This window comes from Sphingomonas endophytica (assembly GCF_001476895.1).
GTDB lineage: Bacteria > Pseudomonadota > Alphaproteobacteria > Sphingomonadales > Sphingomonadaceae > Sphingomonas > Sphingomonas endophytica_A.
On record NZ_LDTB01000058.1, the window covers coordinates 1 to 44,589 of the forward strand.

Here is a 44,589-nt window from a genome sequence, read left to right on the forward strand (position 1 = left end):
TTGCGAGCGTAGCGAAGCAATCACGCGCGTCCTAGTCCGGCTCTGGATTGCTTCGCTACGCTCGCAATGACGATGTTGCCTCCTTGATGGGGGTGAGCGTTACCGTTTTGGCTTCGCGGGGGCGGCGCGACCGCGACCACGACGTTCGCCGCTGGCCCCGCCGCCGCCTTCGCCGCGTCCGCGCCGCTCGCCGCGACGTTCCTTGCGGACCGACTTGGCGTGGGCGCGCGCGTGGGCCTTCTTCTCCTCGCGGGTCGGGAGCAGCTTCTCGTCGAGCGGCATCATGTCGCCGGCCATCGGCTCGAACCCCAAGAGCGACAGGCTTTCGGCGAAGTGCGTCGGCAACTCGGCGGTCACATCGATCTCGCCGCCATCGGGATGGTCGACGCGGATGCGGCGGGCGTGGAGGTGCATCTTGCGGCTGATCCCGCCGGTCAGGAACGCCGCCGGGCCGCCGTATTTGCCGTCGCCGACGATCGGGTGGCCGATCGCCGCCATATGGACGCGCAGCTGGTGCGTGCGCCCGGTGAAGGGTTGCAGCTCGACCCAGGCGGCGCGGTTGCCGGCGCGCTCGATCACGCGATAGCGGGTGCGTGCGGGCTGACCGTTCTCCTCGTCGACGTGCATCTTCTCGCCGCCGGTGCCGGGTTGCTTGGCGATCGGCAGCTCGATCATGCCGTCGTCGATCGAGGGAACGTCGACGATCAGCGCCCAGTAGATCTTGCGCGCGGTCCGGCTGGAGAAGCTCTTGGCGAAGGACGCCGCCGCCCGCGCGTTGCGCGCGACCAGCAAGGCGCCCGACGTGTCCTTGTCGAGGCGGTGGACCAGCTTCGGCCGCCCCTCCGCCTCATATTGGAGCGCGTCGAGCAGGCCGTCGACATGCTGCGTCGTCTTGGTGCCGCCCTGCGTCGCCAGACCGGGCGGCTTGTTGAGGACGAGCGCGGACTTGTCCTTGTGGATCACCATCTCGCGCGCGAAGGCGGCTTCGTCGTCGCTGAGCGGCGGGCGTTCATATTTCGGGCGACCCTCCGCGCGCTCCGGCTCGGCAGGCGGAACGCGGAGCACCTGTCCGGCCTGGATGCGGTCACCGGGGCCGACGCGCGCGCCATCGACGCGCAACTGCCCGGTGCGCGCCCATTTGGCGACGAGCGTGAAGCTGGTGTCGGGCAGATGCCGCTTGAACCAGCGGTCGACGCGAATGCCGTCGTCGTCGTAACCGACCGTGAACTGGCGGACGTTGTCGCTCATGCCGGCACCCGTGCGATCGAAAGGCCGAGGAACAGCGCCAGCACCGAGCCGGTCACCGACAGCAGGGCGTAGGACAGCGCCGCGCCGAACGCGCCGCGCTCGATCATGCCGACCACGTCGAGCGAGAAGGACGAGAAGGTCGTGAAACCGCCGAGCACGCCGATGCCGAGCAGCAGCCGCCACGGCTCCCCGCCGTTGGACAGCCGCGTCAGCGCGCCGACGAGCAGGCCCATCAGCAGCCCGCCGAGCAGGTTGACGGTCAGCGTGCCCCACGGCCACGCGGGGCCGAGCGCGTGCGTCATCGCGCGCCCGGTGAGGTAACGGGCCGCGGAGCCGATCGCGCCGCCCGCCGAAACGAGAAACAGGGAGTTCATGACGCCGCCCTAATCGCTTTCGCGCATGAAGGGAAATCAGCCGTGCGTGCTGGCCGAGAACAGGTTCATGACCAGTACGCCGGCGATAATGAGCGTCATCCCGATCAGCGCGGGCGCATCGAGCCGCTGACCGTTCCGGATCCAGGCGACCGCGGCGACCAGCACGATCCCTACCCCGGACCAGATCGCATAGGCGATGCCGGTCGGCAGCGCGCGCAGGGTGAGCGACAGCATATAGAAGGCGATGGCGTAGCAGACGATCGCGACCAGCGCCGGCGCCGGACGCGAGAAGCCGTCGGATTGCTTGAGCGCGGACGTGCCGACGACTTCGGCGACGATCGCGATCATCAGAAGAATATAGGGCATCGCGGCGGTGTCGCCGATCGGCGCCTCAGGTGCCAGCGCGAATGTGTCTTGCTCTTGTAAGGCACCACGGGATGCCCCATGTAGCGGAGCATGTTCAATCTGCTCTCGATCATGATCGGCCTCGTCGCCCTCCTGCTGGGGATCGTGCCGTTCCTGCCCTTCCTGGCCTGGGGTTACTGGTTCGTCATCCCGATCGCGGTGGTCGGCGCCGCGATCGGCGCGCTGTCGTCCAGCAACAGCGGGCGCAACCTGAACCTGGTGCTGATCCTGATCTTCGGTTTACGGCTGATGCTGGGCGGTGGCCTGATCTGAGGCCGGGGGCGCATCCGGTGCGAGCCGGACGCTAACCCTGCGACCTAGGGAGCGGATTTTAGCGGCAGACGACGTTGCCGCGGTCGACCTGCTGGCCCAGCAAGGCGCCGCCGCCAGCGCCGATCAGCGTTCCGAGCAGTTTCGACCCACCGCCCGCGATGATGTTGCCGAGCGCGCCGCCTGCCAGTCCGCCGACGATCAGCCCAGTGGTCCCGTCGTTGCGACGGCAGTAGTAGCGGCCGTCGTTGCCGCGATAGATGCGGTCGTTGCGGGTCAGCGCGCGCTGCTGATAATAACGCCCGTCGCGATAATAGCGGTCGGCGTAGTAACGACGCTGACCGGGTTCGAGGCGGTTGTAGTCGTAGCGCCGCGCGCCGCGCCAGTCGCGGATGCGGTCGTTGCGTTCGCGCCGCGCGTCCCGCACCTCGTCGCGATATTCGCGGCGGGCGTTGCGCACGTCGCGGCGTGAGTCGGCGTCGCGCAGATCCTCACGATATTCGCGCCGCGCATCGCGCAGGTCGTCGCGATACTCGCGGTTGGCGTCGCGCGGGTTCTGGGCCATCGCCGGAGCCGAAGTGAGGGCGGTCGCACCAAGCACCGCCGCCAGCAGGATACGCATCACAATTCTCCTTATCGGAAAGAGGATGCGGGTCCAACGACGGCGGCGGTGCGGGGTTGCGTGAACGGGAAACTACTTTCCGTTCACTCTGGGGACATCAATTGCTCAACTGGTGCGTCAGGCTGATTTCTGCCTTCAGCAGCTTCGATACGGGGCAGTTCGCCTTCGCTCCCTCCGCGATCTTGGCGAACTCTTCCTCGCCGATGCCGGGCACTTTCGCCTTCAGTTCGAGTTTCGAGGAGGTGATGGTGAAGCCGTCGCCGTCTTTGTCGACCGTGACGCGCGCGTCGGTTTCCAGCGTGCCGTCGTGATAGCCGGCCCCGGCGAGCGCGAAGCTGAGCGCCATCGTGAAGCAGCTCGCATGGGCGGCCGCGATCAGCTCCTCGGGATTGGTGCCCGGGCCATCCTCGAAGCGCGAGCCGAAGCCGTAGCGTTGATCCTTCAGAACCCCGGACTGGGTGGAGGTCCAGCCATTGCCGTCCTTCCCGAAACCTTCGTAGCGCGCCGATCCGCTGCGGGTGGGCATGTCCTGCACTCCTTGTGGTCACACGAAAAAGCGCGGGCCGTGTCGCCACGGCCCGCGCCTTCTGTAACGTCGATCAAGCCAAAAGGCTCAATGCCGGCCCGTCATCAACGTCAGCGGCAGTTACGCTTGCCGCTGCGCTCAATCTCGCGACCCGCCAGCGCGCCGCCGACGCCGCCCAGCACGGTGCCGAGCGTCCGGTCGCCGCGCGTGTCGATCGTGCGGCCCAGCAGGCCGCCGGCGACCGCGCCGACGACGAGGCCGGTCGTGCCGTCCGGCTTGCGGCAGCGCAGGCGGCCGTCATTGCCGCGCCATTCGCGATATTTGTAGCGGCGTTGCGCGTCGGCGCTGACGGTGGTGGCGACCAGCGACGGGGCGACCATGGCCATGGCCCCGAAGGCGAGCATGAATTTACGCATCAGAACTGTCTCCCGTTCGTTCAAAATCGTGATGATGGCGAAACGTGTTCATCCTAACGCAGTTGCATGAACCTGTAACAACGTAGTGTTCATCGCGGGACAGGGCAGGTCACCGTCAGCGATCAGGCGATAGCCCCGCCCGCGATCGGTGAGCAGCATCGGGCGCGCCTGGCCGTGGTCCAGCGCCCGCCGTACCCGTGACACATGGACTGCCAGCAGGTTGGTGCCGGGATCGAACGGCAGCCCGAACACCTCCCGGCGTAGCGCGGCGTGGCTGACGGTGGTGCCGGCATGGCGCGCCAGCATCTCCAGCAGCGCATATTCGCGCGGCAACAGACGCAGCGCGCGGCCGGCACGCGCGGCGGTGCGAGACAAACGGTCGAGGCGCAGCGTGCCGACCGCGAGCGTGGTCGGCGGCACCATCAGGCGCGCGGCGCGGAGCGAGACGAGCGCATCGGACCCGCGCGCGGCATCGTCGGCCCCGGCGGCGAGCGCCGCCAGCTCCTCCGCCTCGTCCCGCGCGACCGCGAGAACGCGCGCAGCGGGGCAGCAATGCGCGTCCGCCAGCGCGTCGGCGCGCACGATCGCCACGACCGCGCACGGATCGTCGGTCAGCGGCAGGCCGAGCGCGTGAAGCGCGGCCGGCAGCGCCGGGCGATCGATCAGCACGCGGACCCTCATTCCGGTACGTTCTATCCGATGCGGGTGCTCATCGTCGGACGTCCCCGTCCGAAATGGAGACGATCCGCGCGAGCAGCGTGCGCGCGGCATGGGCAACCAGCGGGCTGGCATCGTCCATCGCCCGCTCCGCCGCCTCGTGCAGCGAGGTCGGGGCGAGCGCGCCGGCCAGCGCGGTCAGCGCGGTGGCGCGCATCCGGGGATGCGGGTGGCGGCGCGCCAGTTCCGCCGCCAGCCCGACGCCCGCGTCGCCGCCGAGCCGGGTGGCGAGCGTCACCAGCGCTTCGGAGGCGGTGGTGGTCATCGCCTGCGTCACCGTATCGGTCGCAACGTCGAACCGATATTGTGTCCGCCACGCCTGCGCCGGGGTCGCGCCCAAGATGTTGAGCGAGACCGAAAATTGGTCGGGCGGCAATTGCACATGAACGTCGCGGTGCGCGCGGTACAGCATCAGCTTGCCCGGATCGAGTCGCGCGCGCTGGTCGAAGATCAGATGCGCGGGCTCGCCGGGCACGCCGACGACCGCGTCGTCGAACAGATAATAGTCGCTCCAATAGCCCGGGCCGAGATAGCCGACGGTCAGGAACGAGAAATTGTGGTCGTGCGGCAGGTCGTAGAAGAATGGCGCGGTGCCGCCCGCCTTCACTACCGCATCCTCGCGCGCCGGCCAGAAATTGGCGCGGAGCGCGTAGCGGGTGCCGGGCGGGCGCAGCATCAGCACCTGCGCACCATAGGCGCTGTCCTGCTGCCCGGCGAAGCGCCGCTCCAGCTCGACGATGGCGAGGTCGGACAGGAAGCGGCGGTTGCGGCCCAGTCGCGCGAGCCACGGGCCCATTGCCGCGAACGAATCCTCGTCGCGCGGATCCCAGTGTTCCTGCTCCAGCGTCTCAACCAGCGCGTCGAGGGTGATCGCGGGATCGGTGCCCGGATCGATCAGGCGTGGCACAGCCGCGCCTCCACCATCGGCAACACCGATCGCGCGGTGGCGCGCACCTCCCCATGCGGGTCGGAGAGCGCGAGTTCGCGCAGGCGCGGCAGCGCGGCGGCAGGATCAAGCGCCAGCAATTCACGCATCGCGCTCCAGCGAAGGTGGAAGGCGGGGGCGTGCGTCGCGGCGGCGAAGCACGGGGCCGCATCGCGCCGCCCGTCGATGCGCAGCAGCGTCAACAGCAGCCGCGTGCGCGATTCATCCTCGTCGGTGGTGGCGGCACGGCGCAGGCGACCGGTCGCCCGGTCATATTCGCGCATCAATCCGGCGGCGCGCGTCGCGAAGGTGACGGCGACCACCTCACCCCCGCCGCCCTCGATCCAGTGCGCGTCGGTGCGACCGTCGATCGCCACGACATCGCCATCGGCAAGCGGCAGCGGGGGGAGGGGAACGAGCGGCGGCGCGGCGGCGGCGCTGAACGTGTCGTCGGCGCGACCGGCGGACCAGCGCAGCAGGCGCGCGCCGCCCGCGCGGTGGTAGCGCGCGACGACCAACCGCCCGCTGGCGGCCAGTGTCGCGGTGCCGGCGGGCCGGGCCAGCGCCGTGCCGTCGAACACGGTCGCGCTCAGCGTGCCCGCCGGCAGGTCGAGCAGCTGGACGGTGGTGCGCAGCGGATCGCGCGTGACGCGCCACGGCGGCTCGAACCACGGATCCTCGGCCAGTGCGGCGACCAGCGGCGCGAACAGCGGCGCGATCCAGGACGGATCGGACAGCAGCGCCACCGCGGCCGCGCCGACCGCCGCGATATCGTCGGCGCGCATGCCCGCGAACGCCGCCTCGACATGCCGCAACGGCGCGTCGGCCCGCCATGCGCGCGCGACGGCCCGCGCCCGGGCATTGGCGGCGTCCAGCTGCGCCGGCGATGGCAGCATCAGGGCTGGTTCTTCTTGTCGGTCATGATGACGATCGCGATGATATATTCGCAGGTATGGTCGGCGACCTGCTCCAGCGCGCGGATCGCGCCGCTGTTGGCGACCGGCGTGGGCAGGTCGGCGATCTCTTCGATATCGATGGGCATGGTCGTCCTCCGTTCGCGGGCGATCTTCGACGCGGCGGCGGGGTCGGCGTTAGTTAAAACGATGCAACATTGCGCGGACGCGACGGGCGTGTAGAGGGCGGGGAATGACCTGGGACACCTCCACTATCGCGCGCTTCCTGCTCGAAAACCGCGGCGTGGCCGGGCACAGCGGGCGGCTGGGCGTGAAGTATCACGCGCATGGCGACGATTGGATCGAGGTCGCGCAGCCCTATTCCGACGATCTGGTCGGCGACGAGCGGACGGGGGTGATCGCCTCCGGCCCGATCATCGCGCTGATGGATATCGCGACCAGCCTGGCGGTGTGGAGCCGGGTGCGCGAATTCGTCCCGCATGCGACGATGGACCTGCGGATCGACTATCTGCGCCCCGCACGACCGCACCACATGGTGATCGGGCGCGCCGAATGCCTCCGCGTCGCGCGGTCGATCGCGTTCACGCGCGGCATCGCGCACGACGGCGACATCGACGATCCGGTGGCGCATGTCGCCGCGACGTTCATGGTGACCTCGGGCAGCTATCCGAAGGTGACGGCATGATGCTGCCGCCTTATGCGAAACTGCTGGGTGTAACCTTGGAGCAGGGCGACGACGGCACCCCGGTCATCGTGATGCCGTTCGGCCAGCATGTGGTGGGACGCCCCGGCTATCTGCAGGGCGGCGCGATCTCCGGATTGCTGGAGGTGGCGGCGATCGCGACGCTGCGCCACGCGCTGGCGGGAGAGGCGGGGGCGCGGATCAAGCCGATCAACGCCACGGTCGATTTCCTGCGCGGCGGCCGCGACCATGTGACACGCGCGACCGGCACGATCACCCGGCTGGGCAGCCGCGTCGCTACCGTCGAGGCGGTGGCCTGGCAGGACGATCGCGCGCGGCCGATCGCGGGCGCGCGGATGAACTATCTGATCGAGCGCGAGGGCGGGTGAGCGTGCCGATGGGTTCCGGGCCGCTCGACGCCGGCGTCCTGTTGCCGGCGTTCGCGCCATGGCTGGACGTCGCGGGGCTGGCGGTGTTCGCCGCCTCGGGCGCATTGGCCGCCGCACGCCGCGCGCAGACGCCGGTGACACTGGCCTTTTTCGCGCTCGTGACCGGCGTGGGGGGCGGGACGGTGCGCGACCTGTTGATCGGAGCGCCGGTGTTCTGGGTGCACGACACGCGCGTCGCGGCGGTGTGCCTGTTGATGGCGGCGGTGATCTGGGTCACGCCGGAACGCTGGTGGCGCGGCGCGGCGCTCGACTGGTTCGATGCAGTCGGGCTGGCGGCCTATGCCGTCTATGGCGCCGCCAAGGCGCTGGGGTACGGCGTGCCGCCACTGCCCGCCGCGCTGATGGGGGTCGTGACGGGATGCGTGGGCGGGATCATCCGCGACGTGCTGGCGGGCGAGCCGTCGATCCTGATGCGGCCGGAACTGTACGTGACCGCCGCGGCGCTGGCGGCCGGATGCTATGTGGGGCTTCGCGAACTGGGGATGGTGCCGTGGCATGCGGCGCTGATCGCCGCGCTGGCGGGGTTCACGCTGCGCGCGGCGGCGATCCGTTTCAAGCTGGCGTTGCCGGCCTATGGGGAGGGGGGAGGGCGGACATAAACGGGTCGTCGCCCCTGCGGAGGCAGGGGCCTATGGCTGTTTCGTCTTGAGTGTCGGTCGACACATCAGCGTCGTGAGTGGGTCAGCCTTGGCCACACACTCGACAGACATGGGCCCCTGCCTGCGCAGGGGCGACGGCATCGTCAGAACGCCGGTTCTTCCCCCGGCTTTTCCGCGACGTGGATGCCGCACTCCACCTTGTCCCAGCCGCGCCAGCGGCCGGCGCGCGGGTCTTCGCCGGGGCGGACCTTCGAGGTGCAGGGTGCGCAGCCGATCGACAGATAGCCCTGCGCCTCCAGCGGATGGCGCGGCAAATCGTGGTCGGCGAAATAGCCGTCCAGCTTCTCCTTGGACCAGTCGGCGAGCGGGTTGATCTTCAGCCGACCCTCGTCCTCCTCGAAGCGCGGGAGCGCCTTGCGCGTGCTGGCCTGGAAACCCTTGCGGCCCGAGATCCACGACTGGAACGGCAACAGCGCGCGGCGCAGCGGCTCGACCTTGCGCAGGTCGCAGCAGCCGTCGGGATCGTAGGACCAGCGCAGCCCCTTCTCGTCCTTCAGCCGCAGCAGGCGCGGATCGGGACGGAGTACGCGCAGGTCGGTCATCCCCAGCCGCTCCGACAGTTCGTCGCGATAGGCCAGGGTCTCGCCGAACATCTTCTGCGTATTGGTGAAGATCACCGGCACGTCGCGGTCGACCTGCGCGATCATGTGCAGCAGCACCGCCGATTCCGCGCCGAACGAGGACACGGCGGCGATCCGGCCGTGGAGTTCGCCGGTCAGCAGCTCGCGCAGCATGTCGGGTGCCGACACGCCCTCGAAACGCTCCTGCATCGCGGCGGCATCGGCGGCGGTGAAGGCGGGTCGGACGTCGATGATGTCGAGGTCGTGGGCAGGCTCACCCATGGCGCAATTTCCAGACCGGGGCCGCCCCATCGGCAGCCTTTTGATAGACGTGATCGTAGCGCTCCAGCGAGCGTTTCAGCACGACCGGATCGACCGCGGCGCGCGGCGCGAAGGCGTCGAAGCCGCAACGGCGCATCAGCGGGATCTGGTCGACCAGCACGTCGCCCTCGGCGCGCAACTCGCCCGTGTACCCCGCCTCGCGCAGGATGCGTGCGACCGAATAGCCGCGACCGTCGCGGAACGTCGGGAACGACACCTCGACCAGCGCAATGCGATCGAGCAGCGGGATCAGTGCGCGCGCATCGTCGCCGGGTTCGACGCGGACGGCGGTGGCGTTCGACTGATCGGCCAGGAACGCGTCGAGCGTCACTGCCGGTTCCTCATGCGCGGCCTCGTCGCGGAAGCGCAGGTGCGCGCGGTCGTCGATCACGTCGACTTCGAATGCGTCAGCCATAGATCGCCTCCTTGAACGGCTGCATGCCCACGCGGCGATAGGTGTCGACGAAGCGCTCGCCGGTTTCGCGGATGCGGACATAGGTGTCGGTCACGCGCTCGATCGCATCGACCACGCCGTCCTCGTCGAAGCCGGGGCCGGTGATCTTGCCCAGCGACACGTCCTCCGCGCCCGAACCACCCAGCAGCAGCTGGTAGTTCTCGGTGCCCTTCCGATCGACGCCCAGAATGCCGATGTGCCCGGCGTGATGGTGACCGCAGGCGTTGATGCAGCCGCTGATCTTCAGCTTCAGCTCGCCCAGGTCGCGCTGCCGCCCGAGGTCGGCGAAGCGCTGCCCGATCTTCTGCGCCAGCGGGATCGAGCGGGCGTTGGCGAGCGCGCAATAATCCAAGCCCGGGCAGGCGATGATGTCGCTGATGAGGTCGAGGTTCGCCTCGGCCAGCTGCGCCTCGACCAGCGCCTCCCAGACTGCCTTCAGATCGGCGATGCGGACGTGCGGCAGGACGATGTTCTGCGCATGTGTCACGCGCAGTTCGTCGAAGCTGTAGCGCTCGGCGAGATCAGCCATCACGTCGATCTGCTCCGCCGACGCATCGCCGGGGATGCCGCCGATCGGCTTGAGCGAGATCGTCACGATCGCATGCCCCGGCTGCTTGTGTGCGCGCACGTTCTGGTCGAGCCACACCGCGAAATCCGGGTCGCTGCGATCCGCCACCGCGCCATCGTCGGCGGCGAACGCGGGGGCTGCGAACATCGCGCTGATCCGCGCCAGTTCGGCGGCGGGCGGGTCGATGCCGAGTTGCCGGACCTGCGCGAACTCCTCCTCCACCTCGGCCCGGTACTTGTCCGCGCCCAGTTCGTGGATCAGGATCTTGATGCGCGCCTTGTAGATATTGTCGCGCCGGCCGTAGCGGTTATAGACGCGCAGGCACGCCTCCAGATAGCTCATCAGCTGATCGGCGGGGACGAAGTCCTTGATCTCCGGCGCGATCATCGGGGTGCGGCCCATGCCGCCGCCGACGAACACCTTCGCGCCCAATACGCCGTCGCGTTCCAGCAGTTGCAGCCCGATGTCGTGGAGGCGCATCGCGGCGCGATCCTCGTCGGCCGCGATCACCGCGATCTTGAACTTGCGGGGCAGATAGCTGAACTCGGGGTGGAAGGTGCTCCATTGGCGCAGCAATTCCGCAAACGGGCGCGGATCGGTCACTTCGTCGGCGGCGGCGCCGGCGAACTGGTCCGAACTGATGTTGCGGATGCAGTTGCCGCTGGTCTGGATCGCGTGCATCTCGACCGTGGCCAGCTCGGCAAGGATGTCGGCGGCGTCCTCCAGCTTGATCCAATTGTACTGGATGTTCTGCCGCGTAGTGAAATGCCCGTAGCCGCGGTCATACTTGCGCGCGACATGCGCCAGCATGCGCATCTGCCGGCTGTCGAGCGTGCCATAGGGCACCGCGACGCGCAGCATGTAGGCGTGCAGTTGCAGGTACAGCCCGTTCATCAGCCGCAGCGGCTTGAACTGGTCCTCGCTCAACTCGCCCGACAGGCGGCGGCGGCACTGGTCGCGGAACTCGTCGACGCGGGCGTCGACGATCGACTGGTCGTATTCGTCGTACTTGTACATCGTCTTGCTTTCATGACCCTCCCGATGACGGGAGGATGGTCAGATCACCCAGCTACCGGCATTCGGATCGGCGGGCTTCAGCGTCAGGTCGGGGCGCACCGTCGGGCCGAGCGCGCGGATGCGATCCTTGATATGCGCGGGGCGGGGACCGTCGGGGGTCTCGCTCGCCTCGATCACATAGGGGCCGTTGACGCGGCGCGCCGCTTCTTCCTGCCGCGCGATCGCCTCGCCCTGATCGCCCGCGTCGCCCGCCTCGGCGATGTGGCGGGTCCAGCCGCTGCCGGTCCACCAGATCACGTCGCCGGTCGCCAGATCGTTGCCGGTCACCAGCTTCATGCCATCGTCTCCGCCACCTTCGCATAGCCCGCCAGCCGGTTTTCGGCGTCGGACAGTTCCACCACTTCACCGACGACGATGATCGCCGGGCTCGCCACCTTCTCGCGCGCGACCATCGCGCCGAGATCGGCGAGCAGGGTGCGCAGCGCGCGGTGGCCCGGCAGCGTGCCCTTCTCCAGCACCGCAACCGGCATGTCGGGCGCGACGCCATCCGCGATCAGCTTGTCGGCGATCGCCTCCGCCGTGGCGACGCCCATGTAGATCACGAGCGTGCGACCCTGACCGGCGAGGCCGGACCAGTCCTGATCGGTCAGCCCCTTGCACTGTCCGGCGACGAACGTCACCGCCGAGCTGTGGTCGCGGTGCGTCAGCGGCAGCATCGCCTCCGCCGCGCAGCCGAGCGCCGCCGACACGCCGGGGATCACCTCGACGGTCAGTCCGGCGGCGCGGACCGCCTCGACCTCCTCGCCGCCGCGTCCGAAGATGAACGGATCGCCGCCCTTCAGCCGGACGACGACGCTGCCCGCCATGACATGCGCGACGATCAGCGCGTTGATCGCCTCCTGCGGCAGGGTGTGGCGCGCACGACGCTTGGCGACGGAGATGCGGTGCGCGCCGGGCGGCGCGATGTCGAGCACGCGCGGGTCGATCAACCCGTCGTGTACCACCACGTCGGCGCTGCGCAGCGCCTCCACCGCACGAACGGTCAGCAGACCGGGATCGCCCGGGCCGGCACCGACGAGGATGACGCGGCCCTGCGCGTCGGGATCGAGAAGCGTCGCCATGATGACGTCGCAGATGGGCGAAGCGGCGGGGGCGCGCAATCGAGCGATGCTTGGCGGGGGCGTAGGATTGGTTTGCGGGTGCGGTCAGTGCCGCGCGGCGTGGACCTTGTGCATGACCAGCGCGATCACGCCGCCGACGATCAGCCCCAGCACGCCCGACAGCGCGGCGGTGACGACCCAGCCGATCGCGCCGCCGCCGGCACCCTCCGCCAGATCGTGGACGAGATGCGCGGGCGCGGTCAGCCCGATCTCCTCCCCGCTGTGCAGCAGCAGCCCGCCGCCGACCCAGATCATCGCCGCCGTGCCGATAATCGCCAGCGCGCTCATCAGCACCGGCACGCCCTTCACCAGTCCGCGTCCGATCGCCTGCGCCACCGCTGACGAACGCCGCGCGAGATAGAGGCCGACGTCATCCGCCTTCACGATCAGCGCGACCACGCCGTACACGCCCGCGGTGATCGCCAGCGCGACGAGCGCCAGCGTCACCGCCTGCGTCAGCAGGGGCTGGTCAGCAACCTCGCGCAGCGCGATCACCATGATCTCCGCCGACAGGATGAAGTCGGTGCGGATGGCGCCGGCGACCTTCTGCTTCTCCAGCGCGACCGGATCGGTGACGATTTCGTCCACGTCTTCGCCATGCCCGCCGGACAGCGCCTCAATCACCTTCTCCGCGCCCTCGAAGCAGAGGAAAGCGCCGCCGAGCATCAGCAGCGGCGGCAGCGCCCAGGGCGCGACCGCGCTGAGGATCAGCGCGGCGGGAAGCAGGAACAGCAGCTTGTTGCGGATCGAGCCGAGCGCGATCTTGCCGATGATCGGCAGTTCGCGCTTGGGCGACAGGCCGACGACGTAGCGCGGGGTGACGGCGGTGTCGTCGATGACCACGCCCGCCGCCTTCGTGCCCGCCTTGGTCGCGGCGGCGCCCACGTCGTCGAGCGACGCCGCCGCCAGCCGGGTCAGGCCGGCGATATCGTCGAGCAGTGCGACCAGTCCGGTGGCCATCGTAACGTCCTTGTGAACAGGGGTCAGGCGTCGGCCAGGCCGATGCCGATCGTGGCGCGTGCCGCGTCCGCCTCGTTGGAGACGACCGGATAGGCGCAGTAATCGGCGGCGTAATAGGCGCTGGGGCGGTGATTGCCCGACCAGCCGATTCCGCCGAACGGCGCCGACGAGGACGCGCCGTTGGTCGGGCGGTTCCAGTTGACGATGCCCGCGCGCGCGCCGGCCCAGAAGCGGTCGAACAGCGCCGGCGTCTGGCTGATCAGCGAGGCCGACAGGCCGTAGCGGGTGTTGTTCGCCTCCGCGATCGCGGCGTCGAAATCGTCGGTGCGGACGACCTGCAACAACGGGCCGAACAGTTCGATATCGGGGCGCTCCGCGACGTCGGTGACGTCGATGATGCCGGGGGTGACGAAGGGGCGGCCGGGGACCGGCTGCGCCATGTGACGGATCGGTCGGCCGCCCTTCATCATCAGCGCCAGGAAACTTTCGGTCAGGCCCTCGGCCGTGTCCTGATCGATCACCGGCCCCATGAACGGTTGCGGATCGTCGTGCGGCGCCCCCACGATCAGGCGGCGGGTCAGTTGCTCCAGTTCGGTCAGCAACGGTGCGGCAAGCGACTCCTGCACGATCAGCCGGCGCGCGGCGGTGCAACGCTGGCCGGCGGTGGTGAAGGCAGACTGGACGACCAGCACGGCGGCGGCGTGGAGATCGGGCGCGTCCCACACCACGACCGGGTTGTTGCCGCCCATTTCCAGTGCGAGGATTTTCTCGGGCTTTTCGGCGAAGGCGCGGTTGAGCGCGATGCCGGTGCGCGCCGAGCCGGTGAACAGCAGGCCGTCGATATCGTCGTGCGCGGCAAGCGCGCGCCCTTCGTCGGGTCCGCCGATCACCAGCCGGACCGTTTCCTCCGGCACGCCCGCCGCCCGGTAGCAATCGACCAGGAAAGCGCCGGTCGCCGGGGTCTTTTCCGACGGCTTGAAGACGATCGCATTGCCGGCGATCAGCGCCGGGACGATATGGCCGTTGGGCAGATGCGCGGGGAAATTGTACGGCCCCAGCACCGCCAGAACGCCATGCGGCTTGTGCCGAAGCGCCATGCGCGTGTTCATCGGCGCGTCCATCCGCCGCTGCGCCGTCCGCTCCGCATAAGCGGTGACGGAGATATCAACCTTGCCGATGACGGTGTCGACCTCGGTGCGCGCCTCCCATAACGGCTTGCCGGTTTCGCGCGCGATCAGGTCGGCGAAGGCGTCGGCGCGCTGGCGCACGATGTTGGCGAAGCGGCGCATCGTCTCGATCCGGAACGCCAGCGACTTGGCGGCCCAGGGGACGAAGCCCGCACGCGCGGCGGCGACCTCCGCGTCCACATCGCTGGTCGCGCTGCGCCAAAGCTCGGCACCGGTCGCGGGTTCGAATGAGATCAGCTCAGCCATGCCGCCGTCTTTGCCGGGAGTTTGCGGCAAGCGGAAGGGGGATCGTCATGCCATCGCTTCGCCCATGGCCCGGATCGCATCGACCTTGGTATGGAAAGTGCGCCAGTCGTCGGAGGCGGCGATGGGCGCCCAGATCGCCTCCACCTCATCGATCAGCATCGCGCAGGGTTCGCCCTGCCAATAGCCGTGATCGCGCGCGCGGCGGGGTGCATAGCCAGCGAGGGCGGCGCGCACCTCCGCCCAGTCCTCGCCGTAGCCGGCGGGCAGATCCTGCGCGAAGGCATCGAAGAAAAAGCGGTCGATGCCGATGCCGGTCGCCCGCAAGGCGCGCTCGACCGCCTGCACCGTGGCGCGATCCTCTCCCGCGCCGCGCGGCGTGCGCCCCAGCCGCCAGAGCACCGCTTCCGCGATGGCGGGCTGGTAGAGTTCGGCGAAGCGATCGAGCGCGGCGATCAGCGGTTCGGATTCGGCGAGCAGCCGCAGCGAGCCGGCGAGCTGCATCACATCCCACAGGATCGCCTCGGGCTGGCGACCGAAGGCGTAGAGCCCGGCGTGGTCGAAATAGGCGGCGACGAATGCCGGGTCCCAGACGGGTGCGAACCGCCACGGGCCATAGTCGAAGCTCTCCCCGGTGACGTTGATATTGTCGCTGTTGAGGACGCCATGGACGAACCCGGCCGCCATGTAGCGCGCCGCCAGCGTCGCGGTGCGTGTGACGACCAGATCCAGCAGCCGAACGGGATCGTCGCTGTCCTCGCCATACAATTCACGCAGGACATAACCCACGAGGCGGCGCATCGCCTCCTCGTCGCGGTGGTAGGCGAGCCGCTGGAAGGTGCCGATGCGGATATGCGAATGGCTGAGCCGCACCAGCACGCTGCCGCGCGTCGGCGAGGGTTCGTCGTTGCGTTCCAGTTCCTCGCCGGTTTCGATCAGCGAGAAGCTGCGCGAGGTCGGCACGTTCAGCGCCTCCAGCATTTCGGTCGCGAGCACCTCGCGCACGCCGCCCTTCAGCGTGAGGCGCCCGTCGCCGAAGCGGCTCCACGGCGTCTGGCCCGACCCCTTGGTGCCGAGGTCCATCAAGCGGCCGGACGCGTCGCGGAGCTGTGCGAAGGTGAAGCCGCGCCCGTCGCCGATGTCGGGATTGTACACGCGGAACTGATGCCCGTGGTAACGCAGCGCCAGCGGCTGTTCGAGCGAGCCGGGCAGCGGTTCCAGCCGACCGAAATGCGCCACCCATTCGTCGTCGGTCAGCGCGTCGAGTCCGACCTGCGCCGCGACGCGGTCGTTGCGGAAACGCAGCCGCGTCTGCGGGAAACGCGCGGGGGCGACCGCATCGTAGAAGGGCTCGCCAAGCGCGGTGATCGAACGCTCGGGGCGATATGCTTGCGGGGAAAAGGGCATCCCGCGATATGGGGGCTGGTCGACGGAAGGCGCAAGCGATGGCGGAATATCAGGACATCTATTGGTGGTCGGCGGATGGCCTGCGGCTCCATGCGCGCGATTACCCCGGTGCCGACGATGCGCCGCCGGTCATCTGCCTGCCGGGGCTGACGCGGAACGCGCGCGACTTCGCCGATCTGGCGCGCGCGCTCTCGCCCGGGCGGCGGGTGATCGCGGTCGAGTTTCGCGGGCGTGGCGACAGCGCCTATGCCAAGGACCCGATGACCTACGTCCCGCTCACGTACGCGCAGGACGTCGTCGCGCTGTTGACCGAGCAGAAGATCGCGCGGTTCGTCAGCATCGGCACCTCGCTGGGCGGGATCGTGACGATGTTGCTGGCGGGGATGGTGCCGGGGCGGATCGCGGGCGCGGTGCTGAACGACGTCGGCCCGGAGATCGAGGCGGCGGGGCTGGCGCGGATTCGCGGCTATGTCGGCAAGTCGAGCAACTTCCCGACGTGGATGCATGCCGCGCGCGGGGTGCAGGAGAACAATGCCGCCGCCTATCCCGACTGGACGATCGAGCAATGGCTGGCGATGGCCAAGCGGCTGTACCGGCTGAGTTCGTCGGGGCGGATCGTGCTGGATTACGACATGAAGATCGCCGAGCCGTTCCGCCTGCCCGGCGGCGAGGCGGGGCCGGACATGTGGCGCGCGCTGGCGGGGCTGGCCGCCGTGCCGGTGCTGGTGGTGCGTGGAGGCCTGAGCGATATCCTGTCGGCCTCGGTCGCGGAGCGGATGGTGGCCGCGCTGCCGGAGGGCGATCTGGTGACAGTGCCGCGTGTCGGGCACGCGCCGATGCTGGACGAGCCGGAGGTCCTGTCGTCGATCCGGCGGTTGCTGGCGCGGGTCGCGGAACCGGCGGCCTGACTGGATCGCTCATGGGCCTCGCACGAAACAGGTGAGGTCGACGATCATGAGCGATGCCCATACCCAGGTGCTGCCGCTGGCCGGACGGCGCGCGATCATCAGCGGCGGGACGACCGGCATCGGTCGCGCGATCGCGCGGTTGCTGGCGCAGGAGGGCGCGCGGGTCTTCATCGGCGGAACGGAGCAGGCGCATCTGGACGAGGCGCTCCGCGATATCCGCGCGGTCGGGGAGGGCGAGGGCGCGCTGTTCGACCTGTCGGAGCCCGATAATGTTGCGGCGTTCCTCAACGCGGGGCTTGCGGCGCTGGGCGGATATGACGTGGTGGTCGCCAATGCCGCAGAGGCCGCCGAGGGGCTGACCGAGATGGACGAGGCGGGCGTGCGCCACGCGATCGCGCTCAACTTCACGCACTATCTGTTAATGGCGCACCGGGCCGCTGCCGACATGGGGGCGGGGGGCGATATCGTGATGATCGGCTCGACCAGCGCCTATGCGCTGGGGCCGCATTCGACCGTCTATGCGGGGATCAAGCACGGGTTGCAGGGCTTCTCGATCGCGCTGCGGCGCGAACTGGGCAACAAGGATATCCGCGTGGCGCTGGTCGAGCCGGGGCTGACCGGATCGGACATGCAATTGCCCGACATCCAGCCCGACCAGCAGCGCGAGATGATCGAGGGCGGACAGATGCTGCGCGCCGAGGACATTGCGGTCGGCGTCCAGTATCTGCTGACGCAACCGCGCCGCACGGTGATCCAGCGGCTGACGATCAGCCCGCGCGTGCAGGAGGAGGAATGATGGCGGACTTCTCCTATGATGCGCTGGTCTTCACGCCGCATGACGTCGATCTGTCGCGCTCTCCGCTCGCCGGGCGGATCGATGCCGAGACCTATGTGCTGGGGGCGTTCAATCCGGGGATGACGCGGTTGCCCAATGGCAATCTGCTGATGATGGTGCGGGTTGCGGAGGCGCTGCGTCACCCGATCCGCGATCAGCAAATTCATGCGATCCGCTGGGACGAGGGCGAATACAAGCTGGACGCCTGGCCGCTGTCGCTGGTCGACACGTCCGATCCGCGCAAGTTCATGATGCGCGGCGGCGGGTGGAAGGTGATGGCGCTGACCTCGCTGTCATGGCTGCTGCCGGTCGAGCTGGATGCCGAGGGCAAGACGGTGGTGGCTGTCCATTACGACCGCGCGATCGCGCCGCGCACCAGCTACCAATGTTACGGTGTCGAGGATGCGCGGATCAGCCACGTCGACGGACGCTATTACATGACGACCTGTTCGGTCAGCCCGGAGCGACATTCGACCACGCTCTACACCAGCGACGATGCGCTCGACTGGACGCTGGAGGGGATCGTCCTCGATCACCAGAACAAGGACATGCTGATCTTCGAGGGGAAGGTCGCGGGCAAGTTCTGGGCGCAGACGCGGCCGCTGGGCGACCTGTATTTCGCCTATCCGCCTGAGGCGGAATGGCGCGCGGGGCCGTCGATCAATCTGGCGACCTCACCCGATGCGCTGCACTGGAAACCGTACGACCGGCCGGGCATCCGTCCGCATGCCAAGACGATGGCGACCGCGCGGATGGGCGGCGGCGCGCCGCCGGTACTGGCGGAGGTGCACGGACAGCAGGGATGGCTGTCGCTGTGGCATGGTGTGGAGCCGTCCGGGGTGGTGGGCATCTACCGCACTTACTGGACGCTCTTGGATCGCGACGATCCGTCGAAGGCGCTGGCCACGAGCGATACGCCGCTCCTCAATCCTTCGCCCGCGTTGTGCCGGCCGCTGGAGGAGTTGATGTACGTCAACGACGTGGTCTTTACGACCGGGATCGCCGACGGCGGCGCGCACTGGATCGTGGCGAGCGGCGAGGCCGATCTGGCGTGCCGGATCACACATATACCGAAGGCCGCGCTCGGTTGAACGCGTCCCTTTGGCGACAGGGCTGGTGTCGCGGGTGCGACACCAGCCGGCAACATCAGTTGCTGTCCGAATTGTTGTCGTCGACCGCGATGATCACGCCGCCAGCGACGACGGCCGCCGCCAGCACCAGGCCGACGATCGCGCCCGGGGCGGCAAGCTTGCTCTTGCCCTGCGTGGCGGTCGCGGCGCGCGCCGACTTGGCGACCGACAGCGACGCGGCGGGATTGGCGACCGGTGCCGCGAGCGCGGGGGCGGCGGAAAGGGTCATGGCGGCGGCGGCCGCGACGAACGAAGCGAGCTTCATGATAGGTTCTCCTGTTAGTCGGCGTGACTAACGGCGATCTGACGCCCGGGTTGCGTAAGGGAAAGCGGATATCGTGGTGCACGGCAGCATTTGAGGAGCTATGTGGCCGCTATGTCACAGCCGCTGTCGATCCTGCATGTCCTGCCCCGCTTCGCCCCCGAGGATGCGGACGGGTGGAGCCGGCGTGTGGTCCGGCTGATCGATGCCTTCGCGGCGCGCGCGCGGCACACGATCGCCGCCGAAGAACACGACCCGCTGCCCGCCGGCGTTCGCGCGACGATCGCGCAGGATCCGCCACCGCTGGCCGGTGGCGTGTCGGTCGCGCGTTACGAACGGATCGCGCGCGCGATGCGCGGCCATGACCTGGTGCTGAGCTATGGCGCCGGCGCGATCGATGCGGTGATGGCGCGGCGAGCGTTCGCGCGTGACACGCCGCCGATCATCCACCACGAGGATCCCTGCGCGGGCGAACCGCTCGGCGCGCGGCTGTATCGACGTATCGCGCTGCCTGCCGCCGCCGGGCTGGTCGTGACCGGCGACGCGGCGGCGCGGATCGCGGTCACGCGTTGGAAGGTGCCGGTGGCGCACGTCCAAGTGATCCCGGACGGCGTGGAGCTGTCCGGCCAGGGTGGCGGCCCGGACCCGAAGCTGATCGCGTCGTTCCGCCGCACCGCGCGCGAGACGGTGATCGGGATCGTCGCCGACCTGTCGGGGCGCGACAATGTCGCGCTGCTGGTGCGCGCGGTCGCTGGCCTTGCCGGGCGGTTCCGGCTGGTGGTGGTCGGCGACGGGCCGGCGCGTGCCGACATCGAGCGCGCCGCGCTGGCGATGGGGATCGACGACCGGCTGGTGCTGCCCGGCGCCGTGGCGCCGCCGTCGCGCTATCTGGGCGGGTTCGACCTGTTGTTGCTGCCGATGACGCTGGGCGCGCCGCCGATCGTGGTCGAGGCGATGGCGGCGGGGCTGCCGGTCGTCGCGCTGGACGGCAGCGCGGCGGCGGCGATGTTGTCGCCCGACAATCACGCCTGTCTGGCCGCGCATGCCGGCGAGGTGCAGGTGCGCGACGCGATCCAGGTGCTGGCGGTCGATGCGGCGCTGCGGGCCCGGATCGGTGCCGCCAATCGGTACCGCGCGGCCGCCGGGCATGACGCGGCGACGATGATCGAGCGCTCCGCGCGGCTGTACGCCGATGCCGCGGGGCGGCCGGGTTCGTTGGGTTGAGTCGCATTTTGGTCGCGTTGCGGCCCGATTGCTTTATATGAGGCCGTTCCATCATTCGTGTAGTGGGAAATGGCGTGTTCAAGGGGCTGAAGCCGATCGTGTACGCGGGCCGCGAAGTCTGGCCGCTGGTGGAAGGAGGCAAAGGGGTTGCCGCCACCAATCATGCATCGGCCGGCGCATGGGCCGCCGCCGGCGGGATCGGCACCGTGTCGGCGGTCAATGCCGACAGTTACGATCCCGACGGCAAGATCATTCCGCAGATCTATCGCGCGCTGACGCGACGTGACCGGCACGAGGAACTGATCGCCTATGCGATCGAGGGCGCGGTGCAGCAGGTGCAGCGCGCCTGGGAGATCGCGGGCGGCAAGGGCGCGATCAACATCAACGTCCTCTGGGAAATGGGCGGCGCGCCACGCGTGCTGCATGGCGTGCTGGAACGGACGCGCGGCATGGTGGCAGGCGTCACCTGCGGCGCGGGGATGCCGTACAAGCTGAGCGAGATCGCGGCGTCGTACAACGTCAACTATCTGCCGATCGTCAGTTCGGGCCGCGCGTTTCGCGCGCTATGGAAGCGCGCCTATTCCAAGGCGAGCGAGTGGCTGGCGGCGGTCGTGTACGAGGATCCGTGGCTGGCCGGCGGGCACAACGGCCTGTCGAACGCCGAAGACCCGCTGAAGCCCGAGGATCCGTATCCGCGCGTCAAGGCGCTGCGCGAGACGATGCGCGAGGGCGGCATACCGGACACGACGCCGATCGTGATGGCGGGCGGCGTCTGGTACTTGCGCGACTGGAACGAGTGGATCGACAATCCGGAACTGGGGCAGATCGCCTTTCAGTACGGCACGCGCCCGCTGCTGACGCAGGAAAGCCCGATCCCTGAGGAGTGGAAGGCGAAGCTGACGCAGATCGAGGAAGGCGAGGTGCTGCTGCATCGCTTCTCTCCGACCGGCTTCTATTCGTCGGCGGTGCGCAATCCGTTCCTGCGCGCGCTGGAGGCGCGGTCGGAGCGGCAGATCGCCTTTTCGAGGCAGGAAGCCGGCGATCATGTCTTCCAGCTCGACGTCGGCGTGAAGGGCAAGAACTTCTGGGTGACACGCGGCGACCTGCTGCGCGCGCGCGAATGGTTTGGCGCCGGTTTCACCGATGCGCTGAAGACGCCCGACAATACGTTGGTGTTCGTGACCCCGCAGGAAAAGGGCGAGATCCGCAAGGATCAGGCCGATTGCATGGGCTGCCTCAGCCAGTGCCTGTTCTCGAGTTGGGCGGATACCGAAACGAATTCGACCGGACGGCTGGCCGATCCGCGCAGCTTCTGCATCCAGAAGACGCTGCAGGACATCGCGCACGGCGGCGATACCGACGCCAACCTGATGTTCGCCGGCCATGCGGCGTACAACTTCAAGCGCGATCCGTTCTACTCGAACGGCTTCGTGCCGACCGTCAAGCAACTGGTCGATCGCATCCTGACCGGCGACTGATGCTGGGCGCCGCGCTGACGCAGGTCGCGGCGGCGCTGCGGCCGGCGCGGGATCCTTGGTGGGTGATCGGCAGCGCGGCGGTGCGCCTGCACGGCGCCGTGACGTCAGTAGCGGATATCGACCTGCTGGTCAGCGCGCGCGACGCGGCGATGGTGTTGGACGGGTGGCAGGGGACGGTGACGATCGGCGGCGCGAGCGATCGCTTCCGCTCCGCGCCATTCGCACGCCTTGAGGGTGGCGCGATGCCGGTCGAGGTGATGGGCGACCTAGAGGTGTTCCTGGGCGGTGGGTGGCGGGTGGTGCGTCCGGCGACGCGCGTCGCGCTGGGCGCCGTATACGTGCCGGAGCGCGTTGAGCTGGCGGCGATCCTGCGGTCGTTCGGGCGGGCGAAGGATTTGGATCGGGCGGACCTGCTCGATTAGAGTCGTTGCCGGTCAGGTCGAATGACGGTCATCGCCCCGATCCCGCCCTGCTGGATCGGACTCCAGGTGACCGGCGCCCGCGCCATCAAGCGCAGGCGAGGTGCCGGCGCGGCCCACGCCATGTCATGCGGCATAGGCGGACCGGGTGCGGCACGGCCAGCGTCACCGACGAACGCCCGGCATAGTCGCAGCGCAGGTGGAGCGTGCGCCCGTCGCGATATACGCCCTCGACCCGCCACGTCTGTACCGTGCCGCTCGTGTCGCGTCGCGTCGTGTCGGGGGCGAGAATGGCATTGTCCGACACAGCGCCGTCGAAGATCGCGACGCCTTGCAGCGGCGTGCCATCGTGGACCGCCGGGCAGGCCACCATTACCGCCGCTGCCGCCAACATCCCGATCATCCTTACTCCCCGACATGAAACGGCGCGCCACCCGTCGTCGGTGACGCGCCGTCGTGATAGTCGCGATGGTGTCGCGTGTCAGTCGACGACGGTGCCGACCACCGCGCCACCGACGCCGCCGACCGCCGCGCCCTTCTCGACACTGCCGCCCGTCGCAGCCGCGACGCCGGCGCCGCCCGCGCCGCCGATCGCCGCGCCGCGCAACGTCGAACACGCCGACATCGACACGGCGGCGGTGGCGAGCAGGGCGGACATTGCGATCTTTTTCATGATGTTGTTCCTGTGCTGAGGGATGCCGACCCAATGCCGGCCGCTCCCACAGGTTCCGCGCGGACATGTTTCGTCACGCAGCGGCGACAGCGTCAGGCCCAGCCCTCCAGCACTTGATCGGGCGGGCGATGCCCGTCGGCCCACATGCGGATATTGGCGATCACCTTCTCGCCCGATGCGACGCGCCCCTCCCATGTCGCCGATCCCATGTGCGGGGTCATCACGACATTGGAGAGTGCCAGCAGGCGCGGGTCGATCTCCGGTTCATGGCGCCACACGTCGAGACCGGCGCCGGCCAGCCGTCCGCCCTCCAGCGCATCGACCAGCGCGTCCTCGTCGAGGATGCCGCCACGACTGGCGTTGATGACGAACACATGCGCGCGCAGCAGGGCGATCCGCCGCGCGTCGATCAGGTCGCGGCTGTCGGCGTTCAGCGGCGTGTGGATCGTCAATATGTCGATCGCGCCGAGCATCTCGTCAAGATTCGGGTGCCAGGCGGCGTTGAGTTCCGCCTCCACGACCTTCGGCAGCCGGTGGCGATTGTGATAGTGGATCGATAGCCCGAAGGCGCGCGCGCGACGCGCCACCGCCTGACCGATTCGACCCATGCCGACGATTCCCAGCGCCTTGCCGCCGATGCGATAGCCGAGCATTCCGCCGGGGCTCCACCCCTTCCACTCGCCCGACCGGACGAGCTTCTCCCCCTCCGCCAGCCGGCGCGGCACCGACAGGATCAGCGCCATCGTCATGTCGGCGGTATCCTCGGTCAGGACGCCGGGGGTGTTGGTGACGATGATCCGCCGCGCGCGGGCCGCCTTCAGATCGATATGGTTCACGCCGGCGCCGAAATTGGCGATCAGCCGCAATCGATCGCCCGCGCCGTCGATCAACGCGGCGTCGATCACGTCGGTGACGGCGGGCACCAGCACGTCGCCCTCGGCCATCGCCGCGGCGAGGTGCGCGCGCGTCATCGGCGTATCGTCGGCATTGCCGCGCACGTCGAACAATTCGTGCAGCCGCCGCATCGTCACGTCGGGCAGCGCGCGCGTGACGATCACCTTCGGATGGGCGCAGCGTCGCGTATCGGCCATAATGGGGGATTGGCGGATGGCCGCGCGTGCGTCAACGGTTGATGCCACGGGCGAAGCGCGGCTAGAGGGCGGGGGTGAACAGGGGCAATTTCTCGATCGCGGCGGCGGCGGCCGGTCTGGCGCTGCTCGCCGCTCCGGTGGCGGAGGCGGCGACCGAGCAGCCGAAGCCGCCGTTCCTCGGCTCGATCGCGGCGTCGCGTGCGCGGATGCGCACCGGGCCGGGGCGCAACTTCCCGGCCAGCTGGATCTATGTCCGTGCCGACCTGCCGGTACGGGTGCTGGAGGCGTTTAAGGAATGGCGCCGGGTGGAGGATCCCGACGGCACGCAGGGCTGGATGCTCAACGCGCTGATCAGCACGCGGCGTACCGCGATCGTGCGCGGGACCGAGCCGGCCGAACTGCGCGACCGGCCGGGTGGCCCGACGATCGTGTGGCGGGCGCAGCCAGGCGTCGTGGGGCGTGTCAGCCGGTGCGGCAACGGTTGGTGCCGGTTCGATGTGAAGGGTCAGGCCGGGTTCGTGCAGACCGACCGGCTGTGGGGCGTCCAGCCCGACGAGCGGCTGCCATGACGTTCGTGCTGGACGGTTTCGATACCGACGCGTTCGTGACGGCGACGCTGGCGGAGGATCTGGGGGACGGCGGCGACGTGACATCGGCCGCGGTGATCCCGGAGACCGCGCGGTTCGTCGCGGTCATGGACAGCCGCGACGCGATCACCGTCTGCGGCCTCCCGCTGGCGGAGGCGTTCTTCCGCCACCTCGACCCGGCGGCGCAGGTCGAGACGCTGGTGGCGGATGGCGACCGCGTCGCCGCGGGCACGACGCTGATGCGGATTACGGGGCAGGCGCGGGCGCTGCTGACCGCGGAACGGTCCGCGCTCAATACCGTCCAGCATCTGTCCGGAATCGCCACGCTGACCGCCGCCTATGTCGATGCGATCGCGGGCAGCGGCGCGACCCTGCTGGATACGCGCAAGACGATCCCGGGACTGCGCCGGCTGGAGAAATATGCGACGCGGACCGGCGGTGCGAAGAACCATCGCATGGGATTGTGGGACGCGGCGATGATCAAGGACAATCACGTCGCGGTCGCGGGCGGGGTCGGGCCGGCAGCAGCGCTGGCCAAGGCGGCGGGCATAGCGACGATCATCGTCGAGGTCGACCGCATCGACCAGATCACACCGGCGCTGGCGGCCGGCGCGACCCACCTGCTGCTTGACAACATGGCGCCCGCAATACTTGGCGAGGCGGTGGCGATCGTCGCGGGGCGCGTCCCGACCGAGGCGTCCGGCGGCGTCACGCTGGAGACGATCGGCGCGATCGCGCGCACGGGCGTGGATTACGTCAGCGTCGGGCGCATCACCCAGTCCGCGCCGGCCGCCGACATCGGGCTGGATTTCGCCAGCATATGACCGGAGCGGTGGCATGAACGGATCGCGTAAGCGCAAGAAGTCGGGAGCGCCCGCGGCCGCCAAGGGGGGCATCGCGGCGCAGGTTCGCACCTTCTTCGCGGCTGGCACGCGGCCCCCGTCGATCGTGCGGTTCGAGCGGCTGTACCTCGCCTCGTTCCTGGTCGGGCTGATCGGCTGGGCGGTGAGCTGGCAGGGCACGGCGGACCGGCTGGCGGTGAATGCCACGACGGCGCCGTTCGGATGGTTGCTGCCCGCGGCCCTTCTGGTCAGCAGCGCGATTACGCTGGGGCTGTGGTATCTGGTCGCCCGCCGCGCCAGCCTGGCCGCCAAATGGGCGGTGACGGTGCTGACCGGACTGGCGACGCTGCGCTTTCTGGTCAACGTGACCGTGGTTCTGCGCGGATCGGTGCCGGTCCTCGCGCTGTTGCTGTCGCTGATCATTCTTACACTGGGGATCGTCGCGACGATCCAATTGTTTCGGCCGGATGCGCAATCGTGGTTCGGCGAGGCCGTTGCGCTGGACGGAGAGGATCGATGACCAAGATGCTGACGTTGGCGATGAGCGCGCTGGCGCTGGTCATGCCGGCTACGGCGATGGCGCAGGCGCTGTCCTGCGCGATCCCGGCGACGATTCCGCGCCCGCATCCCGAGCTGCCCTCTGCCAGCCAGCCCGTGCGCCGCCTGCCGATCGGCAGCTATACGCTGGCGATCAGCTGGAGCCCCGAATTCTGCCGCACGCGCGGCGACAGCGGGTCGGCGCGCTTCCAATGCGGATCGGACAATCGCTTCGGCTTCGTGCTGCACGGACTGTGGCCGGATGGCGTGGGCAAGGACTGGCCGCAATATTGCCGTGCGACGCCGCTGCTGTCGCGGCGGGTGATCCGCCGCAACCTGTGTTCGACCCCCTCGGCGCAATTGTTGCAGCACGAATGGTCGAAGCACGGTACCTGCATGGCCGGCTACACGCCGGACCGCTATTTCGCGCGATCGACCGCGATGTTCCGCGCGCTGCGCTTCCCCGACATGGCGCGGCTGTCACGGTCGCCGCTGACGGCGGGGACGCTGGCGCAGGCGATCGCGGCGGCAAATCCCGGGCTGCGCGCCGACATGATGCGCGTCACGGGCACGCGAGCCGGCGCGCTGGACGAAGTGTGGCTCTGCACCGACAAGCGCTTCCGCTACGCCCGTTGCCCCGCGCACCAGGGCGGGCTGGACGCGGCCGCGCGGATCACGATCGCCCCGCCGCGCTGACGATCAGCGCTTGCGCGTCAGTTCGCGCATCGCGGCATCGATCCCGTCGAGCGTCAGCGGATACATGCGGTCGCCCATCAACTCGCGCATCATCGCGATGGAGGCCGTGTAGCCCCATTGCACGACGGGCAGCGGGTTGAGCCAGGCCGCCGCCGGATAGGTGGCGGTCAGGCGGCGCATCCACACCGCGCCGGCTTCCTCGTTCATATGTTCGACCGATCCGCCGGCATGGCTGATCTCATAGGGGCTCATCGCGGCATCGCCGACCAGCAGCAGCTTATAGTCGTGGCCATAGCGGTGGAGCACGTCCCATAACGGCGTCCGCTCCTGAAACCGGCGACGATTGTCCTTCCACACGCCCTCATAGGGGCAATTGTGGAAGTAGAAGAATTCTTGGTTGCGGAATTCGGCGGTCGCGGCGGAGAACAGTTCCTCGCACAGCCGGATATGCGGATCCATCGACCCGCCGACATCGAGAAACAGCAACAGCTTGACGGCATTGCGCCGCTCCGGCCGCATCGCGACGTCGAGCCAGCCGCGCCGCGCCGTGCCGGCGATCGTCGCATCGACATCCAGCTCGTCCGCCGCGCCCTCGCGCGCGAAGCGACGCAGGCGGCGCAGCGCGACCTTGATGTTGCGCGTGCCCAGTTCACGGCTGTTGTCGAGATCGCGGAAGACGCGCTGGTCCCAGACCTTCACCGCGCGGCGATGCACGGACTCGCCGCCGATCCGCACACCCTCCGGATTGTAGCCGCTGTTGCCGAACGGGCTGGTGCCGCCGGTACCGATCCACTTCGATCCGCCCTGATGCCGGCCGTGCTGCTCCTCCAGTCGTTGCCGGAGCGTGTCCATCAGCGCGTCCCACGATCCGGGCGTTTCGACCGTCGCCATTTCCTCCGGGGTCAGGTAACGTTGCGCGACCGCCTTCAGCCATTCCTCCGGGATCGCCGCGCGCCCATCCTCGAAGGAGGTTTCCAGCCCCTTGAACACCTGTGCGAACACCTGATCGAAGCGATCGAACAGCGCCTCGTCCTTGATGTAGATCGCGCGAGACAGATGGTAGAATTGCTCCGGCGTCCGGTCGATCACCTCGGCGCGGAGCGCGTCGAGCAGGATGAGATGCTCCTTCATCCCCACGGGGATGCCGGCGGCGCGCAACGCGTCGAGGAAGGCGAGGAACATGCGCTCAGGCGCGCGGGCCGCGCCGCGCCATGAACGCCAGCCGCTCGAACAGCATCACGTCCTGCTCGTTCTTCAGCAGCGCACCGTGCAGGGGCGGAATCGCCTTGGTCGGGTCGCGGTTCTGCAACACCTCCGGCGGCATGTCCTCGTGCAGCAGCAGCTTCAGCCAGTCGAGCAGTTCGCTGGTCGAGGGCTTCTTCTTGAGGCCTGGCACCTCGCGCACCTCGTAGAAGATGTCCATGGCACGGTTTACCAGCAGCTTCTGGATGCCGGGGAAGTGAACGTCGACGATCGCCTGCATCGTCTCACGATCCGGAAAGCGGATATAATGGAAGAAGCAGCGGCGCAGGAACGCGTCGGGCAGTTCCTTTTCGTTGTTGGAAGTGATGACGACGATCGGGCGCTGTTCGGCGCGCACCGTCTCGCCGGTTTCGTAGACGTGGAATTCCATCCGATCGAGCTCCTGGAGCAGATCGTTGGGGAATTCGATATCGGCCTTGTCGATCTCGTCGATCAGCAGCACTGGCGACCGCGCGCGGGTGAAGGCGTCCCACAATTTGCCGCGCCGGATGTAATTGGCGATGTCGTGAACGCGCGGATCGCCGAGCTGACCGTCGCGCAGCCGCGCGACGGCGTCATATTCATACAGCCCCTGCTGCGCCTTGGTCGTCGATTTGACGTTCCACTCGATCAGCTCGGTGCCGGCGGCGCGGGCGATCTGATGCGCCAGGACCGTCTTTCCGGTGCCCGGTTCGCCCTTCACCAGCAACGGACGGCGCAAGGTGACGGCGGCGTTGACCGCGACTTTCAGGTCGTCGGTCGCGACATAATCCTGCGTGCCCTCGAACCGCTGCATTCCGCCATCCACCCGTTATCGAATACCGGGTACGGATAGCGGCGGCGATGGCCGCGAGGCAAGCGTCGTGCGTCAGCCGGCGCGGGCCGCGGCGCGCGCCTCCAGCAACTGCCACAGCCCGCGATGCTGGGCCAGCATCTGCTGCGCGCCGAACGCCATCGCGCGTTCGACAGATGGCGTCGCGACGATCGCGCGAAGCACCGCGATCGCCTCCGTCGCCGCTTCCGAAAATGGCGCGTCGGCGGGCAGCGCCATGCGCGCCGCGCAGCCGTCCAGCACGCCGCGCACGGCGGCCCAGTCGAGCACGAATGCCAACGCGGTGCCCGCCGCGCAGCCGGCGCGATCGGACTGCGCCAGCATCTCCAGCGCGTGCCGCTGTCCCAGGATCGCGGCCTGCGACGCGGCCTGGCCGGGGGTGGAGGGCAGGGGGCCGGCGGCGGCGGTCAGGCGGACCAGCAATGCGCGCTCCGCGCTCATCGTGGTGGCGGCCTGCTCCAGCCAGTCGCGGGCGCCCGGATCGAGCGTGCCGGTGCAGGCGCGGTCCACGATGCCCGGAAACGCGCCGTGGATCACGCAGAGCGCATGAACCGCATCGGCAATGTCGCGCAGCGACGCGGACGATTGCATCAAGGCGCGGGCGTGCGGCGCGGCGGCGGTGCCATCGGTCCCGACCATGCGCAAGATCGTCTCGGCGCACGTGGCCGAGCGTTTGTCCAATGCCATGGTCACGCTCATGTCCTCCGATTTGACCGCAAGTCGCGGCCCGGCGGCCGTCGATGAGCAGGACGGTAGCGACAGGTGCGTAAAGGGGTGGTTTACGGCGGCAGTTTTTACGCGACCGGCGGCAGAAAGCTGCCGGTCGCGACAGCGCTTACTGGTCCAGGAAGCTGCGCATCTTGCGGCTGCGCGAGGGATGCTTCAGCTTCCGCAAGGCCTTCGCCTCGATCTGGCGGATGCGTTCGCGCGTGACGCTGAACTGCTGTCCGACCTCTTCCAGCGTGTGATCGGTGTTCATCCCGATTCCGAAGCGCATCCGCAGCACGCGTTCCTCACGCGGGGTCAGGCTGGCGAGAACCCGGGTGACGGTTTCCTTCAGGTTCGCCTGGATCGCGGCGTCGACGGGGATCACCGCATTCTTGTCCTCGATGAAATCGCCGAGGTGCGAATCCTCCTCGTCGCCGATCGGCGTTTCGAGGCTGATCGGCTCCTTGGCGATCTTCATCACCTTGCGAACCTTCTCCAGCGGCATGGAGAGGCGCTCGGCCATCTCCTCCGGGGTCGGCTCGCGGCCCTGCTCGTGCAGGAACTGGCGGCTGGTGCGGACCAGCTTGTTGATCGTCTCGATCATGTGCACCGGGATGCGGATCGTGCGCGCCTGATCCGCGATCGAGCGCGTGATCGCCTGACGGATCCACCAGGTCGCATAGGTCGAGAACTTGTAGCCGCGGCGATACTCGAACTTGTCGACCGCCTTCATCAGGCCGATGTTGCCCTCCTGGATCAGATCCAGGAACTGCAGGCCGCGGTTCGTGTACTTCTTCGCGATCGAGATCACGAGGCGCAGGTTCGCCTCGACCATCTCCTTCTTCGCGATGCGCGCCTCGCGCTCCGCCTTCTGCACCATGTTGACGATGCGGCGGAACTCGCTGAGCGCCATGCCGGTCTGCTGCGAGATCTCGCTGATCTCGGTGCGGATGCGATCGACCGCCGCGACCTCGTTGGTCGCGAACGCCGTCCACTTCTTGTCGAGGCCGTTGACCGAGGCAAGGAAGCCCTCGTCCAGCTCATGCCCCATGTAGCGGTCGAGGAAGTCCTTGCGGTTCACCTTGTGGCGCTCGGCCAGGCGCAGCATCTGCCCGCCCAGCGTGGTCAGCCGGCGGTTGTAGCTGTAGAGCTGGTCGACCAGATATTCGATCTTGCTCTGGTGGAACTGGACGCTCTCGACCTCGGCGGTGAGATCTTCGCGCAGCTTCTGATACTTGCGCTCGTCCGCCGCCGACAATTCGACGCCATTGCCCATCGCCTCCAGCCGGCTCTCCTGCATCTTGGAGAACTTGCGATAGATGGCGGTGATGTTGGCGAACTTCTCCAGCGCCTGCGGCTTGAGCGTCTCCTCCATCTGCGCGAGGCTGAGGGTATTGTCCTCTTCCTCGTCGTCGGACGGACGCGGCGCGCGACGCTCGGTCATGTCGTCGTCGTCGTCGGCCGAAACCTCTTCGGGCTCGTCCTCTTCCTTGAACTGCGGCCCGGCGTTCGACGCGCTGATCTCGCCGCTGTCGTCCTCGGCGCCCTCGACCTGCTCGGCGGACGGGCCCTTGGACAGCATCGCGTCGAGATCGACGATCTCACGCAGCTGCATCGTGCCTTCGTTCAGCGCGGTCGACCAGTCGATGATCGCGTTGAAGGTGATCGGGCTTTCGCACAGCCCCAGGATCATCGTGTCGCGGCCGGCCTCGATCCGCTTGGCGATCGCGATCTCGCCCTCGCGCGACAGCAGCTCCACGGCCCCCATCTCGCGCAGGTACATGCGGACCGGATCGTCGGTGCGATCGACGGTTTCCTTCTTCTTCTCGATCGCGGGCGCGGCGCCATCGGCTTCCCCGTCGACGGCCTCCGCCTCATCGTCGTCGGCGCGCTCCTCGCCCTCGCCGTCCTCGCCCTGTTCCTCGTTCTCGACGATATTCACGCCCATTTCGTTGAGCGCGGACATCACATCCTCGAGCTGGTCGGACGACATCTGGTCCTGCGGCAGCGCCTCGTTCAGCTGATCGTAGGTGATGTACCCGCGCTTCTTGGCGCGCGCGATCAGCTTCTTGATGTTCGCGTCGTTCAGGTCGATCAGCGGGGCATCGGCCACTTCCGCGCCTTCGTCACCACCGCCACCGTTCATTTTCGCCATCAATCGTCCTCGGGTCCAAGCGCGCGGGCGTCTTCGTTTGCCTGCACCAGATTTGCAAGCCGCTCGTCCAGCGCCCGCTGTTCGTTCACTAACGCCACCTGCCGTTCAAACGCCTCGGCGGTGAAATGCGACTGCATCGCGGAGGTCGCCTCCGCGAGCGCCGCATCCACCTCCGGCCGCGCGACCAGCACCGCGATCGCCTCGTCAAGGTCGGCGCGCGCCTGCTGCTCGTCGCCGCCGGCGCGGGTGAACGAATAGGGCATCGTATCGGCTCTCAGAAGATCATGCGCGACCGCCTCGAAACCGGACCGTGCCAATATGGTGACAAGCCGCCCGCTATCAAGCGCTCCGTCGCGCCGATCCTCCAGCGCGACGTCCACGACCGCCTCGAACAATCGCCCGAGCGCGCCGTCCGCCATCTTCAGGCTGCCCAGAACCTCCATGTGCCGCGCGATTTCCGCCGGGTGGCGGATCAGTCCGGCGAGTACCGCCTTCGCCAGTACGCGGTCGATGTTGCCGGCGGCGTGGACCTTCTTGGCGTCATCGGTAACGGGGGGTGGGGGCGGGGCCCATTTCTGACCGGGCTTGCGCTGTCCCATCGGGTAGAACGGTTGCCGCTGCTGGAACGGCTGCCGCTGGCGCGCGAAGCGTTCGTCGAAACGGTTGCGGAACTCGGCCTTGTATTCGGCCTTCACCGACGGATCGGCGATCGTCTCGGCCAGGTCGGTGAGCCGCTTCTTCAATCCCGCGCGCTGCTCGGGCGTATCGAGCGGTTCGGCGGCGAGTTCGTGCTTCCACAACCGGTCGACCAGCGGCTCCGCCTCGCGGACTAGCGCCTCGAACGCGGTCGCGCCCTTCGCGCGGATCAGGTCGTCGGGATCCTGCCCCTCGGGCAAGGTCGCGAAGGCGAGGCTGCGGCCCGGCGCCAGCATCGGCAGCGCGCGGTGGGCGGCGCGGATCGATGCCTTCTGCCCGGCGCCGTCGCCATCAAAGCAAAGCATCGGCACGTCGACCACCCGCCAAAGCCGCTCCAACTGCTGCTCGGTCAGCGCGGTGCCGAGCGGAGCGACCGTCTCGCCGATCCCGCCCTGCGCCAGTGCGATCGCATCCATATAGCCCTCGACCACGAACAGCCGCTCGGTCTTGCGCGCGGCGGGCGCGGCGCGATCGAGATTGTAGAGCGTGCGGCCCTTGTCGAAGAGCGGGGTGTCAGGGGAGTTCAGATATTTCGGCTCGCCCTCGCCGATGATCCGTCCGCCGAACGCGATCACGCGCCCGCGCGGGTCGCGGATCGGGATCATCAACCGGCCACGGAAGCGGTCATATGGTTCCTTGCCTTCGACCTGGATCAGCAACCCGGCCTCGACCAGCATCGCGTCGCCGAAATCCCTGAGCGCCGTCCGCAGCTTGCCGCGCGCATCGGGGGCATAGCCGAAGCCGAACGTACGCCGCGTCGCCTCGTTGATCCCGCGCCGTTCGAGCAACGCCCGCGCCTCCGCGCCGTCGATCCCGCCCAGTTGCTGCGTGAACCAGTCGGCGGCGGCCTGCATCACGTCGTGGAGCGACTTGGCCTTCTCGGCGCGCTGCGCGGCGCGGGCGTCCGGCGCGGGCATTTCCATCCCGGCGGCTGCGGCGAGTTCCTTCACCGCGTCCATGAAGGGCAGACCCTGGTGATCGGTCAGCCAGCGAATCGCGTCGCCATGCGCCGAACAGCCGAAGCAGTGATAGAAGCCCTTGTCGTCGTTGACGTAGAAGCTGGGGGTCTTTTCGTTGTGGAAAGGGCAGCAACCCTTCGACTCGCGACCGGCACGCGTCAGCTTTACCGTCCTGCCGACGAGCGCGGTCAGCGAGGTGCGGGCGCGCAATTCGTCGAGGAAGGCGGGGGTCAAACTCACCTTCGCATTATACCGGGCCTTATGGCCGATCCGCCGTGAGTCGGCAATGATTGTTCATTTTTGTTCCGAGCGGGCGTGGATTTTTGATTCGCGCAGAGGCGCGGAGGCGCAGAGAGGTTCCGCCGCGCGCCAGCGCACCTCCCATAGCGACCGTCCGGCTGAGTGAGCCGCCAAGGCGGCTCGGCGCAGCGCGGCACGCGCACCTTCTCTGCGCCTCCGCGCCTCTGCGCGAACAAATCTTATTCTAGACCTTTACGCCAGCGCCGCTTTCACCAACCCGCTTGCCTTGCTCATGTCGAGGGTCGTCGCATGGCGCGCCTTCAGCTCGGCCATCACCCGGCCCATGTCCTTCATGCCCGACGCACCGAGATCGGCCTTGATCGCCTCGATCGCCGCACGCGTCTCCTCCTCGCTCATCTGCGCCGGCAGAAAGCGCTCGATCACCGCGACCTCGGCCGCCTCCGCCGCCGCCAGTTCGGCGCGGCCGCCCTGTTCGTACATCGCGATCGATTCGCGGCGCTGCTTCACCATCTTCTGCAGCACCTCGATCACCAGCGCGTCGTCGTCCGTCGGCGCGCTGCCGGTGCGGGCCTCGATGTCGCGGTTCTTGATCGCCGCCTGAATCAGACTGATAGTCCCGCGCGCTTCCTTGTCGCCCGCCTTCATCGCCGCGATCTGCGCTGCCTTGATGTCGTCGCGAATCATCTGATCGTCCTTAACCGATTGACGCGTCCCTTCCGCGTCTCTAGCGGGCGGGGCTTAGCGACATTGCCGACCCAAACAAGGAGTGCCCGCCGATCATGGCCGAGCCTGAGTTTCCGCACGCGTCCAAACCGGAAGGCGCCACCGGCGTCCTCGTCCTGGCCAATGGCGAGGTGGCGTGGGGCCGTGGCTTCGGTGCGGAAGGCGCTGCCGTAGGGGAAGTGTGCTTCCACACCGCCATGACCGGCTATCAGGAGATCATGACCGATCCGTCGTTCGCGGGGCAGATCATCACCTTCACCTTCCCGCATATCGGCAATGTCGGGGCGAACCCCGACGACGTCGAGGCGGACAATCCCCACGCATTGGGCATGATCGTCCGCGAGGATCCGACCGCGCCGTCGAACTTCCGCGCGATGGAGAATCTCGACGGCTGGATGAAGCGCCACACGCGCATCGGGCTGGCCGGGATCGACACCCGCGCGCTGACGCGGCGCATCCGCTCGGGCGGCGCGCCCAACGGTGTGGTGGCGCATTCGTCGAGCGGTGACTTCGACCTCGACGCGCTGCTGAAGATGGCGCGCGGCTGGCCGGGGCTGGAGGGCATGGACCTCGCCAAGGACGTGACGCGCGAGACGCACGGCACGTGGGCGGGCGGCATCTGGCGGCTGGGCTTTGGCTACGACGCCGGTGACGAGGGCGAGCGGCCGCATGTCGTCGCGATCGACTATGGCAGCAAGTTCAACATCTTCCGCAACCTCGTTCAGGCGGGTGCGAAGGTGTCGGTAGTCCCCGCGACCGCGACCTTCGACGAGATCATGGCGTTGCACCCGGACGGCATCTTCCTGTCGAACGGCCCCGGCGACCCCGCCGCGACCGGCGACTATGCGGTGCCGGTGATCCGCCAGTTGCTGGAGACGGGCAAGCCGCTGTTCGGCATCTGCCTCGGCCATCAATTGCTCGCGCTGGCGGTGGGTGCGCGCACCACCAAGATGTTCCAGGGCCATCGCGGCGCGAACCACCCGGTCAAGCGCGTGGCCGATGGCGCGGTCGAGATCACCAGCATGAACCACGGCTTCGCGGTCGAACGGGACTCGCTCCCCGCCAACGCACGCGAGACGCATGTGTCGCTGTTCGACGGGTCGAACGCGGGGCTGGAACTCACCGATCGCCCGGCGTTCTCGGTCCAGTATCACCCCGAGGCGAGTCCGGGGCCGCAGGATAGCTTCTATCTGTTCGAGCGGTTTGTGGCGCTGCTTGGCAAGCACGCCGTGAGTAACGGTTAATGGCCGTCATCCGACAGTTTGAGGTTGGCTCGCAAGACCGGCAGCAGTGGCAGGAAGAGAGCGTGGAGGGAGAAGTAATCCCTCTGCGCCTTCACGGCGAGCTGTTCCTCCAGCTTTATAGTCTTGGGTCGTCCAGCCGCGTTAGCAAGGGGCAGAGAAGTCAGAATCTGCGCTTGAGCAAAGACGCTTTTGAACAACTGGTCGAAATCGGCCGCAAGCACTTCGGCGAGAAATAATGCCCAAACGCACCGACATCTCCTCCATCCTCGTCATCGGCGCGGGTCCGATCGTTATCGGGCAGGCGTGCGAGTTCGATTATTCGGGCACGCAGGCGATCAAGGCGCTCAAGGAAGAGGGCTATCGCATCGTCCTGGTCAATTCGAACCCGGCGACGATCATGACCGATCCCGAGCTGGCCGACGCGACGTATGTCGAGCCGATCACGCCCGAAGTGGTCGCGAAGATCATCGAGAAGGAGCGGCCCGACGCGGTGCTGCCGACGATGGGCGGGCAGACCGCGCTCAACACCGCGCTGGCGCTGTTCCGCGGCGGCACGCTCGAAAAGTTCGGCGTCACGATGATCGGGGCCGATGCCGATGCGATCGACAAGGCCGAGGATCGCCTGAAGTTCCGCAACGCGATGGACAAGATCGGGCTGGAAAGCGCGCGCAGCCACATCGCGCACAGCGAGAAGGAAGCGCTCGAGGGCCTTGAGAAGGTTGGCCTTCCCGCGATCATCCGCCCCAGCTTTACGCTCGGCGGGACGGGCGGCGGCATCGCGTACAATCGCGAGGAATTCATCGAGATCGTCCGCAAGGGGCTGGACGCCTCGCCGACCACCGAGGTGCTGATCGAGGAATCGCTGCTCGGCTGGAAGGAATATGAGATGGAGGTGGTCCGCGACCGCGCGGACAATTGCATCATCATCTGTTCGATCGAGAATGTCGATCCGATGGGCGTCCACACGGGCGATTCCATCACCGTCGCGCCGGCGCTGACGCTGACCGACAAGGAATATCAGATCATGCGGAACGCCAGCATCGCGGTGCTGCGCGAAATCGGCGTGGAAACAGGCGGTTCGAACGTGCAGTTCGCGGTCAATCCGAAGGATGGCCGGTTGATCGTGATCGAGATGAACCCGCGCGTGTCGCGCTCCTCGGCCTTGGCGTCGAAGGCGACCGGCTTCCCGATCGCGAAGGTCGCGGCGAAGCTGGCGGTCGGCTATACGCTCGACGAGATCGAGAACGACATCACAGGCGCGACCCCGGCGTCGTTCGAGCCGACGATCGATTACGTCGTCACGAAGATCCCGCGCTTCGCCTTCGAGAAGTTCAAGGGCGCCGAGGCGGTGCTCGGAACCGCGATGAAGAGCGTCGGCGAAGTCATGGCGATCGGGCGCAATATCCACGAATCGATGCAGAAGGCGTTGCGCGGTCTGGAGACGGGGCTGTCGGGCTTCAACCATGTCGACCGGCTGGTCGGCGCGCCGCGCGCCGAGATCGAGGCGGCGCTCGCCTCGCCGACCCCCGACCGGCTGCTGGTCGCCGCCCAAGCCCTTCGTGAAGGCTTCACTGTCGCCGAGGTTCATGCGATCGCCAAGTACGATCCATGGTTCCTGGAGCGGATGGCCGAGATCGTCACCGCCGAGAATGAGGTGATGGAGAACGGCCTGCCGATCGACGCGGCCGGAATGCGCCGGCTGAAGGCGATGGGCTTCTCCGACAAGCGCCTCGCGTGGCTGGCGCTGCAGTCGGCGAACCTGCGCGGGATGCAGCGGGGCATCGCGCGCGGATCGGGGCTGATCCACGAGGCGGTCAAGGCGATGACCGGCGGCGTGACCGAGGATGAGGTGCGCGAGCATCGCCTGAAGCTGGGCGTGCGTCCGGTCTTCAAGCGGATCGACACCTGCGCGGCCGAGTTCGAGGCCAAGACGCCGTATATGTATTCGACCTATGAAGCGCCCAGCTTCGGCGAGCCGGAGAACGAGGCGCTGCCGTCCGACCGGCGCAAGATCGTCATTCTGGGCGGCGGGCCGAACCGGATCGGGCAGGGGATCGAGTTCGACTATTGCTGCTGTCACGCCTGCTTCGCGCTGGCGGATGCGGGCTATGAGACGATCATGGTCAATTGCAATCCGGAGACGGTGAGCACCGACTATGACACGTCGGACCGCCTCTATTTCGAGCCGCTGACCGCCGAGGACGTGCTGGAGATCCTGCACGTCGAGCAGTCGAAGGGTGAACTGGTCGGCGTGATCGTGCAGTTTGGCGGGCAGACGCCGCTGAACCTGGCGCGCGCGCTGGAAAAGGCGGGGATCCCGATCCTGGGCACCAGCCCGGACGCGATCGACCTGGCCGAGGATCGCGAGCGGTTCGCGGCGCTGGTCAACCGGCTCAAGCTGCTCCAGCCCGCCAACGGCATCGCGCGCAGCCGCGAGGAGGCGCTGAACGTCGCCAACCGCATCGGCTATCCGGTACTGATGCGCCCCAGCTATGTGCTGGGCGGGCGCGCGATGGAGATCGTCGACAGCGATCAGCAGCTCGAAGACTACATTCAGACCGCAGTGCAAGTGTCTGGAGACGCACCGGTTCTGATCGACCAGTATCTGCGCGATGCGATCGAGGTCGACGTCGATGCGATCTGCGACGGCGAGGATGTGGTGGTCGCGGGCGTGCTCCAGCATATCGAGGAAGCGGGGGTCCATTCGGGTGACAGCGCCTGCTCGATCCCGCCTTATTCGCTGCCGCCGGAGATCATCGCCGAGATCGAGCGGCAGGCCGAGGCGCTGGCGCATGGCCTGAGCGTCGTCGGGCTGATGAACATCCAGTTCGCGGTCAAGGACGGGCAGGTTTACCTGATCGAGGTCAATCCGCGCGCCAGCCGCACCGTGCCGTTTGTCGCCAAGGCGATCGGCACCCCCATCGCCAAGCTGGCCAGCCGTGTGATGGCGGGCGAAAAGCTGCGCGATCTGCCGACGATCGACCGCAACATCGATTATTATGCGGTCAAGGAAGCGGTGTTCCCGTTCGCGCGCTTCCCCGGCATTGATCCGGTTTTGTCGCCGGAGATGAAGAGCACCGGCGAAGTGATGGGAATCTCGACCGATTTCACCACCGCCTTCGCCAAGTCGCAGCTGGGTGCAGGCACTGTCCTGCCCACGAGCGGCGCGGTGTTCGTCAGCGTTAAGCCGGGCGACAAGGAAGCAATCGTCCCCGCCGTCCGTGCGCTGGTGGAGGCCGGGTTCGCGATCGTCGCGACCGCCGGCACCGCTGATCATCTGTCGCGCGCCGGCTTGCCGGTCGAGACGATCAACAAGGTCGCACAGGGGCGACCGCATATCGTCGACCGTATCAAGGACGGCGCGATCGCGCTGATCTTCAACACCACCGAAGGGTGGCAGAGCCTGAAGGACTCGCAGCCGATCCGCGCGTCGGCGGTGAACGGCAAGGTGCCGTACTTCACCACCGCTTCGGCGGCGGTGCAGGCAGCGCAGGCGATCCATGCCGCGGTGAAGGGCGATGGTTCGCGCAACCTTGAAGTGCGGCCGCTGCAATCCTATTATTCGCAGCCGCACAACTGATCCCCGGACATATGTGCTGATGAAGGGGCGGCCACCACAGGGAGGGGGCCGCCCTTCGGGGATGCGTTTTTACGAAGGAAAAGGGCGATGGCGACCGTCGAGAAGATGCCGATGCTGCAGGAAGGCTATGAAAAGCTGACTGCGGACCTCAAGCGGCTCAAGACCGAGCGCCCGCTGATCGTCGACGCGATCGAGGAAGCGCGCGCGCACGGCGACCTGTCGGAGAACGCCGAATATCATGCCGCCAAGGAGCGGCAGGGTCAGGTCGAGGCCACGATCGCCGATATCGAGGACAAACTGAGCCGGGCGCAGATCATCGATCCGCGCGACCTGTCGGGTGACAAGATCGTCTTCGGCGCGACCGTCACCTTGCTCGACGAGGACGACAAGCCGGTGACGTATCAGATCGTCGGCCAGACCGAGGCCGATGCGAAGACCGGCCGCATCAGCTACAATTCGCCGCTCGGCCGTGCGTTGATCGGCCGCAGTGTCGACGATGAGGTCGAGGTGTCGGTGCCGGCGGGCGACCGTTACTATCTGGTGTCGAAGATCGAGTTCATCTGACATGCGACTACCGGACGCGATCGCCGCAAGGGTCGGCGATCGGCGTCCGGAAGCGGTCGCCGACGGGCAGTCGGGCGCGGCGGTCTATCGCATGCGCGGGGATGGCGGCGATCTTTTCCTGAAAGTGGGTGAGGGCGATGCCGCCGTGCTGGTGGCGGCGGAGGCGGCACGGCTGGCGTGGCTGGCCGATCGCGCGCCGGCATCGCGTATCGTGGCGACGGTCGAGACGGACGGTGCGTGCTGGCTGCTGAGCACCGCCTTGCCCGGCCTGTCGGCGGGCGCGTTCATCAAGGCGGATCGTCGTCGCGCAGTGGCGGTGGCCGAAACGCTGGCCGGCTTCCTTCGACGGCTTCACGCCCTGCCGGTCGCGGAATGCCCGTTCGATTCGAGTGTCGCGGCGTGGTTGCCGGTCGTGCGCGATCTGGTCGCGAGGGGCCGTGTCGATACCGGCGATTTCGACGACGACCATGCCGGCTGGAGCGCGGCGCGCGTGCTGGCGACGGTCGAGGAACTGGCGCACCATGCCGAGGGACAGGTGGTCGTGCATGGCGACTTCTCGCTGGGCAACGTCATGCTTGACGAGGCGGGGGTGGTCCTCGGGTGCGTGGATGTCGGGCGGCTGGGCGTCGGCGACCCGTGGCGCGACATCGTCATCGGCTGGCGCGACCTGGGCGGGTTCGGCGAAGCGGCGCAACGCGCCTTTCTGGCGGAACTGGGGATCGCGTCGCTCGGCGGGCCGCGACTGGACCTGCACCGGGCGCTCGACGAGCTGTTCTGAGTCGGGGGCCATGGCCGATCCCCGCGGGTGAACGCGCGACGGCAGTGCCGCGCTTCAAGACGATGCTGTTCGCGCGGAGGCGCAGAGGCGCGGAGATGATGGCACCGCCGCGGACGCCGCTTTTCTATCTCGATCGAGGCCGACGCGGGCGCTACCGCGCCCGATGCACCTCCGCGCCTTGCGTATGAACAAATATCCTTCACGTCTTTCCGAACGTTCGGGGCGCTCGGCTCAGGCGGCCGGAGTCGTCGTCAGATCCGGCTCGAGCAATCGGTGGAGGTGGACCACGACATATTTCATTTCCGCATCGTCGACCGTGCGCTGCGCGGCGGCGCGCCACGCCTTTTCGGCACTGGCATAATCGGGGAACACCCCGACGACATCGATGGATTTCAGATCGTCGAACTCGAGGGTGCGGGGATCGCTGACGCGACCGCCGAACACCAGATGAAGCTTGCTCATGCACGCGCTCCCGGCACGGGGTTGATCGTCACCGCCCGCCCGACCGTGCCCCGACCCGGATACGGCAAGAGCGGACGACGACGCGAACGCCATCTATCCGCTCTCCCGTTAACATCGGATCGACGCCGCATCGGACCGCCGGTATACGACGACCTGTAGCGCGGCGCGCGGCCGGTTTGAAGGGGTCAGGACGCGCTCTTGACCTGCGCCTTACCCGCCTGTGCCGCCGCCGATCCGGCGGTGCCCGCCGCCTTCAGCACGCCCTGGAACAGCGATTTCGCCTGATCGCGCGCCGCGTTCGGCGTGAGGCCTAGCTGATCGAGCTCCGACCGGCCCGCTTCCTTCGCCGCGTCCAGCGCGGCGGTGGCGGCGGCGTTCAGCTTGCGCCCGACGGAGGCGAGCAACTCTTTCTCCCGCTGACTGCGCGGCAGCACGGCGGCGACGATCGCGCCGAGCACCAAACCACCGGCAAGTACCGCCAGCGGGTTGGTCTCCAGCGCCTCGCCGGCCTTGTGCGCGGCATCCTCGGCCCTGTGCTTGGCCGTGTCCAGCGCGTGCGAGGCGGTGTCGACGACAGTGTCGATGCCGTCGCGCAGGCGGCCGTGCTGCTCGTGATCCTTGGTGTGTTGGTCGGTCATGATCCAATCCTTTCGGCCGGAAGGGCAGATTTCTGGGCAACGGGCGGCTTCGCGGCGCCGAGGAGACGTCCGATCCGCTTGCGCGCCAATAGCACGACCAGAACGGTCGCCGCCCCCGCGATGGTCGCGGGGTTGCGGCGGGCCGCATCGGCCCCCGCGCGTGCGAGTTGTTCGCCGCCATCGGTGATCTGGTCGAGCGCGTTGCGCGCGAGGCGGTGCGGCTCGAGTTGATGCTGCAATCGCTGCGCGGTGCCGTTCAGGCGCTCGCGGGCCGCAAGCGCGTGGGCCTGAGCCAGCGATACGTCCCGCCCGGTCATTCGGTGGCTCCCGTCGATAGCGCCGACTTGCCCGACAGGGCGAACACGCCAGCGATCAGCAACGTGCCGCCGATCACCACCGCCGTCGCCCAGCCGGGGCCGATCAGCGTGGCGAGCGACAGGATCAACCCCACCAGCAGCGCGATCAACGCCGCCAGCGCGAGCACGCCGGCGATCGCGAAGCGGATCGCCGCCGCCTTGTAGCGGGTGACGGCGAAGCCGGCGCGCGCTTTGGCCAGCGCGATCTCGGCTTGCGCCACGTCACGCGCGTCGCTGGCGAGTTGGGAAACGAGGTGCGGTATGCTGTCGGGCAACACGCCGTCGCGTACGTCCATGATGTCAGGCGTCGCGCTGATCGATACCGGCGCTGACGAGCCGCGCGACGACGAAGCCCAGGCCGGCCGCCACGCCCACGGCGACCGCAGGGCTCTTCTGGACCAGCGCGCGCGCGTCCGCGATCAGATCGTCGACGCTTTTCTGGTCGATGGTGCTGGAGAAGCCCTGCACGCGATCGGCCGCCGAACGGGCGTACTGGCCATATTGCGCACCGAGCTTCTCATCGACCTGCGCGGCGGCGTCGGTCAGCAGCTGCGAGAAGTGAGTCAGCGCCTCGCTTGCCTTCACCTTGCCTTCCTCGGCAAAACCACGGGCCTTCTCGGTCGCCTGTTCGCGACCCTTGGCGACATTGTCGCGTACCGCCTGCCGGGCATCGGCCAGCGCGCCGCCGGTGGCGGGCGCCTCGTCGGCCGGCGTGAAATCGACCCCGGCGTCTTTCAGCGGCGCGGCTGGGGTAAAAGCGGCGTCCGCGGGCGGCGGGGATGCATCCGCTGCGCTGCTCGGCTGAAGCGTATCGCGATCCTGCTGGTCGGCCATGATCAATCCTTCCCTGGTCGAAGTCGAACAACCCCGGTGGCCGCAACGCGGTTCCATCGCGTTGCAGCATCGACGCCCGCCCGCTAGAGGCGAGGCGCCCAGTCTGTCGGGCGCAAACTAGGAGGATCGTTTCGTGACCGCAATCATCGACCTGCACGGGCGCCAGATCATCGACAGCCGCGGGAACCCGACCGTCGAGGTGGACGTGCTGCTCGACGACGGCAGCTTCGGTCGCGCAGCGGTGCCGTCAGGCGCCTCGACCGGCGCGCACGAGGCGGTCGAGCGCCGCGACGGCGACAAGACCCGCTGGGGCGGCAAGGGTGTCGACGGCGCGGTCGAGGCGGTCAACGACGAGATCGCCGAACTGATCATCGGACTCGACGCCGAGGACCAGCTCGAGATCGATCAGGCGATGATCGAGCTGGACGGCACCGAGAACAAGAGCCGGCTGGGCGCCAACGCGATCCTGGGCGTCAGCCTGGCGGTGGCGAAGGCGGCGGCGGATGCGCGCGGCCTGCCGCTGTATCGCTATGTCGGCGGTCCGGCGGCGCATGTCCTGCCGGTGCCGATGATGAACATCATCAACGGCGGCGAACATGCCGACAACCCGATCGATTTCCAGGAATTCATGGTCGTGCCGGTCGGCGCGCCCTCGCTGGCGGAGGCGGTGCGCTGCGGCTCCGAAATCTTCCACACGCTGAAGAAGGGGCTGAGCGAGAAGGGCCTGGCGACCGCCGTCGGCGACGAGGGCGGTTTCGCGCCGAATCTCGCCAGCACCACCGACGCGCTCGACTTCATCATGACATCGATCGAGCGCGCCGGTTACAAGCCGGGCGACGACGTGATGCTGGCGCTCGACTGCGCGGCGACCGAATTCTTCAAGGACGGCAAATATGTCATTTCCGGCGAGAATCTGACGCTGGAGCCGGGCGCGATGGCCGATTATCTCGCCGACCTCGCCGCACGCTATCCGATCTTCTCGATCGAGGACGGCATGGCCGAGGACGATTTCGAGGGCTGGAAGGCGCTGACCGACGCGATCGGTAATAAGGTGCAGCTGGTCGGCGACGATTTGTTCGTCACCAATCCGAAGCGGTTGAAGGACGGGATCGCACAGGGCCTCGCCAACTCGCTGCTGGTGAAGGTCAACCAGATCGGCACGCTGTCCGAAACGCTGGAGGCGATCCGCATCGCCGAGCGCGCCGGCTATACCGCCGTCATGTCGCATCGTTCGGGCGAGACCGAGGATTCGACGATCGCCGATCTGGCGGTCGCCACCAACTGCGGCCAGATCAAGACCGGCAGCCTCGCGCGGTCGGACCGGCTCGCCAAGTACAACCAGCTCATCCGCATCGAGGAGGAACTGGGCAGCGTCGCGCATTATGCGGGCCGCGACGTGCTGCGCGCGCGCGGATAACACTTGCCAAGGGCATGGCGATTCGCGCATCGAGTCGCCATGGCCCGCAAGACCAATCGCCTGACCCAGACGCTGCGCCGCGCCGCCTTTCCGGCGTTGTCGGTAGCCGTGATGGTGTTTTTCGGCGCCTATGCGGTGCTGGGACCGAACGGGCTGATCGCGCTGGGCGATTATAAACGGCAACTGGTCGCGCGGGAACGCCAGTTCGCGGCGCTGGATCAGCGCCGCGAGATGCTGAAGAATCGCGTCAGCCTGCTCGACCCACGCCATGCGAACCCTGACATGGTGGACGAACTGGTCCGCAAGGAACTGAACGTCGCCCATCCGGACGAGGTGATCGTCCCGCTAAAGTGAGGCGCTGCCGCGCGGCAGCG

At 68.1% G+C, this 44,589-nt stretch carries 54 protein-coding genes; 20 read left to right on the forward strand and 34 right to left on the reverse strand.

Annotation, left to right across the window (positions count from 1 at the left end):
- Positions 1–99: 99 nt before the first annotated feature.
- From NS334_RS13215 to NS334_RS13225, 3 genes are read right to left on the reverse strand one after another with little or no spacing between them, the layout of a single operon-like run.
- A complete protein-coding gene (locus tag NS334_RS13215) occupies positions 100–1,248 on the reverse strand; it encodes an RluA family pseudouridine synthase (RefSeq protein WP_058756429.1) in 1,149 nt (382 codons plus the stop codon).
- Positions 1,245–1,622 (reverse strand): fluoride efflux transporter CrcB, encoded by a 378-nt coding sequence (crcB, locus tag NS334_RS13220; RefSeq protein ID WP_058756430.1) that lies wholly within the window; start codon positions 1,620–1,622, stop codon positions 1,245–1,247. The genes NS334_RS13215 and crcB overlap by 4 nt, the downstream gene beginning before the upstream one ends.
- Before the next feature lie 36 nt (positions 1,623–1,658).
- Positions 1,659–1,988, reverse strand: a complete 330-nt coding sequence (locus tag NS334_RS13225; protein WP_058756431.1) for an SMR family transporter — start codon at positions 1,986–1,988, stop codon at positions 1,659–1,661.
- 90 nt (positions 1,989–2,078) lie between these two features.
- Here NS334_RS13225 and NS334_RS13230 point away from each other — a divergent pair, with 90 nt between their 5' ends.
- On the forward strand, positions 2,079–2,300 hold the full coding sequence (locus NS334_RS13230; protein ID WP_058756432.1) for a hypothetical protein: 222 nt from the start codon (positions 2,079–2,081) through the stop codon (positions 2,298–2,300).
- Between the two features lie 58 nt (positions 2,301–2,358).
- Here the strand turns inward: NS334_RS13230 and NS334_RS13235 are convergent, their stop codons facing one another.
- From NS334_RS13235 to NS334_RS18680, 7 genes are all read right to left on the reverse strand, one after another.
- Complete coding sequence (locus NS334_RS13235; RefSeq protein ID WP_058756433.1) at positions 2,359–2,919, reverse strand: glycine zipper 2TM domain-containing protein; 561 nt, start codon at positions 2,917–2,919, stop codon at positions 2,359–2,361.
- A 97-nt stretch (positions 2,920–3,016) separates the two neighbouring features.
- Entirely contained in the window at positions 3,017–3,445 is a 429-nt protein-coding gene (locus NS334_RS13240) for an OsmC family protein (protein WP_058756434.1), read from the reverse strand.
- A gap of 110 nt (positions 3,446–3,555) precedes the next feature.
- Positions 3,556–3,861 (reverse strand): glycine zipper 2TM domain-containing protein, encoded by a 306-nt coding sequence (locus NS334_RS13245; protein WP_058756435.1) that lies wholly within the window; start codon positions 3,859–3,861, stop codon positions 3,556–3,558.
- Positions 3,862–3,909: 48 nt separating this feature from the next.
- A complete protein-coding gene (locus NS334_RS13250) occupies positions 3,910–4,530 on the reverse strand; it encodes a winged helix-turn-helix domain-containing protein (RefSeq protein ID WP_193753098.1) in 621 nt (206 codons plus the stop codon).
- 40 nt (positions 4,531–4,570) lie between these two features.
- Positions 4,571–5,485 carry a hypothetical protein gene (locus tag NS334_RS13255; protein WP_058756437.1) on the reverse strand — a complete coding sequence of 305 codons (915 nt, stop codon included), beginning with the start codon at positions 5,483–5,485 and terminating at the stop codon, positions 4,571–4,573.
- Positions 5,473–6,399: a hypothetical protein gene (locus tag NS334_RS13260; protein WP_058756438.1), complete on the reverse strand. Its 927-nt coding sequence runs from the start codon at positions 6,397–6,399 to the stop codon at positions 5,473–5,475. The genes NS334_RS13255 and NS334_RS13260 overlap by 13 nt, the downstream gene beginning before the upstream one ends.
- Positions 6,399–6,545, reverse strand: a complete 147-nt coding sequence (locus NS334_RS18680; protein WP_193753099.1) for a hypothetical protein — start codon at positions 6,543–6,545, stop codon at positions 6,399–6,401. The genes NS334_RS13260 and NS334_RS18680 overlap by 1 nt, the downstream gene beginning before the upstream one ends.
- A 104-nt stretch (positions 6,546–6,649) precedes the next feature.
- On the opposite strand from NS334_RS18680, the gene NS334_RS13265 reads away from it, so the two are divergent.
- Genes NS334_RS13265 through NS334_RS13275 form a run of 3 tightly spaced genes read left to right on the forward strand, consistent with a single transcriptional unit; the run spans position 6,650 to position 8,147 of the window.
- Positions 6,650–7,102, forward strand: coding sequence for a PaaI family thioesterase (locus NS334_RS13265; RefSeq protein WP_058756439.1), 453 nt, complete (start codon positions 6,650–6,652; stop codon positions 7,100–7,102).
- The gene (locus NS334_RS13270) at positions 7,102–7,488 is read left to right on the forward strand and encodes a PaaI family thioesterase (protein ID WP_058756477.1); all 387 of its coding nucleotides are present in this window, start codon (positions 7,102–7,104) and stop codon (positions 7,486–7,488) included. Before NS334_RS13265 ends, NS334_RS13270 begins: the two co-directional genes overlap by 1 nt.
- 8 nt (positions 7,489–7,496) lie before the next feature.
- Positions 7,497–8,147 (forward strand): trimeric intracellular cation channel family protein, encoded by a 651-nt coding sequence (locus NS334_RS13275; RefSeq protein WP_058756440.1) that lies wholly within the window; start codon positions 7,497–7,499, stop codon positions 8,145–8,147.
- 143 nt (positions 8,148–8,290) lie between these two features.
- On the opposite strand, the gene NS334_RS13280 is transcribed toward NS334_RS13275, so the two are convergent.
- From NS334_RS13280 to NS334_RS13315, 8 genes are all read right to left on the reverse strand, one after another.
- Entirely contained in the window at positions 8,291–9,049 is a 759-nt protein-coding gene (locus NS334_RS13280) for a phosphoadenylyl-sulfate reductase (RefSeq protein WP_058756441.1), read from the reverse strand.
- Positions 9,042–9,503, reverse strand: coding sequence for a DUF934 domain-containing protein (locus NS334_RS13285; RefSeq protein ID WP_058756442.1), 462 nt, complete (start codon positions 9,501–9,503; stop codon positions 9,042–9,044). Before NS334_RS13285 ends, NS334_RS13280 begins: the two co-directional genes overlap by 8 nt.
- Complete coding sequence (locus NS334_RS13290) at positions 9,496–11,127, reverse strand: nitrite/sulfite reductase (RefSeq protein ID WP_058756443.1); 1,632 nt, start codon at positions 11,125–11,127, stop codon at positions 9,496–9,498. Before NS334_RS13290 ends, NS334_RS13285 begins: the two co-directional genes overlap by 8 nt.
- A gap of 39 nt (positions 11,128–11,166) precedes the next feature.
- Positions 11,167–11,463, reverse strand: coding sequence for a DUF2849 domain-containing protein (locus NS334_RS13295; protein WP_058756444.1), 297 nt, complete (start codon positions 11,461–11,463; stop codon positions 11,167–11,169).
- The gene (gene cobA / locus NS334_RS13300; RefSeq protein ID WP_058756445.1) at positions 11,460–12,248 is read right to left on the reverse strand and encodes a uroporphyrinogen-III C-methyltransferase; all 789 of its coding nucleotides are present in this window, start codon (positions 12,246–12,248) and stop codon (positions 11,460–11,462) included. Before cobA ends, NS334_RS13295 begins: the two co-directional genes overlap by 4 nt.
- Before the next feature lie 84 nt (positions 12,249–12,332).
- Positions 12,333–13,247, reverse strand: coding sequence for a DUF808 domain-containing protein (locus NS334_RS13305; RefSeq protein WP_058756446.1), 915 nt, complete (start codon positions 13,245–13,247; stop codon positions 12,333–12,335).
- A gap of 23 nt (positions 13,248–13,270) precedes the next feature.
- Positions 13,271–14,680 carry a succinylglutamate-semialdehyde dehydrogenase gene (gene astD, locus NS334_RS13310; protein WP_058756447.1) on the reverse strand — a complete coding sequence of 470 codons (1,410 nt, stop codon included), beginning with the start codon at positions 14,678–14,680 and terminating at the stop codon, positions 13,271–13,273.
- A 45-nt stretch (positions 14,681–14,725) separates the two neighbouring features.
- A complete protein-coding gene (locus NS334_RS13315) occupies positions 14,726–16,084 on the reverse strand; it encodes a protein adenylyltransferase SelO family protein (RefSeq protein WP_058756448.1) in 1,359 nt (452 codons plus the stop codon).
- Positions 16,085–16,122: 38 nt separating this feature from the next.
- On the opposite strand from NS334_RS13315, the gene NS334_RS13320 reads away from it, so the two are divergent.
- The 3 genes from NS334_RS13320 to NS334_RS13330 are packed head-to-tail and all read left to right on the forward strand — an operon-like array spanning position 16,123 to position 18,918.
- On the forward strand, positions 16,123–16,992 hold the full coding sequence (locus NS334_RS13320) for an alpha/beta fold hydrolase (RefSeq protein WP_058756449.1): 870 nt from the start codon (positions 16,123–16,125) through the stop codon (positions 16,990–16,992).
- A 46-nt stretch (positions 16,993–17,038) separates the two neighbouring features.
- The gene (locus NS334_RS13325; protein WP_058756478.1) at positions 17,039–17,788 is read left to right on the forward strand and encodes an SDR family oxidoreductase; all 750 of its coding nucleotides are present in this window, start codon (positions 17,039–17,041) and stop codon (positions 17,786–17,788) included.
- A complete protein-coding gene (locus tag NS334_RS13330) occupies positions 17,785–18,918 on the forward strand; it encodes a glycosidase (protein ID WP_428835057.1) in 1,134 nt (377 codons plus the stop codon). Before NS334_RS13325 ends, NS334_RS13330 begins: the two co-directional genes overlap by 4 nt.
- A gap of 55 nt (positions 18,919–18,973) precedes the next feature.
- On the opposite strand, the gene NS334_RS13335 is transcribed toward NS334_RS13330, so the two are convergent.
- A complete protein-coding gene (locus NS334_RS13335; RefSeq protein ID WP_058756451.1) occupies positions 18,974–19,222 on the reverse strand; it encodes a hypothetical protein in 249 nt (82 codons plus the stop codon).
- A 111-nt stretch (positions 19,223–19,333) separates the two neighbouring features.
- On the opposite strand from NS334_RS13335, the gene NS334_RS13340 reads away from it, so the two are divergent.
- From NS334_RS13340 to NS334_RS13350, 3 genes are all read left to right on the forward strand, one after another.
- Positions 19,334–20,443, forward strand: coding sequence for a glycosyltransferase family 4 protein (locus NS334_RS13340; RefSeq protein ID WP_058756452.1), 1,110 nt, complete (start codon positions 19,334–19,336; stop codon positions 20,441–20,443).
- Between the two features lie 74 nt (positions 20,444–20,517).
- Entirely contained in the window at positions 20,518–21,921 is a 1,404-nt protein-coding gene (locus NS334_RS13345; RefSeq protein WP_058756479.1) for an NAD(P)H-dependent flavin oxidoreductase, read from the forward strand.
- Positions 21,921–22,343: a hypothetical protein gene (locus NS334_RS13350; protein WP_058756453.1), complete on the forward strand. Its 423-nt coding sequence runs from the start codon at positions 21,921–21,923 to the stop codon at positions 22,341–22,343. Before NS334_RS13345 ends, NS334_RS13350 begins: the two co-directional genes overlap by 1 nt.
- Positions 22,344–22,428: 85 nt before the next feature.
- Here NS334_RS13350 and NS334_RS13355 read toward each other — a convergent pair whose 3' ends face one another.
- From NS334_RS13355 to NS334_RS13365, 3 genes are all read right to left on the reverse strand, one after another.
- Positions 22,429–22,743, reverse strand: coding sequence for an STY0301 family protein (locus tag NS334_RS13355; RefSeq protein ID WP_058756454.1), 315 nt, complete (start codon positions 22,741–22,743; stop codon positions 22,429–22,431).
- Between the two features lie 78 nt (positions 22,744–22,821).
- Complete coding sequence (locus NS334_RS13360) at positions 22,822–23,013, reverse strand: hypothetical protein (RefSeq protein ID WP_058756455.1); 192 nt, start codon at positions 23,011–23,013, stop codon at positions 22,822–22,824.
- Positions 23,014–23,105: 92 nt separating this feature from the next.
- A complete protein-coding gene (locus NS334_RS13365) occupies positions 23,106–24,104 on the reverse strand; it encodes a 2-hydroxyacid dehydrogenase (protein ID WP_058756456.1) in 999 nt (332 codons plus the stop codon).
- Positions 24,105–24,178: 74 nt separating this feature from the next.
- Here NS334_RS13365 and NS334_RS13370 point away from each other — a divergent pair, with 74 nt between their 5' ends.
- From NS334_RS13370 to NS334_RS13385, 4 genes are read left to right on the forward strand one after another with little or no spacing between them, the layout of a single operon-like run.
- A complete protein-coding gene (locus NS334_RS13370; RefSeq protein WP_083500473.1) occupies positions 24,179–24,673 on the forward strand; it encodes an SH3 domain-containing protein in 495 nt (164 codons plus the stop codon).
- Positions 24,670–25,515: a carboxylating nicotinate-nucleotide diphosphorylase gene (gene nadC, locus NS334_RS13375; RefSeq protein WP_058756457.1), complete on the forward strand. Its 846-nt coding sequence runs from the start codon at positions 24,670–24,672 to the stop codon at positions 25,513–25,515. The genes NS334_RS13370 and nadC overlap by 4 nt, the downstream gene beginning before the upstream one ends.
- A gap of 13 nt (positions 25,516–25,528) precedes the next feature.
- Positions 25,529–26,053, forward strand: coding sequence for a hypothetical protein (locus tag NS334_RS13380; RefSeq protein WP_058756458.1), 525 nt, complete (start codon positions 25,529–25,531; stop codon positions 26,051–26,053).
- A gap of 5 nt (positions 26,054–26,058) precedes the next feature.
- Positions 26,059–26,766 carry a ribonuclease T2 family protein gene (locus NS334_RS13385; protein ID WP_058756481.1) on the forward strand — a complete coding sequence of 236 codons (708 nt, stop codon included), beginning with the start codon at positions 26,059–26,061 and terminating at the stop codon, positions 26,764–26,766.
- Between the two features lie 3 nt (positions 26,767–26,769).
- Here NS334_RS13385 and NS334_RS13390 read toward each other — a convergent pair whose 3' ends face one another.
- The 6 genes from NS334_RS13390 to NS334_RS13415 all read right to left on the reverse strand — a co-directional run bounded on the left by NS334_RS13390 (position 26,770) and on the right by NS334_RS13415 (position 34,303).
- Positions 26,770–27,948 carry a vWA domain-containing protein gene (locus NS334_RS13390; protein ID WP_058756459.1) on the reverse strand — a complete coding sequence of 393 codons (1,179 nt, stop codon included), beginning with the start codon at positions 27,946–27,948 and terminating at the stop codon, positions 26,770–26,772.
- 4 nt (positions 27,949–27,952) lie between these two features.
- Complete coding sequence (locus NS334_RS13395; RefSeq protein ID WP_058756460.1) at positions 27,953–28,804, reverse strand: AAA family ATPase; 852 nt, start codon at positions 28,802–28,804, stop codon at positions 27,953–27,955.
- 72 nt (positions 28,805–28,876) lie between these two features.
- Complete coding sequence (locus NS334_RS13400; RefSeq protein WP_241491950.1) at positions 28,877–29,527, reverse strand: DUF6975 family protein; 651 nt, start codon at positions 29,525–29,527, stop codon at positions 28,877–28,879.
- 148 nt (positions 29,528–29,675) lie between these two features.
- Positions 29,676–31,703 (reverse strand): RNA polymerase sigma factor RpoD, encoded by a 2,028-nt coding sequence (rpoD, locus tag NS334_RS13405; protein WP_058756462.1) that lies wholly within the window; start codon positions 31,701–31,703, stop codon positions 29,676–29,678.
- On the reverse strand, positions 31,703–33,598 hold the full coding sequence (dnaG, locus tag NS334_RS13410) for a DNA primase (protein WP_058756463.1): 1,896 nt from the start codon (positions 33,596–33,598) through the stop codon (positions 31,703–31,705). The genes rpoD and dnaG overlap by 1 nt, the downstream gene beginning before the upstream one ends.
- 252 nt (positions 33,599–33,850) lie before the next feature.
- Positions 33,851–34,303 (reverse strand): GatB/YqeY domain-containing protein, encoded by a 453-nt coding sequence (locus NS334_RS13415; RefSeq protein ID WP_058756464.1) that lies wholly within the window; start codon positions 34,301–34,303, stop codon positions 33,851–33,853.
- Between the two features lie 95 nt (positions 34,304–34,398).
- On the opposite strand from NS334_RS13415, the gene carA reads away from it, so the two are divergent.
- On the forward strand, positions 34,399–35,586 hold the full coding sequence (gene carA, locus NS334_RS13420) for a glutamine-hydrolyzing carbamoyl-phosphate synthase small subunit (RefSeq protein ID WP_058756465.1): 1,188 nt from the start codon (positions 34,399–34,401) through the stop codon (positions 35,584–35,586).
- Here carA and NS334_RS18685 read toward each other — a convergent pair.
- Positions 35,583–35,807, reverse strand: a complete 225-nt coding sequence (locus tag NS334_RS18685) for a hypothetical protein (protein WP_193753100.1) — start codon at positions 35,805–35,807, stop codon at positions 35,583–35,585. The genes carA and NS334_RS18685 overlap by 4 nt on opposite strands.
- 14 nt (positions 35,808–35,821) lie before the next feature.
- Here NS334_RS18685 and carB point away from each other — a divergent pair, with 14 nt between their 5' ends.
- The 3 genes from carB to NS334_RS13440 all read left to right on the forward strand — a co-directional run bounded on the left by carB (position 35,822) and on the right by NS334_RS13440 (position 40,508).
- Entirely contained in the window at positions 35,822–39,166 is a 3,345-nt protein-coding gene (gene carB / locus NS334_RS13430; protein ID WP_058756467.1) for a carbamoyl-phosphate synthase large subunit, read from the forward strand.
- Between the two features lie 87 nt (positions 39,167–39,253).
- On the forward strand, positions 39,254–39,730 hold the full coding sequence (gene greA, locus NS334_RS13435) for a transcription elongation factor GreA (protein WP_058756468.1): 477 nt from the start codon (positions 39,254–39,256) through the stop codon (positions 39,728–39,730).
- A gap of 1 nt (position 39,731) precedes the next feature.
- On the forward strand, positions 39,732–40,508 hold the full coding sequence (locus tag NS334_RS13440; RefSeq protein ID WP_058756469.1) for an APH(3') family aminoglycoside O-phosphotransferase: 777 nt from the start codon (positions 39,732–39,734) through the stop codon (positions 40,506–40,508).
- A gap of 231 nt (positions 40,509–40,739) precedes the next feature.
- Here the strand turns inward: NS334_RS13440 and NS334_RS13445 are convergent, their stop codons facing one another.
- The 5 genes from NS334_RS13445 to NS334_RS13465 all read right to left on the reverse strand — a co-directional run bounded on the left by NS334_RS13445 (position 40,740) and on the right by NS334_RS13465 (position 42,798).
- The gene (locus tag NS334_RS13445) at positions 40,740–40,970 is read right to left on the reverse strand and encodes a DUF4170 domain-containing protein (RefSeq protein ID WP_058756470.1); all 231 of its coding nucleotides are present in this window, start codon (positions 40,968–40,970) and stop codon (positions 40,740–40,742) included.
- Between the two features lie 185 nt (positions 40,971–41,155).
- Positions 41,156–41,608: a hypothetical protein gene (locus NS334_RS13450; RefSeq protein WP_058756471.1), complete on the reverse strand. Its 453-nt coding sequence runs from the start codon at positions 41,606–41,608 to the stop codon at positions 41,156–41,158.
- On the reverse strand, positions 41,605–41,925 hold the full coding sequence (locus tag NS334_RS13455) for a hypothetical protein (RefSeq protein WP_058756472.1): 321 nt from the start codon (positions 41,923–41,925) through the stop codon (positions 41,605–41,607). The genes NS334_RS13450 and NS334_RS13455 overlap by 4 nt, the downstream gene beginning before the upstream one ends.
- On the reverse strand, positions 41,922–42,260 hold the full coding sequence (locus NS334_RS13460; RefSeq protein WP_058756473.1) for a phage holin family protein: 339 nt from the start codon (positions 42,258–42,260) through the stop codon (positions 41,922–41,924). The genes NS334_RS13455 and NS334_RS13460 overlap by 4 nt, the downstream gene beginning before the upstream one ends.
- A gap of 4 nt (positions 42,261–42,264) precedes the next feature.
- Entirely contained in the window at positions 42,265–42,798 is a 534-nt protein-coding gene (locus NS334_RS13465; RefSeq protein ID WP_058756474.1) for a hypothetical protein, read from the reverse strand.
- A 133-nt stretch (positions 42,799–42,931) separates the two neighbouring features.
- On the opposite strand from NS334_RS13465, the gene eno reads away from it, so the two are divergent.
- A complete protein-coding gene (gene eno, locus NS334_RS13470; protein ID WP_058756475.1) occupies positions 42,932–44,215 on the forward strand; it encodes a phosphopyruvate hydratase in 1,284 nt (427 codons plus the stop codon).
- Positions 44,216–44,254: 39 nt separating this feature from the next.
- On the forward strand, positions 44,255–44,569 hold the full coding sequence (locus tag NS334_RS13475) for an FtsB family cell division protein (RefSeq protein WP_058756476.1): 315 nt from the start codon (positions 44,255–44,257) through the stop codon (positions 44,567–44,569).
- Positions 44,570–44,589 lie beyond the last annotated feature (20 nt).

Bases quoted from the DNA above. Each gene is read 5' to 3' on its own strand.
- NS334_RS13215 (WP_058756429.1), bottom strand. From the start codon at position 1,248: ATGAGCGACAACGTCCGCCAGTTCACGGTCGGTTACGACGACGACGGC.
- crcB (WP_058756430.1), bottom strand. From the start codon at position 1,622: ATGAACTCCCTGTTTCTCGTTTCGGCGGGCGGCGCGATCGGCTCCGCG.
- NS334_RS13225 (WP_058756431.1), bottom strand. From the start codon at position 1,988: ATGCCCTATATTCTTCTGATGATCGCGATCGTCGCCGAAGTCGTCGGC.
- NS334_RS13230 (WP_058756432.1), top strand. From the start codon at position 2,079: ATGTTCAATCTGCTCTCGATCATGATCGGCCTCGTCGCCCTCCTGCTG.
- NS334_RS13235 (WP_058756433.1), bottom strand. From the start codon at position 2,919: ATGCGTATCCTGCTGGCGGCGGTGCTTGGTGCGACCGCCCTCACTTCG.
- NS334_RS13240 (WP_058756434.1), bottom strand. From the start codon at position 3,445: ATGCCCACCCGCAGCGGATCGGCGCGCTACGAAGGTTTCGGGAAGGAC.
- NS334_RS13245 (WP_058756435.1), bottom strand. From the start codon at position 3,861: ATGCGTAAATTCATGCTCGCCTTCGGGGCCATGGCCATGGTCGCCCCG.
- NS334_RS13260 (WP_058756438.1), bottom strand. From the start codon at position 6,399: ATGCTGCCATCGCCGGCGCAGCTGGACGCCGCCAATGCCCGGGCGCGG.
- NS334_RS18680 (WP_193753099.1), bottom strand. From the start codon at position 6,545: ATGCCCATCGATATCGAAGAGATCGCCGACCTGCCCACGCCGGTCGCC.
- NS334_RS13265 (WP_058756439.1), top strand. From the start codon at position 6,650: ATGACCTGGGACACCTCCACTATCGCGCGCTTCCTGCTCGAAAACCGC.
- NS334_RS13270 (WP_058756477.1), top strand. From the start codon at position 7,102: ATGCTGCCGCCTTATGCGAAACTGCTGGGTGTAACCTTGGAGCAGGGC.
- NS334_RS13275 (WP_058756440.1), top strand. From the start codon at position 7,497: ATGGGTTCCGGGCCGCTCGACGCCGGCGTCCTGTTGCCGGCGTTCGCG.
- NS334_RS13280 (WP_058756441.1), bottom strand. From the start codon at position 9,049: ATGGGTGAGCCTGCCCACGACCTCGACATCATCGACGTCCGACCCGCC.
- NS334_RS13285 (WP_058756442.1), bottom strand. From the start codon at position 9,503: ATGGCTGACGCATTCGAAGTCGACGTGATCGACGACCGCGCGCACCTG.
- NS334_RS13290 (WP_058756443.1), bottom strand. From the start codon at position 11,127: ATGTACAAGTACGACGAATACGACCAGTCGATCGTCGACGCCCGCGTC.
- NS334_RS13295 (WP_058756444.1), bottom strand. From the start codon at position 11,463: ATGAAGCTGGTGACCGGCAACGATCTGGCGACCGGCGACGTGATCTGG.
- cobA (WP_058756445.1), bottom strand. From the start codon at position 12,248: ATGGCGACGCTTCTCGATCCCGACGCGCAGGGCCGCGTCATCCTCGTC.
- NS334_RS13305 (WP_058756446.1), bottom strand. From the start codon at position 13,247: ATGGCCACCGGACTGGTCGCACTGCTCGACGATATCGCCGGCCTGACC.
- astD (WP_058756447.1), bottom strand. From the start codon at position 14,680: ATGGCTGAGCTGATCTCATTCGAACCCGCGACCGGTGCCGAGCTTTGG.
- NS334_RS13315 (WP_058756448.1), bottom strand. From the start codon at position 16,084: ATGCCCTTTTCCCCGCAAGCATATCGCCCCGAGCGTTCGATCACCGCG.
- NS334_RS13320 (WP_058756449.1), top strand. From the start codon at position 16,123: ATGGCGGAATATCAGGACATCTATTGGTGGTCGGCGGATGGCCTGCGG.
- NS334_RS13325 (WP_058756478.1), top strand. From the start codon at position 17,039: ATGAGCGATGCCCATACCCAGGTGCTGCCGCTGGCCGGACGGCGCGCG.
- NS334_RS13330 (WP_428835057.1), top strand. From the start codon at position 17,785: ATGATGGCGGACTTCTCCTATGATGCGCTGGTCTTCACGCCGCATGAC.
- NS334_RS13335 (WP_058756451.1), bottom strand. From the start codon at position 19,222: ATGAAGCTCGCTTCGTTCGTCGCGGCCGCCGCCGCCATGACCCTTTCC.
- NS334_RS13340 (WP_058756452.1), top strand. From the start codon at position 19,334: ATGTCACAGCCGCTGTCGATCCTGCATGTCCTGCCCCGCTTCGCCCCC.
- NS334_RS13350 (WP_058756453.1), top strand. From the start codon at position 21,921: ATGCTGGGCGCCGCGCTGACGCAGGTCGCGGCGGCGCTGCGGCCGGCG.
- NS334_RS13355 (WP_058756454.1), bottom strand. From the start codon at position 22,743: ATGATCGGGATGTTGGCGGCAGCGGCGGTAATGGTGGCCTGCCCGGCG.
- NS334_RS13360 (WP_058756455.1), bottom strand. From the start codon at position 23,013: ATGAAAAAGATCGCAATGTCCGCCCTGCTCGCCACCGCCGCCGTGTCG.
- NS334_RS13365 (WP_058756456.1), bottom strand. From the start codon at position 24,104: ATGGCCGATACGCGACGCTGCGCCCATCCGAAGGTGATCGTCACGCGC.
- nadC (WP_058756457.1), top strand. From the start codon at position 24,670: ATGACGTTCGTGCTGGACGGTTTCGATACCGACGCGTTCGTGACGGCG.
- NS334_RS13380 (WP_058756458.1), top strand. From the start codon at position 25,529: ATGAACGGATCGCGTAAGCGCAAGAAGTCGGGAGCGCCCGCGGCCGCC.
- NS334_RS13385 (WP_058756481.1), top strand. From the start codon at position 26,059: ATGCTGACGTTGGCGATGAGCGCGCTGGCGCTGGTCATGCCGGCTACG.
- NS334_RS13390 (WP_058756459.1), bottom strand. From the start codon at position 27,948: ATGTTCCTCGCCTTCCTCGACGCGTTGCGCGCCGCCGGCATCCCCGTG.
- NS334_RS13395 (WP_058756460.1), bottom strand. From the start codon at position 28,804: ATGCAGCGGTTCGAGGGCACGCAGGATTATGTCGCGACCGACGACCTG.
- NS334_RS13400 (WP_241491950.1), bottom strand. From the start codon at position 29,527: ATGGCATTGGACAAACGCTCGGCCACGTGCGCCGAGACGATCTTGCGC.
- rpoD (WP_058756462.1), bottom strand. From the start codon at position 31,703: ATGGCGAAAATGAACGGTGGCGGTGGTGACGAAGGCGCGGAAGTGGCC.
- NS334_RS13415 (WP_058756464.1), bottom strand. From the start codon at position 34,303: ATGATTCGCGACGACATCAAGGCAGCGCAGATCGCGGCGATGAAGGCG.
- carA (WP_058756465.1), top strand. From the start codon at position 34,399: ATGGCCGAGCCTGAGTTTCCGCACGCGTCCAAACCGGAAGGCGCCACC.
- carB (WP_058756467.1), top strand. From the start codon at position 35,822: ATGCCCAAACGCACCGACATCTCCTCCATCCTCGTCATCGGCGCGGGT.
- greA (WP_058756468.1), top strand. From the start codon at position 39,254: ATGGCGACCGTCGAGAAGATGCCGATGCTGCAGGAAGGCTATGAAAAG.
- NS334_RS13440 (WP_058756469.1), top strand. From the start codon at position 39,732: ATGCGACTACCGGACGCGATCGCCGCAAGGGTCGGCGATCGGCGTCCG.
- NS334_RS13445 (WP_058756470.1), bottom strand. From the start codon at position 40,970: ATGAGCAAGCTTCATCTGGTGTTCGGCGGTCGCGTCAGCGATCCCCGC.
- NS334_RS13450 (WP_058756471.1), bottom strand. From the start codon at position 41,608: ATGACCGACCAACACACCAAGGATCACGAGCAGCACGGCCGCCTGCGC.
- NS334_RS13455 (WP_058756472.1), bottom strand. From the start codon at position 41,925: ATGACCGGGCGGGACGTATCGCTGGCTCAGGCCCACGCGCTTGCGGCC.
- NS334_RS13460 (WP_058756473.1), bottom strand. From the start codon at position 42,260: ATGGACGTACGCGACGGCGTGTTGCCCGACAGCATACCGCACCTCGTT.
- NS334_RS13465 (WP_058756474.1), bottom strand. From the start codon at position 42,798: ATGGCCGACCAGCAGGATCGCGATACGCTTCAGCCGAGCAGCGCAGCG.
- NS334_RS13475 (WP_058756476.1), top strand. From the start codon at position 44,255: ATGGCCCGCAAGACCAATCGCCTGACCCAGACGCTGCGCCGCGCCGCC.